This window comes from Aquimarina brevivitae (assembly GCF_004216895.1).
Classification (GTDB): Bacteria; Bacteroidota; Bacteroidia; order Flavobacteriales; family Flavobacteriaceae; genus Aquimarina; species Aquimarina brevivitae.
The window spans coordinates 1-57671 of record NZ_SGXE01000008.1 but is presented as its reverse complement, the minus strand read 5'-3'; the positions used below and the strand labels follow the sequence as shown (position 1 = coordinate 57671).

Here is a 57671-nt window from a genome sequence, read left to right as displayed (position 1 = left end):
CGATCAGGTCGGTTTGCAATCTCCCAGGCGGTATAAAATACTAATTGCGCGCGCTTCGCTAACAAATCATATGCAATCTTATCTGGTGTATCGGTAGGTTTATGATAATCCTCATGTACTCCATTAAAGTAAAATATGATAGGAATATTGTGTTTCGCAAAGTTATAGTGATCACTGCGATAATAAAACCGATTAGGATCATTTTTGTCGTTGTAGGTATAATCAAGATCCAGTTTGGTGTATTTTTTATTCACATCCTCGCTTAAATTATGCAGTTCTGTACTTAAGCGATCACTACCGATTAAATAAATATAGTTCTGCTTTTCTTTACTATTATGCGCTTCATCAATTCTACCTACCATATCAATATTTAGATTTGCTATTGTGTTTTCTAAAGGAAATATTGGGTTTTCAGTATAAAACTTTGATCCATAAAGTCCTTTTTCTTCTCCAGTAACGTGTAGAAAAAGAATAGATCTTTTAGGTCCTACCCCTTTCTCTTTAGCCAACTTAAAAGCTTCGGCTATCTCTAATAAAGACACCGTACCAGAACCGTCATCATCGGCTCCGTTATAAATATTACCCTTAGTATCTACACCCACGTGATCGTAATGTGCTGAGATGACTATGAGCTCATCAGGCTTTTCTGTTCCTTTGATATAAGCTAATACGTTCTCAGAAGCTTTTATACTCCCTCTAAAATAACTTTCTGGTATCTCCTGAAAATAATCACCTTTGGCTATTGGCGAAGGGATATTCAACTCTTGATATTGCTTTTTCAAAAACTCAGCTGCTTTTTTTTGCCCTGGTTCTCCCGTATTTCTTCCTTCAAAATCATCGCCTGCAAACACGTACAAATACTTTTTGAGTTCTTCTGCTGTTATGGTTTTAGAAAAGGCACCTGGATTATCGTAAGCTATGCTAGAAGAATTCCCTTTTACAACCTCTTTTCCTGCTTGTCCAGAAGACTTCTGCGAAGTTCCGCACGCTAGCACCAAAAAGGCACCTCCTACTATAAAAATATTTTTCATTAACACTGTATTTTTAAAAGAAAGTACAATATACATATTTCGTAATATTTCTTTAAACTTAAGAAAAGGATATTTTTAGCGAATAATTTTTAAAATAATTCTTTTGAGATTAAAAAAAGGTTTTATATTTGCACCCGCAACGGAGAAATGGCAGAGTGGTCGAATGCACCGGTCTTGAAAACCGGCGAGGGTCACACCTCCGGGGGTTCGAATCCCTCTTTCTCCGCAATCAAGCGCCAGGCTTGGAATAAGAAAAACCGCAGCATTTATGCTAGCGGTTTTTTGTTTTAAAGACTGTAGGCATTTGTAGAATGCCGTAAGAGGGAAAACCGCAGGTAATCCCTCTTTCTCCGCAAAAGAAACCCACAACGAAAGTTGTGGATTTTGTATTTTCTGAAAATAGCCAAGTTTGCTCCAGTGTAATGGAAGAACATACAAAAACTAAGAAGCTTAGCTTAGTGTGGGTTTTATAGTTGCCTAGGATTACTTATTAGCATCTAAAATCCCTCTTTCTCCGCAATCAAGCGCCAGGCTTGAAATAAGAAAAACCGCAGCAATATGCTGCGGTTTTTTGTTTTAACCATTGTAGCCATTTATAGAATGCTAGTATAGGTATACAGATCGATCAAAATCAGTTTAAACTACAGAATTGCTTTTTAGACAAGCTGTTATATAGCTTTGAAAATAGGACACTACCCGATTATTTTTCAAGTGCAAAGCCGCCTTATTTCAGAACTATTTAGTTTTTAAACGGAATTTTAATAAGCGTTTGTACACCTGTATTATCGGGTTTGTTACTGATTTCAAAAAAATAGTCCTTTCCATAAAGATTTCTTAAGCGGTCATTGATATTGGCGAGGCCCATACCCTTTTTCAACAATACCGTATGACTTTCTTGTAACAAGGCACCATTATTTTCTACTTTTATAACCAAATGTTTGCGTTCTGAAAAAATAATGATGTTAACTTCTAAATCGGTATTATTGTAGGAATACCCGTGTTTTATTGAATTCTCTAAAATCGGTTGAAGCAATAATGCAGGTACTTGGCTAGAAAGTAATCCTTCATCAATCTCTTGATTTATAACCAGGTGATCTGAAAATCTAACCTTAAGGATATTGAGATAATACTTTAGAACCCTGAGTTCTTTTTCAAGAGTAATGGTATGGTTATCATTATCATAAAGTATTTCTCTCAAAAAATCACTCAAATCAGCGATGGTATCCTTCGCCTTGCTGGCATCGATATCGGTCAGTACCGCTATAGAATTTAGCGTATTAAATAAGAAATGGGGTTGCAACTGCGATGAAAGCATTTTCATTCTAGTATCCACCAGCTGAACTTTCAATTGATTTTGCTTCTTTTCAACCTCCTTAACTACTTTAATATAGTAATAGGCATAGATCATAGAAACCATCGCAAAATAAATAAGGAAATTTAAATCGATGACCGCCATAAACCCATACAAACTTTTCTGGATATTATAGTCCTCATAGGTAATGGTACCCGTAACTAAAGTCTGTAAATCAATTACAAAACGTATGACAATACCAATCAATAATGAGAAAATGATGTGTATTGAAATAATCTTGACCCAGGAATAATTTTTATTTAGCAACCGTTTTGTACTTATCGCAATTAAGACCATAAAACTAACCACAATGATATAATCGAATAACAAATTATACAAAAGGAAATCATACCAGTCGAAGTCCATTTTTTCCTTTCCATAAGACCGCATGTATAGTATTTTGGAAACTAGAACCACATCGAATAGCGCATAGAAACCTGCCAAAACCAAAACTAGTTTTGTATCTATATAATTCCTTTTGGTTTTAAAAATGTTCATTGTATTCCAATTTTTTTCAGAAAATCCTTTTTATGTGATTTACTGACATGTAATAATTTATTATTGGTCATGCGCGCATCGATTTCAGAAAAATCAGAATGCACGATTTCCTTGACATGGTTGAGATTCACAATGGTAGATCTATGGATTCTTAAAAAGACATCCTTGTCCAAGTTTTTACAAAGATTGCTCAACGTCTCGCGCATTACGTATTTTTTATCTTCAACAAATAACTCTGCATAACAACCAGAAGCGTTGATATAGATGATCTCCAGTGGATCAAGTAAAATTGTTTTCTTACCTTGTTTAATCAATAATTTTTGGGTCAACTCCGTTTGCCCAGATTTTGATTTGTACAAATTAAACAATTCGATAATGCGTTTTTCAAAATTAGCATCTACCTCTGACTTTGATAGGCTTAAAACCTTATCTATACTGCGATAAAAGCGTTCATCCTTAAAAGGTTTTAAAAGGAAATCAAAAGCTTCAACATCAAAGGCTTTCAAGGCATAATTATCATAAGCTGTTACAAATATTACCACAGGTTTGGGAGAAATATTTACTTTTTGGAGAACCTCAAAACCTGTCATATCTTTCATATTTATATCTAAAAAAATAAGATCCGGTTGCATGTTGTTGATACTATCAATGGCAGTCTTACCATTAGAACATTCACCCGCAACCTCTATTTCGGGAATCGTTTCCAACAAATGCAGGACCCTTTTTCGGGCCAATTTTTCATCATCTATGACAAGTGCTTTCATAATTTTAAAAAAGAAAAATGAATACCGTACTTATAAAAATACGACGGTATTAATAAACTTCATCACATTGTGTTCTAATTCTTGATGTACTTAAAAAATAACTGCGACGAAAAACGGACAAAGAGGTCATCAAAGTGATTAGTTTTGATGACCTACTTACTTGCTTATAAAACTGTTCATTTTTTAATTGCTTGCTACGCTTATACCTGTTTTATTACCTTCTAATTTAACATTTTGTTTTTTGTTACCTTTTTGCAAAGTAATTCGATAGAATTCCTTATTAATAACTTCACCCTTAGTACTCGCACGATACTTGTTTTTTGTCATCGTCCAACCTTTATAGTTTTTATACACCTTCTTCATAATTTGATGTGGCAATTGTACATTTGTAAAACTTTGATGTGTGGAAATAAGATTACCAGACTCGTCAAAATTTGCAACCATTGAGCCATTACTGGACCTTAATGATACCTTATAACTATCGTAGTCTTCCTTTTTTAATGCAGCAATGTAATTTTCAATGTCAAAATTTTCATACATAAAACCAATCGGATCGCTTACAAAATGGCGAGAACTCAACTTATCGCTGTTAAATGTGAATCCATCCGGCGTTTTTATGACTTTAGCATCTATTGGTGCAAAGCCTATACTTACCTCATCCAATTGGGTTACCTCCTGTGCCTGACTTACCGCCGCAATTACTACGGCAAATAAAAAAATAATTAGATTTTTCATGATTAATGATTTTTGATTAATGAATATTTTTGTATTTATACCCACTAAGTTACAAGAAGTTGGTAGTCATTTTACATCAATGAAGTGAATGGCTAAATTTTGATAATGAAGCGCCCAATTTTTGAAATAAAGAAAACCGAGGTGAGCCGTAGATACAGAAATAAGTCATTCCAATGCTATTTAACTAGTTGACCAGAGTACAAGTGTATACTTTAACTAGGCCTAATAGATTAATTCCATCATGCCTTTTGAAATCACCTATTGACAACGTCAATCCGTTGAAGTGTTAAATCAACAATACTCTAAAATATGAAGTTATTGCTTGCAGCTGAATATTCAATTATCAACAATTCAGTATTAAAATCTATACTTTATTACAAAAAAAACCGCAACACAAGGTTGCGGTTCTTAAGTGTCTAACTCATTGACACAATTATCCAAGAATCTTGGATCTTTTAATATTTTACCGATCTTCAAACATCAACGACACAAACTCTGCCACACAAGCTGGCTTGTCAACATTGTCAATCTCTACCGTACACGCCCAGGTAATTTTTAATCCATTGTCCGTGTAGGGCTCTATCTTTTTGATGGTACTATGTAAACGCAAGCGACTATCCACCAAAACAGGGCTTGGGAAACGAACTTTATTCAACCCATAATTCACTCCCATATCCATACTTTCTATGTGTACCAAATCCATTAACATTTTGGAGAGTAAAGACACTGATAAAAAACCGTGTGCTATAGGTTTTTTAAAGGGTGATTCCTTTTCAATGCGTTCCAAATCTACATGTACCCATTGGTAATCCTGTGTAGCTTCTGCAAAGGCGTTAATCATATCCTGTGTCACCGTAAGCCAGGCACCAACTGGTAAGTCTTTACCTTCGTAGGTTTTAAATTCAGTGAAATTTTTACAAACGAGTTGCCTCATAACTATATAATTTGTGTAAACAGTATTTTCTGAGGGAATAGTACCTTACCTCAAAGCTGTTGTTATCATAATAAATGTAATAGCAGCATAATGTAACCCCTATATTATCGAGATATTCCGCCATCAATAGTTAAGCAAATACCTGAAACATAAGACGCTTCATCAGAAGCCAGGTATAAATACCCATACGCAATGTCTAAAGGTGTAGCTGCCTTTTGTAAAGGAATTTGTGATTTTATTCCGTCTAAATGTTCTTTAGGAATTTGTTCTGTCATTTCAGTTAAGGTAAAACCAGGAGCAATAGCATTTGCTGTAATACCATACTTTCCTAATTCCATTGTCCAGGTTTTTGACATGGCAATAACCCCTGCTTTGGTAGCAGCATAGTTGGTTTGCCCAAAATTACCTCGTAAGCCCACATTAGATGCCGCTGAAATAATTCGGCCATAACCTGCGTCTTTCATATATTTTGAAACCACTTGAGTACATAAGAAGACTCCTTTAAGGTTAACATCAATCACTGCGTCCCACTCTTCTTCACTCATTTTATGCAGAGTGCGATCCTTTGTGATACCAGCATTATTGATTAAAATATCAATTTTACCATAACTATTATGAATACGATCAGCTTCCTCTTCAATTGCTTTTTTGTCTGTGACAGATATATTAGTAAATGTGGCTTTTTGCCCTTTATCTACAATATCCTGGGCGACTTGCGCACCATCGGGTAAAAGATCCCAGATGATTACCGTTGCGCCTTCTTGAGCGAATAATTTTGAAATAGCTTTACCTATCCCTCGAGCACCACCGGTAACGATAGCTACTTTATTTTTTAATCTCATATGATGATTTGCTTTACTGTTTTTATTTAAAAATTAAAATCCACTTCTAGGTACATTGAATAACGACTTTGCCTTTAACTTTGCGCTCCATCATATCTTCTAGGGCTGCTGGTGCTTCTTCCAAAGCATATACTTTATGAATGTATGGCGTTAATTTTCCGGTATCCATCCATTGCATCAATTGCTGGGTGTTTTCAAGGTTTCTCTGTGGTGATTTCATAGCAAAATTTCCCCAAAACACACCTACAATAGCACAACCCTTTAATAGGGTAAGATTGAGCGGTATTTTAGGGATATCACCTGCGGCAAATCCAATGACCAAATAACGACCTTCCCAGGCAATAGCCCGTAGCGCTTGTTCGGAATACTTACCCCCTACAGGATCATAGATTACATCAGCTCCCTGACCATCTGTTAATTCTTTGATACGAGATTTAAGATCTTCTTCCGTGTAATTAATCAATGCATCAGCTCCGTACTCCTTACAAAGCTTCAGTTTTTCATCTGTAGAAGCAACAGCGATTACTTTTGCTCCCATCAGTTTTCCTAATTCTACCGCTGCTAATCCCACACCTCCTGACGCTCCTAAAACCACAAGTGTTTCTCCAGACTTTAACTGAGCCCTATCTTTAAGTGCGTGGTATGAAGTACCGTAGGCAATCATAAAGGATGCAGCAACAGGAAATTCCATCTTAGGGGGTTTCTTGAAACACATATTCGAAGGAACGGCTACTGTCTCCGCATAACCTCCCTGCATCACAAACCCAAAAACCTCATCTCCTACTTTCAAGTATTTTACTGATGACCCAACTTCTTTAACCACACCGGATACATCACTACCTGGCGTAAAAGGAAGCTCTGGTTTGACCTGATACAATCCTTGAATGATCAAAGTATCAGGAAAATTAACACCACAAGCCTTTACGGTAATCAATACTTCGTTATCTTTTATAGACGGCTCCTCCACGTTCTGTACGCTTAATTTTGAAGGAGGGCCATATTCGTTACATACAACTGCTTTCATATTAATCCTCAATCACTTTTAGCACCAATTTACCCATCTTATCTCCTGAAAATAATCGTAAAAAGGTATCGTGAAAGTTTTCAATACCTTCATAAATATCTTCTTTGCTTTTTAATTTGCCTTGAGCCAACCAACCGCCCATTTCTTTTGCTGCTTTGCCATAATCTTTAGCATAATCCATTACCACCATTCCTTGCATTGTGGCACGATTGACCAATAACGACAAATAATTGCTAGGACCTTTGACATTTTCTTTATTATTATATTGAGATATTGCACCACAAATCACCACTCTAGCGTGCATACGGAGCCTCGCCAGTGCCGCATCTAAAATATCCCCACCGACATTATCATAATACACATCAATCCCCTTAGGGCATTCGCGTTTAATAGCTGCATGGAGCTCTTCTGATTTGTAGTCAATAACGCCATCAAATCCTAGTTCTTCTTTTACATACTTACATTTCTTTTCACCCCCTGCAATTCCTATCACTTTACAACCTTTTATCTTAGCGATTTGACCTACAATACTTCCTACAGCTCCTGCAGCTCCAGACACGAGTACTACATCGCCTTCTTTAATTTTACCAACTTCAAGAATTCCAAAATACGCTGTCATACCAGGCATTCCTAATGTTCCTATATACATTGGTAAAGGTGCCAAGTTGGGATCTACTTTATGCCAATTTTCGCCATTAGTAACGGTATACTGTTGAACACCACCCCATCCTGTAATGAAATCACCTTCTTTAAATTTAGGATGATTGTTGGATTGTATCACTTTTCCAATAGAACCAGATCGCATAACATCTCCAACCGCAACAGGTTCTATATAAGATTTACCTTCATTGATCCATCCGCGCATCGCAGGATCTAACGAGATATAGTGATGCTGAACCAATACTTCACCTTCACCTGGTTCTGGGATTGGGTTAGACTGAAGCTCCCACGTATCTTTATCAGGTAATCCTTTTGGACGTTTCTTTAAAATAATTTGTTTATTCATTTGGTATAATTTTTAAATATGAGTTTTAGTTTTTACAGCGATGTACCTCCATCAAGTGTTATGGTTTGACCTGTTATAAATTTTGTATTGTCTGAAGCTAACCAAACTATTGCATCTGCCACTTCGTTAGCCTGACCGTAACGTTTCATGGGTATTACACTTTTTAGTAAATCATCCATATCCGGGCGAACGCTAAGCAGTTTGTCTAATAAAGCAGACTCGGTATAGCCCGGACAAACAGCATTAATCCTTATATTCTTAGTAGCATATTCTAAAGCAGCTGATTTTGTCATACCGACAACAGCGAACTTACTGGCACTATAGGATATGTTATTAATGGAAGCCTTTAACCCAGCTAAAGAGGCCACATTGACTATGTTTCCATGTCCTTGTTTTTTCATTTGTTGCAGTGCCAATTTCATACAGTAAAACACACCTGTTTGATTAACATCGATTACATCGTGCCAATCCTCTAAAGCATATTCACCAGTTCTGGTCATATTCCTAGGACCAATTCCTGCATTGTTAACTATTACATCTAATTGACCATAGGCGCTTACTGTTTCTTTAATAAGCGCGTCGACCTCATCAAATTTACTTACATTGGCAACAATGGCTATGGCTTCTCCCCCATCCTTGGTGATTTCCTCTACAATTTTATCTGCTTTTTCTTTTTTAATATCAGAAACTACAACCTTTGCCTTATGAGTTGCAAAATGTTTCGCGGCAGCTGCTCCGATACCCGATCCAGCTCCTGTAACTATTACTATTTTATCTTTTACTTGCATCTATTATTACTTTATTTTTGAGTATCTAAAAATTTACTATAATTTAATTTCCTTAGCACCTGAAAACTGTTTTACCAATGCTGGATAATGCGACTTCATAGTTTCGAAAATAAAATCGATGGGTACATCCTCAAAATGGCCATAATCTTCTAAATACTCCATAAACACCGCACCTGATGCATCATAGGCCTGAAACATCGAATCGTTTTTACCATCAAATGCTAATGGAGGTACGTTGCACTTTTCGCATAATGAAGCATTAAAGGCTGGAGAAGCTTTCAGCCATTTACCGCTCAGATAGATATTTACCATACCGTGCGGGGTTAGTTCATTCGTTCCAAACTTTTCGGTCAAACGCTCCACTCCTATGTGGTTTTTAACTTTGGCCAGATGAATCCTTGCAGGTATGCCCAGCCCTCGTAATCCTGCAATTAATAGTATTGATTTGTCAATACAATGACCCGAAGATTTCTTGGCGATAATACTGGCTTTATACCCTTTTTTTTCTAAACTGATATGATATGGATCATACCTCCACCCATCGCGAACCTTAAGATATAAGCCAATTGCTTTATCCTCGTTACTTAGACTATGTATATTAAATTCTGCTATGAGCTGCTGAATTTCGTCAGTTTCAAAGTCATAATATGCAGTGGATTCTGTATAATTCATATAAAATTTTACAATTAAAGTTCGAATCATCTATGATCTGATGATTTCCTTCCTATTCTATTTTTTTGGTTTGGATTGCCTTCCATGCTAAATTACAAAGTAGCGCTGCTGCTTTATCTAATTCTGCAAATCTTGGATCTGTAGTCAGTCCCTTATTGTAGCGGTAGAATATTTGTTGGGCAATCACCGCAATTTTAAACAGACCAAAAGCGTAATAAAATATTAAATGATCTACAGCCCTTCCGCTTTTTTCTGCATAACGTTGAACGATTTCATTTCGACCGGGGTTTCCAGAAAATAATGTTGGCGAAGGTATACCTTGCTGTACTGCTGGATGATCCGAACTCATGGTCCAATACCCCAAAGAGGTGCCCAAATCCATTAAAGGGTCACCTAAGGTAGTCATTTCCCAGTCTAAAACAGCATTAATCTCTTTCCAAGTAGTATCCTTAAATACCACGTTGTCATATTTAAAATCATTATGTATAAGACGATGCTCATACTGCTTTGGTTGATGCTCCTCCATCCACTCCATTACCTTAGCTGCTGCAGGAACATCGCTTGTAGCCGCATTTAGGTATTGTTTGCTCCAATTGCGCACCTGTCGGCTAACGTAACCTTCGGGTTTACCTAATTCTGCTAATCCTATGCTGTTATAATCTACTGCATGCAATTCTACAAAAGTATCCAGCCAGGAATCCGCTATAATTTTAAAATCAGCCTCAGGGATAGCTCTTTGTTTAGCTTCTTTATAGTTTAAAATAATCCCATCTACTTTTTCCATAATATAAAAAGGACACCCTATAATACTTTCATCTTCGGTATAGGCATGCATCTTCGGAACTTTAGTAAAGGCTTTGGCAATATTAGACTGCACCTTAAACTCGCGCCCCATATCATGTCCACGCTTTATCGCTCCAAACGGAGGTCGTCTGAGTACATATTCATTGGATTCAATTGTAATGAGATACGTAAGATTAGAATATCCGTGTGTATACTGGTCTACTTGCCAGTCAACATTTTCACTTTGGATCAGGTTTTCCTTATATAGAAATGCTTTCAGTGCTTTTTCTTGTAACTCTTCGCCTTTTCTTACGTTTTGCATAATTATGGTCTGCGATTTAGTGTGAATTCTTTATTCTGAAAATGATTTGATAATGCTTTTGCCTAATTGGTACATATGTACTTCATCTGGGCCATCAGCCAGGCGTAATACCCGAGCAGCAGCAAAGAAATGAGCAAGTGGAGTATCTTGACCTACTCCCATACCTCCGTGGATCTGTATAGCTCTATCAATCACATTGAGTGCCATATTGGGTGCTACAATTTTGATCATCGCTATCAAATCTTTTGAAGCTTTATTACCCAACTTATCCATTTTGTCGGCTGCAGACAGTGTAAGCAACCGTGCTTGTTCTATTTCGCATTGTGACTTTGCTATTTCTTGTCGTATACTACTATAATCCTTAAATACTTTACCGAAAGTTGATCGTTCTGAAGCGCGTTTTGCCATTAATTCTAAGGATCGCTGCGCCATACCAATTAATCGCATACAGTGGTGAATACGACCTGGGCCTAACCTACCCTGAGCGATTTCAAAACCCCTGCCTTCGCCCAGAATTAAGTTTTCCTTAGGAACTCGGACATCTTTTAAAACAATCTCCGCATGACCCTCTGGTGAATCGTAAAAACCAAATACAGATAGTGGTCTTTTTATTTCTACTCCCACAGTATCCATAGGAACTAAAATCATACTTTGTTGTTGATGCCTTGCTGCAGTGGGGTCAGTTTTACCCATAACGATGGCAATTTTGCAGGCTGGGTTCATACCGCCAGAAGACCACCATTTTGTACCATTAATCACATACTCATCTCCATCTCTGACAATAGAGGTTTCTATATTGGTAGCGTCAGATGAGGCTACCTGAGGTTCTGTCATTAAAAAAGCTGAACGAATATCACCGTTCATTAAAGGGGTTAACCATTGCTTTTGTTGCGCTGGGGTGCCATATTTAGCCAGCACTTCCATATTACCGGTATCCGGAGCATTGCAATTGAATAGTTCTGAAGACCATAAAACACGCCCCATTATTTCCGCTAATGGAGCGTATTCTAGATTTGTTAAGCCTGGACTTAAATCGCCATAACTTTTGGGCAAAAAAAGGTTCCACAACCCTGCTGCCTTAGCTTTGGATTTTAAATCTTCCATTCCTGGCCAAGGCTGCCAGAGGTGCTTTGGATCATATACATATTTATTTACCTCCTCTTCTATAGGGAGAATGTGTTCCTCAAAAAATGAGGTTACTTGTTGTTGAAGTGCTACTACTTTTTGAGTGTATTCAAAATTCATTTTGATGCTCTTTTCTTTGCTGTATGGTATAAACTACCAATATTTGGATTACGCGATGTTATACATCTAATTATGCGTTAGGGATAGCAGTGAAAATCCCGCAGTCCAAATTTTATTTGGACGAGGAATTGTAACGAATAGCCCGCTCGAACGCCCTAAGTGCAGTTAACCAGCTATCATATAACCGCCATCTGCATTATACACACCGCCGGTCATATATGCTCCAGCATCTGAGGCCAGTAAGCAAACCACACCTGCCATTTCGTTTGGCATACCCATACGGGCTGATGGCAAGGTTTTTTCAATTTTAGTTAGTAATTTTTCATTTTGCCACAGTGCTGCACTGAACTTTGTTTTGATCAAGCCGGGGCAAAGTACATTAGCACGGACTCCATATTGCCCCCATTCTTTGGCTTGATTTTTTGTCAGCATCAATAAGGCTGCTTTACTAGTACTGTATAACCCCAATCCTGCTCCTGGATGTAAGGCCTCGACTGAGGCGATGTTTATAATACTTCCGCCACCACGTTTTTTCATCTCTGGCAGTATAAGATTGGATAAAATCCAAGGCGCTTTAACGTTGACATCCATTATTTTGTCAAAAATAGCTTCATCTGCATCCTCCAAGGGTCCAAAAACCGGGTTAATAGCTGCATTATTTACCAAAATATCAATACCGCCACATTGTGCTACTGTTTTTTGCACCAATTCTTTTCGTTGCTCCCCATCTCCAATATGGCAAGCTATACCAACAGCCTTTAATCCTGCGTCTTTAAACTCTTTTACTACTTCGTCTACAGCATCTTGACTTCTACTACTGATCACTACGGTGGCACCGTGTTCTGCCAGTCCCTGCGCTATGGATTTACCTATTCCCTTACTAGAGCCTGTTATTATGGCTACTTTTCCTTCTAAATTAAATGATTCTTTAATCTTGTTCATTCGATGATATCGTGATTAATTTTTACTATTAGATTATTAATAATACTTGATTAAATAAAGACTTCTTTCTCGTCCGCTATGGTAAGCACTTCTTCGTCCTTTAAAATAGAAGCGAGACCATCTGTTTTTGGTAGTTCGTACTTAAAGAAGAATCGCATAGCGTGAATCTTACTTTCGTAGAATTCGTCGGAGTAATTTTTATCTCCGGTAAGCAAAGCATACTTGGCGTGCGCTGCCATGTCTAACCATACCCAGGCTAAGGTAACAATACTCATATATTCCATAAAAGGTGTGGCATCTGATAAGTAGCGCTCGTAATCCCCTTTCTTAGCAAAGGAAACAAGATGCTGAATAGTACCCGAAACCTCTTTTAGTTTTTCGCCTAATTTAACCGCATACTTTTGCAACTCATCATATTTTGAAGCGTTTTTGATCGTTTGGGTCATTTCTTCTGATAATAATTGCAATGCTTTACCATCCTCTAACAACAGTTTTCGACCTAACAAATCCTGAGATTGAATTCCGGTGGTTCCTTCATATATTGGAAAAATACGGATGTCTCGATAATATTGTTGCAGTATAAAATCCGAACAGAAACCATATCCGCCTAGTACTTGTAAACCATTCGAAACCGCTTGCGCTCCCATCTCTGATGGATAGGTTTTTACCATAGGAATGATCAACTCTAATAACAATTCATATTTCTTCTTTTCTTCTTTGTCTGTAAGGGTTTCTTTGAGATCATAATACTTAGAGGCTAGTAATACCAAACTCAGTGATCCCTCTGAAACTACTTTTTGCAATAATAGCATGCGTCGTACATCCGGATGATTTATGATGAACGTCTGCCCTTGCTCAGGGTCTTTTTTACCGGTACTTGCTAATTTACGTCCCTGAGGTCGTTCTTTAGCATACTCCAATGATGCGTGATATGCAGCAGTTGCAATAGCTGCAGCTCCTCTACCCACGGCAATCCTAGCGCCATTCATCATTAAGAACATATATTTTAATCCTTGATGTGGTTTACCTACCAGGAATCCTTTACAATCATCATTATCACCAAAATCAAGATGAGTAGTACAATAACCTCGTTGACCCATTTTTTGAAAATCCGCGACCGTAGTAACGTTGTTACTGATTAAATTGCCGTTTTCATCGGGTCGTTTTTTAGGCACTACAAACAATGAGATTCCTTTAGTACCGGCAGGTGCCCCTTCAATACGTGCTAGGACCAGATGAACAAAGTTTTCTGCATATTGATGGTCACCCCCAGAGATAAAAATTTTCTGTCCCTTTATTTGATAAGAACCATCGTCTTGTGGAATGGCCTTGGTAGCTACGTCGGATAAAGAACTACCTGCTTGCGGTTCTGTAAGACACATGGTTCCACCCCATTCGCCTGCAAGCATTTTAGGAACATAGGTATCATTTAGCTCTTTACTGGCGAAATTGATGATTAATTCGGCTGCTCCTAATGTCAAGCCGGCATATCCAGGCAAGTGATTATTAGCAGCGTCCTGTATAAAAGCAGATGCCGTAAGCATCATCATAGGCATTTGCAACCCACCAGCTTCATAATCAAAAGTACCAGAAATTAATCCCATTTCTCCACCTTTCTTCATCATTACTTCTACCTGTTTATGTACTTCTACACCTCCATCTTTATAATGTGCAGGTTTTTCATCCATTTCTTTAAAATACGGGAATAGTTCCCGGTCAGAAAACTCTTTTACGGAGTCCAAAAACATGTTTAAAGATGCTTCATCGTGATCAGAAAAGCGATCCTGTTTCAATACATCCTTTAATTGATGTACATCATATAATAAGTATTTTAAGGTCGCTATATCTATATATTCTTTTGCCATGGCTTGAAGATTTTAATTTCTATTATTGATTATTCAATAAATTTCGGAATTATTTATTAATTCTTTATTAAACTAGTTTAATAAATCCAATATCAGAAATAAATTAGCTATTAAATGGCTATGAACTATAGCCGTAAACAGTTGAAAATGATAGTTATCAAAACCTTAAAACGTGAGGAATGAATTATAAGATTACATATTATAACTCCTACTAATCATAATGTTTGCTTAATCTTCGCCTAATTTTAGAAAGCCCTACTGGTGTTAATCCTAAATAGGAGGCTATAAGATATTGAGGAACACGCTGAAATAAAGAAGGACGTTTTTCTTGCAATTGTATATACCGCTCTTGATTCGATAAATTTTTAATTTGATGGATGCGTTGTACATTATTAATAAACGCCTTTTGCATGGACAATCTTCCAAATCGTTCTAATTGATGCGAATGATCAAATATTTGTTCCACGTCAGTCTTTGATACTGCATAGATGACTGTATCTTCCATTGCCTCTAAGTAAGTATTAGAAGGAACCTCTTGTATATAGGCATATAAATCTGTAAAGAAATAGCCCTCGGTAAAAAATTCAATGACCTGTGGTATACCATCGTCTTCAGTGTAGTAACTCACACAACCTTCTTTTACAAAATAAAATTGATCAATATACTGGCCAGGTTGCAATAAGAAAGTACCCTTTTTAATGTCCTTGCGTTTATAAAATTGTAAAGCAAATTGCATATCAGCCTCACTTACCTTCACAAAGGACCTTATTTTATCTTGTAAATCTCTCAAATCAACAATTGTAACGATAACAGCTAAAAAACGAAATATTTTAGTACCTGGCAAGTATTACAGGGTTTATCACATAACGTAATAATTACGTCATAACAGGCTATAAGGATTCTTTTCTAAGTAAAGAATTGCATTGATAGATCTGGTTGTGACAAAAATCATCTTACCCTTAAATTAGTTAAATAGAGCTGTCGTTACTTGGTAATACCTCCTTTAAGCATTACAAATTTAGCTTGGATTTTGTAAATTGTAAGGATAATCCTGATTCTATGGCTTTTACTATCGATCAAATCAGTGTACTTACCGAACGCACGCAACTGTTTCTTGTGATCTTAAACAAAGAGGGGGAAATCGTCAATTGTAATTCGAAATGCAATATTATTTTAAAATCCTCACAAGCTATAGAAAAGTACGATAAGATTTATAAATATGTTATTGACGAAGATAAGAGCCGCTTCCAAAAAGTAATTAATACCATCAGTGAAGATAACCCAATACTATATGAAACTTTTGGTTTTCCAATAACTCCAGAAGGTATTATCACCTTAAAACTAGAGTTTATTTTGAAAAATGATTTGATCTATGCTACGGGAATCGATATCACTACAGAAAACAAAGAGCATCGAGCCTTAGAGGTGATCTCCAAACTTACCAAAACAGGTGCCTGGAATTACAATCCACTAAATGAACGGATGTATTGGTCCGAAGGATGTTATCGTATCCATGAATTGGACCCGAATACGCCTATGACCAAAAATTTAAGCTTAAGTTTTTTCCCAGAGAACTCAAGAACACGAATTGAAAATTATTTTGAGTGTATTACAAAAAATAATCAATCATACACCTTTGTGGAAAAAATAAGTACTGCCAAAGGATCAGAGAAATGGGTAAAAGTAAAAGCAAAGCCAATTATGTATCAAGATGAGGTTGTCTTTGTCAACGGTACGATGGCTGATATCACAGATCGATATAACTATATTGAAGAATTAAAATACAATGAAGAAACCAAAAACTTAGCATTAAAAGGAATCAAGTCTGGATTATTTGACCATCATTTGCCCAAAAATATTGTTTTTTATAGTGAAGATTTAAAGAAAATGATTGGTCTTCCCTTAGATAAAGATTTTATACCCGAAGAGGAATTCAGAAAACTCATCCATCCTGAAGATGTCGATGAAGCACTACAAAGACATCAAAGCAATTTGCGAAGTCAAAACCCCTATTACTTTAATCATTATAGATTAAATCATCTAGGTGAAGAAGACTATAGATACTACGAGGTATACGGCTACATCACGTATGATAAATATCAAAATCCCAAACGATTAATAGGAAACCTTATAGATGTTGATGAAAAAACAAAAAATAAAAAACTATTAAAAGAAAGCAAAAAAAATCTGCAAGCCATGATAAACAATGGCTTTGCCTACATCCTTTTATTGAATACCAAAGGCGAAATATTGATGGCAGATGATTTATCCATAAAGATCATTAAGAAAAATTATGATGTAGATCCTATTGCTAAGAAGTCTAAATTTATTGATGTCATGCCATTAAATTTCAAGGACACTTTTACTAAAGATTTTGAAACCGCTTTAGAAGGAAAAAGTGTTCGAAAAGAATTTGAACGTATCACTTTAAATGGCACAACACAATGGTTAGAAAGTAAATATACTCCAATAGAAGATGAAGAGGGTAAAGTGTCATCCGTTTTGGCTAGTTTTTTAGATGTTACCGAAACAAAAATTGCCGAATTAGCTATAAAAGAAGCTCATCTCAAAGAACAAGAATTAGGTAAATTAAAAACCAATATCTTATCTAATTTTAGTCATGAAATACGGACACCTCTGAATGGTATAATGACCATTACTAAGTTGTTACTAAAAGAAGAGGATGTTGAAGAACGCAAGAAATTATTAAACCTACTTTCTGAAAGTGAAGATCGATTATTACATACCTTGGATAATCTTTCTAATCTTAGAGACTTAGAATCAATAGAACACCATGTTGCGCTCTACACTATTGATGTTAATTATCTAGTTTCCAAATGTTTTAACAAATACAAAAAAGAAGCTTTTTCAAAAAACTTATCGTATGAATTAATGCTTGACACAAACTCACCGAGCTTAAAAACAGATCAAGAATTCCTTAAAATATCCATAAGTCATATCATACATAATGCTATAAAATATACAAATGATGGTAAAATTGAAATTAAAGTTGAATCCGATGAAAATAATGTCTATATTACAATAAGAGACACTGGTATAGGAATAAAACAAGAAAATCTTAATGCGATTTTTGAACCTTTTGTTCAGGAAAGTATTGGTCTTAGCAGAAAATATGAGGGCACGGGAATTGGTCTCAGCTTGGCTAAGCGCTATATAGAAGTTCTTGGAGGAAATATCAATGCCAAAAGCAAATCGGGTAAGGGGACTGACTTTAAAATAATAATACCCAAAAGCTTATGAATATACTCTACGTGGAAGACAATAGAATTAATGCAATCGTCATGGAAAAAATGCTAACGGGGATTGGTACTGATGTAGCTATAGCAGAAACACCTTTAAAAGCATTAAAAATTGCAAATGAAAAACCTTTAGATCTTATTTTGGTAGATATCAATCTTGGATTAAATCAAATGGATGGCTGCGAATTATTGCAACGTTTTAAGAAAATGGATTTGCTTCAAAATATTCCTATTTTTGCCGTAACTGCTTATGCTATGCCTGGCGATGAACAACGTTTTTTAAACCTAGGATTTGACGATTACTTTTCAAAACCAGTAAACTTCGATAGATTAATCCGCACTATCGAAAATATAAGGACAAAACTTGTTTAACTCCTTATCGTATTTGCGAAAATCTGATGTGCAACTCTCTTTCCAGATTTTTAAGTACAGCAACCTCTTTTCTAGTTACAAAAGCAACTGACAAACCTTTATTTCCAGCTCTTCCGGTCCTTCCACTCCTATGCGTATAATAATCGGTTTGATCCGGTAATTCATAATGCACTACAAAACCTAAGTTCGCCACATCGATACCTCTTGCCGCTACATCGGTAGATACTAATAATTGTAAGGACTTATTTTTAAAACCTCGTAGCGTTTTATCTCTATCCTTTTGCGTCATCTCTCCTTCTAGTAAACCAACCTTATAGTTCATAGACCAAAGTTGCTGATATAACTCCCTGGCAGCAGCTTTTGTTCTAGTAAAAACAATTCCTCTTTGCTGCTTTTTGGTTTTTAAAAAATAGGTTAAGGTATCTAACTTAGCTGATGAATCAAGAACCACATATTGATGCTCTATAGACTTATTTACAGCATCTTGTTGATCTACAGTAATTCGAATTGCATCTGGTTTCAGGTATTTTTTTACAATATCGTCTAATGTTGCAGGCATAGTAGCAGAAAACAACCATACGTTTTTAGACCTCCCTGTAGTTGCTAATATTTTTTCTAGATCAGCTTTGAATCCCATGCTAAGCATTTCGTCGGCTTCGTCTAAAACCACAGTTTCAACCTTAGCCAAATCAATTACTTTTTTAGCCATAAGGTCTACTAATCTTCCTGGAGTGGCTACAATGATATGTGTAGGTCGTTGTAATCGCTTAATCTGTATATCAATTTTTTCGCCTCCATAAACGGCCTCGGTAAAAATTTTATCAGTGTATTTTGTAAATTTAAAAAGTTGCTTAGCAATTTGTTGTCCTAGTTCTCTTGTTGGAGCCAAGACCAAAGCCTGGACTTTAGTATTTTTAGGATCAACTTTAGATAGTAATGGAACACCAAAGGCAGCAGTTTTACCTGTACCTGTCTGTGCTTGACCAATAAAATCTAAATCATTGTTTAACAGTACCGGAATAGCTTGTTCTTGAATCTTTGTAGGCGAAACTATTCCTAATTCCTTTAACCCCTTAACTACATCCGTAGAAACACCTAAATCTAGAAAACTCATAAATATTATCGAATTTAGGCACAAAAGTACATTATTTACCTAAGGCGTTAAAACAATAACCCATGAGTTTAGCAAGCAATCTTAAGAAAGTAGAAGAAGTACTGTCTCTTTGCGGTAAGTCCTTTTTTATGGTAATGATTTTCGTTCATACAGAAACCACCCGAACAATTAAAATCAGCACCTTCATCCGAAGATAAGAAGTCCTTAATAGCTGATGCTATGATAGTATTAGTATCTGCTCCTGCAACCATATTAGCGTGGTTATGGTCATCACAGTGATGATGTTCACTAACTTCAGTAACTAGGGCATCTTGTGTATGATGTTCACTAACTTCAGTAACTAGGGCATCTTGTGTATGATGTTCAGGATGAATAGCTTCAAAATTCGACAAAATAACACTTTTAACTTCGATTTCACCTTTACTTTGTTGGCTAAAAACTTTTGTTGTAAAACATAAAGATAACATTATCAATGAAATAGATGCTAATTTTGTCATATTCTGCAAAGTGTTATTTAGTTAGCTATATTTTAAAATTTAAAAACAAAACCTATAATTCTTACAATTAAACCCTTTAGTTATTTAAATTCATCGCTAAAATACACAAAAATTAGATCAACTACCAAATAAGATCGAAATTTTAACACACTACGTTGACTCCAAAACAGTAAATTATTATTTTAACCACCTACAACCTTTTAAAAATCAGCCACCATGAACAACTAAAACCAAATCCTTACTATTATAAATAGCATTCAACGCTCTCAAAATCGACAGTAGTACTTGTTATTCCTCAAAAGCGGAATACTCTATTTGTAGAAAAATAAATTTTACTCAATCTGTAACAAAATTTGCATTCCAATGACTAACTTTATAGAAACATCAAATTAACTTAATAATGAATACTCTAAAAACACTGATCGTAGCTTTAGTATTAGCTATTATTGCTCCTGCCAATGCGCAAGATGTAGATGAAATCCTAACCAATTATTTTGAAAATACTGGCGGTATTGAAAAATGGAAAAACCTGGAAGGTGTAAAAATGGTTGGCGTCATGAAAATGCAAGGAATGGAAATTCCTTTTGAACAAGTAATGCTAAAAGACGGTAAACAAGCTACAAAAATTGATTTGCAAGGTCAAAAAATGACGTGGTCAGCATACGATGGTGAAACCTCGTGGACTAGAAATCAAATGACCATGGAGCCTGAAAAAAATGATAGCGAAGCGAATCAGAATATGAAAAACTTGGCTAAAGAATGGCCGTCACCTTTTCTTAACTATAAAGACAAAGGATTTACGGTAGAACTAGTCGGTAAAGAAACCGTTGATGGAACAGAAGCTTTTAAAATAAAAGTAGTAAAAGACCCTGTTGTCAAAGATGGGCAAGAAATCCCTAATATTTCTCATTATTATTTTGACACTGAAAACTTTGTTCCGATTGTTATTGAAGAAGAGGTACAAGACGGACCAATGAAAGGTCAAACGGTTAAAATGATCGTTAGTGATTATCAAGAGGTAGATGGTCTTTACTTTCCGTTTTCACAAAGCAATCAATTTCAAAGTATGGAATTTAAAGAGTTTGTTTTAAACCCTGAGATTGAAGAATCACTTTTCGTATTTCCAGAAGGAAAATAATTTAATAATACTTCAAATCCCCAAACACTCGTCTTGGGGATTTTTTTTACTCAAATTCAGTAATTATGATACAAAAATATATAATTGCCGGAGCATTGTTATGCGCCACAGTTAGCATTAAAGCGCAAGAAGTTGTTCTTAAAGGCAAAGAGCTTTTTGGCAACCTAGAAGCCCGTCATATTGGGCCTGCGCTGATGAGTGGAAGGATCATTGACTTAGCAAATCACCCTACCAACAGTCGAATTTTATATGCTGGAGCTGCAGGTGGTGGTGTCTGGAAATCTACCGATGGAGGAGCCACTTTTGCACCGATATTTGATGAACACGCCCAATCCATTGGTGCGATTACTGTTGATCCTAATGATCCTGATAACACCATATGGGTTGGAACTGGTGAAATCTGGACTCGCAATAGCGTTTCCGTTGGAGATGGCCTTTACGTCACTAAAGATGGCGGAGCCAATTGGAAGAAAGTTGGCTTTGACAAATCAGAGCGTATCAGTAGTATTACAATCAATCCCTCTAACTCTAATGAAATTTATGTTGGCGTATTAGGTGCTTTATGGGGTGATAGTGAAGAACGCGGTATTTACAAAACCACTGATGGAGGTAAGAATTGGGAAAAAATATTATATATCGATCAAACTACCGGTGCTGGTGATTTGGTAATGGATCCTCAAAATCCAGATGTACTTTATGCTTCTATGTGGGAATTTAGAAGAACCGCTTGGGGTTTCAATTCAGGAGGACCTAACAGTGCACTATATAAAACTACGGATGGAGGGAAAACCTGGAATAAAATACACAACGGATTTCCAGAAGGGAATCTAGGAAGAATTGCAGTTGCTGTCGCCCCTTCGGACCCAAAAATTGTTTACGCCGTTGTCGAAAGCAAAAAAGATAAAGGATTATACAAATCTGAAGATTACGGTAAAAGCTGGAAGTTACTTAATGGAGATTTTGGACTGGTAGTAAGACCATTTTATTTCTCAAGAATTGTAGTAGATCCTAAGAATCCAGATATTTTAGTCAAAGGAGGCTTAAATGGTTCAATTTCTAGAGATGGAGGTAAAACCTTCAAGAATCTTGGAGCTATGCACTCCGATATTCACGACATTATTTTTGATATCAACAATTCAGATCGCATGTATGTCGGCACTGATGGAGGCGTGTATCGAAGTTGGGATGGTGGTGCTACCTTAGATATGGTAGACAATTTACCATTATCTCAATTTTACCATATTAGCGTAGATAATGAAGAACCATACAATGTATATGGAGGTTTACAAGATAATGGATCCTGGTATGGCCCCTCCTCTTCTCCGGGTGGTATAGAAGCGCGTGATTGGACCAGAGTTGGAGTCGGTGATGGTTTTAGAGTGTTGAGGCACCCTACTAAGCAGATTATTTATTCTGAAATGCAAGGAGCGCAAAACCTATGGCGCTATGATATCGCAAAGAACCAAACCAAGAATGTGAAACCACTTAAGGTCAAAGGAAAGGCAGATTTAAGATTTAACTGGAACGCCCCTATTGCTATAAGTGAGCATCAACCTGACAGATTATATATAGGTAGTCAATTTCTGCACGTCAGTGAAGACCAAGGTGATAACTGGAAAATTATTTCTCCTGATTTAACTACCAATGATCCTGCAAAGCAGGATAAAGAGTCTGGTGGTATTTCTAAGGATAAATCCGGGGCTGAAACGCATACAACCATCTTTACCATTGCAGAATCACCACTAGATGAAAAAACAATATGGGTAGGTACTGATGACGGTAATGTACAAATAACTACCGATGGTGGTAAGAACTGGACGAATGTTGTAGAAAACGTTCCGAACCTACCAAAAAACACCTGGGTTTATCACATAGAAGCTAGTGTGCATAATGAAGGAACCGCATATGCGGTTTTTGATGGTCATAATAATAATGACATGAATCCCTATGTTTATAAAACAACCGATTATGGTCAAAGCTGGAAATCATTAGTTACTGATGATATTATCGGTTTTGCCAGAAATATTCAAGAGGATTATGAAAATGAAGATATCCTATATCTAGGTACTGAGTTTGGACTATTTATTACTATTGATGGTGGTAAAAATTGGTCTAGATTTACCAACAACATGCCAGCAACAGCAGTACATTTTATCGATTTGCAGAAGAAAACCAATGATCTTGTACTAGGTACCCACGGTAGAGGCGTCATTATTATTGATGATATCTCTCCTTTGAGGCAAATAAATCAGGCCACGTTAAATAAGGATGTGCATTTTTTTGACACTAAACCTTATGTAGTAACCGAGGAAGGTGGTTTTGGCGGAGGAAGCACTGAACTTCAATTTGTGGGAGCTAATCCTAGTTCATCTGCTCAAATTATTTACTACCTTAAAAAGAGACACACCTTCGGTAAAATGACCTTATCCATAGAAGATATGGCAGGTAATGAAATTGTATCCTTAACACCCGGTAAATCTAAAGGTATTAATATTGTAGACTGGAATTTTAGAACTAAAGGACCGAAGGTAGCAGCAGGTAAAACACTGACTTTTGGAGGGTTTACAGCTCCAAGAGCTCCTGCAGGCAGCTATAAAGCTGTACTTTCCAAAGGAAAAAACAGGTATGAAACTACAATTGAAATCAAAAACGATCCTAATTCCATCGTTACTGAATCCGAGCGAGCTCAGCAACAGAAAATTGCTAAAGCACTTTTTGATGACATGGAAGAGTTAGCATATTTAGTGTATCGTATAGATGAAATCATCAAAACTGCTGAAGAGCTTAAAAAAAATGATCCTAAAGCTGAAAAAATTACCAGTGCTGTAGTTTCAAAACTCAATGACCTTAAAAAGACATTAGTTGTCACTACTGGAGACAACTATGTAAATGAAGCTGAGCCTGAATTAAGAGAAAAGTTATCTGAACTGTATGCGGAGGTTGCTAATCAATTTGAAACCCCATCTGCCGGACAATTAGAGAACAAAGCTATATTAGAAGCGCAGCTTGATAAGGCTTTAGTCACGTTCAAAACTATACAAGAAAAAGAAGTGGACAAACTAGAGAAGTATTTAGCAAAAAATGAGAAGCCTGCAGTTACTTACAAGGATAAGGCAGCCTTTTTAAAATAAAGTTTATCAATTACTTAATACTTGTGAAGCCTCCTGATTTAGGAGGCTTTTGTATTTTTAGACATAACGAAGATGATCGTACTTGTTCATAACTAGTTGACAAGAAAGTGATCAATAACAAAACATACGTTCATCTATTACGTATTTTTAGTAAACGTTCTTTTATTATGGAAAACAGGGAAACAAACTTACTGGCCTTACGACCAGAAATCTTAAGTGCTAAAGTACACGATAACATGACTGCCGACGAAAAGTTTCAGAACGAAACCATTCGACCTATAGTGAAACTTCAAAACGACTTACTTATCGAAGTATTTAGAAATTATATAGCGAAAAGAAAAAACACATTTTATGATCTCACTGTAGAAAAAAAATTATCCTATATTGAAAATGCCATTCAAAAGGATATGAAGTTTAGAAACAGTTTAAAAGGTATGATCATAGGTCAATTTACCGTAGAGGAGTATTTAATCTATATTCAAAATTCATCTGCGCTCAATAAGCGAATGATGAATATTGTAAAGGAAAGATTACAAAGCAATATCCAACTGTTGGAAAGAAAGATATCCGTATAGGGATTTACCTATTATTCCTTATAGAAAAAGCCCTGCTAAATTCATTTAGCAGGGCTTTTATTAAATCATATTTAATAGTCAGAAAAAAGTCGGAAAAACATTTTTTCCGCCATAAAACCTAGTTTTTGTCTATTAGTTTCCCCCTTCTAAGGATTTAAGCTTATTCTTCATTGCTTCAGCTCTAGGGTCATCTAACTGATAAAAAATATTCATCAGTGTACGAACTACTTCAACATTATCAGGTTTATTATTAAGCGCACCTTCTAGATAAGGAATTGCTCTCTTATAAATCCCTTGTCTTTTTTCATTAAGCTCATCATATCTCTTATAGTCTGCACTTGATGTACCTAAGCTATTCATTTCTTCTACAAGTGCTGCTTCTTCACTAAGAATTAATGAGGCTATATTCACTTGAGCCGATGTATAATCAGGTCTGATCTCTAATGCTTTTTCATAATATGCAATAGCCTGCTCATTATCACCTAACTTGGAAGAACTAACACCTAAATTATATAATAAATCAGCATTTTCAGGATCATTGGCAACAATTTGCTCCATAATCTCCTTGTACTTAGCTATATTACCAAGCTTATAATACATATCCGCTTCTGCTTGCATCAAAGAAGAATCCTCAGGGTTCTCTTCTTTAGCTTTCTCCATAGCTTTCATGGCTAACTCATCTTTTCCTTGATTGATGTAAATTAGCGCTACATTCTTAGCTATCTCTCCTGTTTTAGAAGCAGTAACTCTCATTTCAGGTTTAATGTGTGTACCAGCTTTTACTGTTAAATCTCTAGCTTGTTTGCTATCAAACACATCAACTTCTCCTGTTTCTTTGTTAGTTGCAACATATTGCTCTGTAGATCCATTATAACCTAAATCTAACAGCGTATTATAATAATCTAACGCAGTGTCATATTCTCTGCCATTAACTGCATTACCTGCTGCGTAGTATAGATAAACCGTATCTTTTTTGTTGGTTTTGTAACCCAGATACAATTTGTCAGAAGCTGCTTTGTAATTAGAAGCATTTTGATCAGCAATTGCCTGTTCTATCAAGGACTGACGAAGCTTAAGCAACTGTGCTTGCGCATCTTTGCTATTTTTAGAAATATCAAATTTCTCCTCTACCTCAGCAACTTTTAAAAATGCTTCAGCAGCTTTTTCTAACTTCTCCACAGAAGTACCTGCAGAAGCAGCATATGCCTGACCTTTCAAAAAATAATATTCTGATTTTTCTTTTTCATCTGCTTGTGCTAGCTGAGCTTCAGCAGCATTAAGCGCTTCAATAGCTGTATCAAGCTCCCCCGATCTTAGCGCTTTAGAGGCAGATCTAAGTGCCCTTTTTTGAGAAAATCCTGTAGCACCGATTGCAAGAAAAAGTACTACGATAAATTTAGTCTTCATTATTTGAATGTTTATAGAATTTAGTTTAATCTTCGCTTTCATTATCAATTATTGTGCCAGCCTCCCCTTCACCTGAAGAATTGGCCTCATTTGTTAATTCATCTTCATCGCTTATTTCGTCCTCGTCCTGCATCACCTTAGCGACCGCCGCAATAGCATCTTTACCTTTTAGATTAATAAGCCTTACTCCTTGTGTGGCACGACCCATTACTCTTAAATCTTCCACTGCCATACGAATTGCAATTCCAGATTTATTAATAATCATGAGATCATCTGCATCAGTAACATTTTTAATAGCTACCAAACCACCTGTTTTATTGGTAACGGAAATAGTTTTAACTCCCTTTCCTCCACGATTAGTGATTCTATAATCCTCTAGGCTAGAGCGCTTTCCATATCCGTTTTCAGAGACCACTAAGATATTACTTTCAAAATCATTTACTGAAACCATACCAATTACCTCATCATTATCATCAGCTAATCGAATACCTCTAACACCCGATGCATTTCTACCCATAGGCCTTGTTTTCTCTTCCTCAAATCGTATAGCTTTACCTGATTTCACAGCTAACATCACCTGACTTTTTCCATCAGTTAACTTAGCTTCAAGCAGTTCATCACCATCCTTAATAGTAATAGCATTAATACCATTAGTTCTTGGCCTTGAATACTGTTCTAAAGAAGTCTTTTTAACCTGACCCTTTTTAGTTGCCATAATGACATAGTGAGAATTGATATACTCCTCATCTTTTAGATCCTGAGTACAAATAAATGCCTTTACCTTATCGTCATTTTCAATATTGATCAGGTTTTGAATAGCACGTCCTTTAGAAGCTTTACTTCCCTCAGGTATTTCATAAACGCGCATCCAGAAACATCTTCCCTTTTGGGTAAAGAAAATCATATATTGGTGATTAGTACCAACAAACAAGTGCTCTAAGAAATCTTCATTCCTTGTGGTACTTGCCTTTTGACCTACCCCACCCCTATTTTGCTTTTTATATTCATTAAGTGGTGTTCTTTTGACATAACCTGCATGAGAAATAGTAATCACTACCTTTTCATCTGGGATCATATCCTCAATACTTAAGTCACCTCCTGCATATTCAATAGTTGAGCGACGTTCATCACCATACTTATCTTTGATCTCAAGCAACTCTTCTTTTATAATTTCCATTCGGCGCTCTTTCTTAGCCAAAATATCCTTAAGATCTTCAATGGTCTTCATCAAATCCTCATACTCTGCTCTTAGCTTATCCTGCTCCAGACCGGTTAGCTGTCGTAGACGCATTTCTACAATAGCCTTAGCTTGAATTTCGGTAAGCTTAAAACGCTCCATTAACTTTTCGCGAGCCTCTTCTGCATTTGCAGAAGCACGGATCAGCGCAATAACCTCGTCTATATTGTCAGAGGCAATAATCAATCCTTCTAAAATATGAGCTCTTTCTTCTGCCTTTTTTAACTCATACTTAGTTCTTCGCACAACTACCTCATGTCTATGCTCCACAAAATGGTGGATCATTTCTTTTAGATTAAGTAATTGTGGTCTTCCTTTAACCAGTGCTATATTATTGACACTAAAAGAAGATTGTAAGGCGGTATATTTATACAATAAATTAAGAACAATATTAGGAATTGCATCTTTTTTAAGTACGTATACTACACGCATACCGTTTCTATCCGATTCATCTCTGATGGTAGAAATTCCTTCAATTTTTTTATCATTTACCAGGTCAGCAGTTTTCTTAATCATTTCTGCTTTATTTACCTGATAAGGAATTTCAGTAACAATAATACATTCGCGACCATTCACTTCTTCAAAAGTGGCTTTTGCACGCATTACTATTCTACCTCTTCCTGTTTTGAATGCCTCTCGAACTCCATCGTAGCCATAAATGATTCCACCAGTAGGAAAATCAGGAGCTTTGATATGTTCTATCAACTCATCAATTTCAATATCGTGATTATCAATATAGGCAACCGTTCCATCAATAACTTCTGACAAGTTATGAGGCGGCATATTGGTCGCCATACCTACAGCAATACCCGAAGCTCCATTAACTAATAGTCCTGGAACCCTAGTTGGCAATACAGTAGGTTCTTGAAGTGTATCATCAAAATTAAGCGTATGATCAACGGTATCTTTATCAATATCCGCCATCATATCCTCAGAGATCTTACGCATACGTGCTTCCGTATAACGCATCGCTGCAGGACTATCACCATCAATAGAGCCAAAGTTTCCTTGACCATCTACTAACATATAGCGTAGACTCCATTCTTGAGCCATCCTAACCATTGTATCATAAACAGAGGTATCTCCGTGAGGGTGATACTTACCTAGGACTTCTCCTACTATTCTAGCAGACTTTTTATGAGCACTATTCGCTCTAACACCAAGTTCATGCATTCCGAATAAAACTCTTCTATGCACGGGTTTAAGACCGTCCCTAACATCAGGAAGCGCACGAGATACAATCACCGACATCGAATAATCGATGTAGGCAGATTTCATTTCATCTTCTATGTTTATTGGTATTAGCTTCTCTCCTTCAGCCATAAACAATTTAATTTTTTAAAAAACCGATTTATTGAACGCGCTAAAATAAGCATTTTAGGAGGTCCTTAACAATTTTTTTAATCTGTAATATACGGAATTTATTAACAAAATCTCGTTTTAGCACCGTTAATAAGTCATTTTTACAGAATTTTGATTATTAATCTTTTTTTTGTCTATTTACTACAAATTCACAATCTATACTTTTTAAAAGCTTACTGCCAGGGGAAAGGATAAAGTAAACTGCCAATACAGCAGAATATGCTATACATATGTTTAAAGATGGTTAAAAGGTACGGTTTTTGCCTTACTACTCTTAAAAATTTAGTATTTTAGATAGAAAGAAAAAGAAAAAGAATATATATGGATGATAATTTTTCGCCAAGAGTAAAAGATGTAATCGCCTACAGTAAAGAGGAAGCCCTTCGATTGGGCCACGACTTTATTGGGACTGAGCATCTGATGCTTGGATTATTGAGAGACGGAAGCGGTAAGGCCATTAACATCCTTGACGCATTAGATATTGATTTAAATAATTTAAGGAGAAAAGTAGAAATATTAAGTCCCGCAAATTCGAACTTAACTACTTCTCCAAATGAAAAAAAGAATCTGCATCTTACCAGACAAGCAGAGCGAGCACTGAAGACCACTTTTTTAGAAGCAAAGCTTTTTCAAAGTTCTTCTATTAATACAGCACATTTATTGTTGTGCATATTAAGAAATGAGAATGACCCCACCACGAAACTTTTAAATCGTTTAAAAGTGGATTATGATAACGTAAAAGACCAGTTTAAATATATGATAGCCAACGAAGAAGAATATCTAGACACCCCAAAAGCTGAATCTTTTTCTGATGATGATGATATGAGTTCTGATTCGTCTAAAGAGAATCCTTTCAGCTCCTCAGGAGGTGCTGCAAAATCTAACAAAAAATCTAAAACACCAGTATTAGATAATTTTGGTAGAGATTTAACTGCTATGGCAGAAGAAGGTAAATTAGATCCCGTAGTAGGAAGAGCCAAAGAAATTGAACGAGTATCTCAAATACTAAGTCGAAGAAAGAAGAACAACCCATTACTTATCGGTGAGCCAGGAGTAGGTAAATCCGCTATTGCAGAAGGGTTAGCCCTGAGAATCGTTAAACGGAAAGTGTCTCGAATACTTTTTGATAAAAGAGTTGTTACTTTAGATTTAGCAAGCTTAGTGGCTGGTACTAAATACAGAGGACAGTTTGAAGAGCGAATGAAGGCAGTAATGAACGAATTAGAAAAGAATGAAGATATTATTCTTTTTATCGATGAGATTCATACCATTGTCGGAGCCGGTGGAGCAACCGGAAGTCTTGATGCTTCCAATATGTTTAAACCAGCTTTAGCCAGAGGGGAAATTCAATGTATCGGTGCAACAACACTTGATGAATACCGACAGTATATAGAAAAAGATGGTGCTTTAGAACGACGTTTTCAAAAAGTGATGGTAGAACCTACTAACATTGAAGAAACTATTGAAATTCTTAACAACATCAAAGAAAAGTATGAAGATCATCACAACGTATCTTATACCGATGAAGCAATAAAAGCCTGTGTAAAGCTGACGAACCGCTATATGACGGATCGTTTCTTACCAGACAAAGCTATAGACGCTTTAGATGAAGCTGGATCGAGAGTACATATCACTAATATTGATGTTCCTAAAAAAATTCTTGATCTCGAAAAGAAACTGGAAGAAGTAAGAGAACTCAAAAATAGTGTTGTTAAAAAACAGAAATACGAAGAAGCAGCAAAACTTAGAGATGACGAAAAGAATCTCGAAAAAGAACTCAATGTAGCTCAGGAGCAATGGGAAAAAGAATCGAAGTTACATAAAGAAACCGTTGATGAAGAAAATGTAGCTGATGTAGTATCCATGATGACTGGTATCCCCGTTAATAGAATTGCACAAACTGAGAGCAATAAACTTGCGGAATTACCTAGCCTTATTAAAGGTAAAGTGATTGGTCAAGATGAAGCGGTAGCTAAAGTTGTTAAAGCGATTCAACGTAATAGAGCTGGTCTCAAAGATCCAAATAAACCTATTGGTTCGTTTATATTCTTGGGTCAAACAGGGGTTGGTAAAACACAACTAGCTAAAGTTTTAGCCAAGGAATTATTTGATAGTGAAGATACATTGATAAGAATTGACATGAGTGAATATATGGAAAAATTCGCCGTGTCACGCTTAATAGGTGCACCCCCAGGTTATGTGGGTTACGAAGAAGGCGGTCAATTAACCGAAAAAGTTCGACGTAAGCCGTACTCTGTAGTACTTTTAGATGAAATCGAAAAAGCACATCCAGATGTATTCAATATGATGCTTCAAGTGTTAGATGATGGGTACATCACCGACAGTTTGGGAAGAAAAATAGATTTCCGAAATACGGTGATTATCATGACTTCAAATATTGGAGCCCGTAAATTAAAAGACTTTGGACAAGGTGTTGGTTTCGGTACCTCTTCTAAAAAAGCTCAGGCTGAAGATTATGCAAAAGGGGTTATTGAAAACGCATTGAAGAAAGCATTCGCCCCTGAATTCTTAAATCGCGTCGATGATGTAATCGTATTCAATCCGTTGGATAGAGAGCATATGCACCAAATCATTGATATCGAACTGGATAAATTATATGATAGAATCAAAGACCTTGGATATGAACTTAAGCTAAGTAAAGAAGCTAAAGATTATATCACTGATAAAGGATTTGATGCGCAGTACGGAGCAAGACCTTTAAAAAGAGCGATTCAGAAATATATAGAGGATGCTTTGGCTGAGGAAATTATTAATACTAAGCTTAATGAGGGAGACAGTATTTTTATGGATCTAAACAAAGAGGATAACGAATTAACCATTGAGATTAAGAAAGCTGAAAAATCCGCTGAATCTTAACATTTATAAATTAAATAACTTAGCCCCGAATTGGTTTTCGGGGCTTTTTTTATTCCTTTTTTGTGAATAATGTCGTATATTAGAAAGTCTTCAATAAACCTATAAATTGGTATTAGTGTTTACATTGTTTTAAAATAATTGCGCTAAGAAATATTGCTGTGCATTTGTTGCACGATCAATTAGTAAGTAAGATGTAATATGGCTGAATTTTTTGATCTAGGTTTTACCCAAGTTGAAGTACATGAGGATTATATTTTAAACACCATAGAGGAAGGGTATCATATTACTTTAGAGGATAATACCATTTTATTTGAATTTGCAAAAGAATTTTTTAACAACAAACCCTTTGTTTATATTGCAAATAGAGTGAATTCGTACTCTGTAGACCCTACAGTGTATATGGAAACTGCTAGAATAGAAAGTTTATTAGGTGTAGCGGTAGTTTCTCAGCAAAGCACTCAAAAACGGCAAGTGAAATTAGAACAGACTTTTTATAAAGGAAAGCTAGCTTATTTCGATACATTAGATAAAGCAATTGCTTGGAAAAACAAACTTGTCGCAAAGAAAAAAAACAACACCTAATTATTTTTGAACATAATTAACCCCTTTTGATTACATCAAAAATGAGCTTAAAACCTATAAAAAAATACAATTTACCTTTTTGTACAACTGAAATCTATAAAGATTGTATGATTACTGTTATGAACGAAGGAGTTACGGTGTCGCCAGAACATAATGCTATCCTAACAGAAATTGCAGAATTTCACTTTAGAAACAACACTCCTTTTGTATATATCACTCACAGAATAAATTCTTACGCTGTAAACCCCTCTGTTTATCGGGAAACATCAAAAATACCTAACCTAGCTGGATTTGCGGTGGTTTCTAAAAATCCAATACAAAAGCAACAAACTAAAGTCGAAAAAGTATTCTTTGATAAGGATTTTCAAGATTTTGAAGAACTCGAAGAGGCTCTTTCTTGGAAGGATGAGATTATCAAAAGTTTTAGCAAAAAAATAAGCCAGAAATAAGGATATCTCTGACTTAGACTTTCCATACACAAAGTATGCAAACACTCGCTTAAACGGTTTTTTCCCGCTTTAACTCTACTTTGCGATATTCACTGCTCTTGTTTCTCGAATTACCGTTATTTTTACCTGTCCTGGATATGTCATATCCGTTTGAATCTTTTGTGATATCTCAAACGAAAGTCCAGCTGCGCGCTCATCATTAACTTTTTCACTTTCTACAATCACACGCAATTCTCTACCAGCCTGTATCGCATAAGCCTTTTTAACTCCCGGAAATCCGAATGCAATTTCTTCTAAATCCTTTAATCGTTGTATATAGGAATCCAATACCTGACGTCTTGCCCCTGGTCTAGCTCCACTAATCGCATCACAAACCTGAATAATAGGTGAAATTAAAGACGTCATCTCTACCTCATCGTGGTGTGCTCCAATCGCATTACAAACCTCAGGTTTTTCACCATATTTTTCTGCCCATTGCATTCCCAGTATAGCGTGTGGCACTTCTGTTTCGGTATCTGGTACTTTACCAATATCATGCAATAAACCTGCTCGCTTAGCTAGCTTAGCATTTAACCCTAATTCAGCTGCCATAACTCCGCAAAGTTTAGCAACCTCTCTGGAGTGCTGTAATAAATTCTGACCGTAAGAGGAACGATATTTCATCCTTCCAATAGTCTTTATAAGTTCAGGGTGTAATCCGTGGATACCAAGATCAATTACTGTACGCTTACCTACTTCAATAATTTCCTCATCAATCTGCTTACGTGTCTTTTTAACTACCTCTTCAATTCGTGCTGGGTGAATTCTTCCATCCGTCACTAATTTATGTAATGAAAGTCTGGCAACCTCTCGGCGCACAGAGTCAAAACACGATAAAATAATAGCCTCTGGGGTATCATCAACAATAATTTCTACACCAGTTGCCGATTCAATAGCTCTAATGTTCCTGCCTTCTCTACCAATGATTCTACCTTTAACATCATCACTTTCAATATTAAAAACAGAGACACAGTTTTCTATGGCTTCTTCGGTTCCAATACGCTGAATAGTATTAATCAAGACCTTTTTTGCTTCTTGCTTAGCCGTAAGTTTAGCTTCTTCTATTGTTTCTTGTATTAAACTCATAGAATCTGACTTGGCTTGTTCTTTAAGCGACTCCATCAATTGCTCTTTAGCCTCATCCGCGGACAATCCAGAAATTACTTCTAGTTGTTGTACTTGTCTTTTGTGTAGTTTTTTAAGCTCAGTCTGTTTCTTTTCTAAAAACTCCTGCTTATGGTCTACTTCTTTAAGCTTATTTTCTAACTCAACGTTTAATTTTTTAGACTTTGCTAATTCATTAGAAACCTGAGATTCTTTATCACGTGTTCTTTTTTCTGCCTCTGCAATTTTTTTATCTCTGGAGAGTATTACCTTTTCGTGTTCTGATTTTAATTCTATAAACTTCTCTTTGGCTTGTAGAATTTTGTCCTTTTTAATTGACTCTCCTTCGCTTTTGGCTTCTTTAATAATGCCTTCTACTTCTTTTTTAGCATTTTTAATTAACTCCGAGGCTTTATTCTTTTCTATTACTTTTGCAATAATAAAACCTAAGATGATCCCTCCTACCAGGGCAATTACTAGAAACAATATATCATTCATAATTTTTGTTTATATATAAAAAAAGCCTGCACTAGTATTGGGTTTTGTATAAACTCTGTATAAACAGGTTTAGGGCTAACAAGCTGGTCAAGAATCCGTTCTAAGACGGCGCGCTTTTACAACTTAAACTCACCCTTTTTAAAGTAATTCTTGTTGAGTTTATCAAAAAATAACAACTAGTGCAGGCAGTAACCTTACGTATTTTAATGAACTTTATGACATATGATCTTTTAATAACGCTTCTAATGCTTGTAAACGTGTTGAAGCATTAATCATATCATCATTTTTATCTATAGTTTTTTGTTCGACTTGTGCGGCAAACTGTAATGCGCACATAGCCAATACATCTTGCTTATCTCTCACTGCATAACTCTGCTCAAACTGCTTAATCATTGCCTCTATTTTTTTGGCGGCTTTTCTTAATCCTTCTTCTTGATTTGGATGTATCGTTAAGGGATACACTCTATCCGCAATAGACAATTTAATCTTAAGCTTATCTGCCATAAAAATATATTACTCTGACAACTGTGTGATACACGTATCAATCTCTCTTATTAAAGCGTTTATTTTGAGCTTTGTTTCTCTCTTATATTCGTCACTGCCTAACATTGCATTAGCATTTTTGAGTGCGCTAAATTTCTCTTCCCACTGTCTTATTTGATCTATCTGTAATTTAGAGGTATCCTCTAATTCCTTGATCTTTTCTTCTAAAACAGTATTTTGTTGTTTCAATTTATTAAACTGATGAAGCAACTTACTAATTCTATTTTCTAGAGAATCAACGATTTCAATTAAGTCACTCATTATAATCTATAGCAATGCTTAGTTACACAAAGTTAATATACCATATCAAAAAACCCAATAGTTTTTAAACTAATTTTAAGAAACCTTTATATTAGCAAATAAATTACTTCAAAAGAGAAGATTAGTTTTATACTTTACTAAGCTTTTCATATCATTGAAGCTCATTAAATTCATCACTACTCCATGCAAAAGGTTTATTGCATACTATTTTTATGCTGTTCGCTATTGACTAATGGTCAAGAGTTACAAGGGAATACACCAATTTTACCACCTATTGATATACCTCTTGCTATTTCAGGCACTTTCGGTGAATTGCGCTCCAATCATTTTCACTCTGGATTAGATATCAAAACTAATGGTGAAGAAGGGTTACCCGTATACGCCGCTTCTCAAGGAACCGTGGTAAGAATAAAAGTTTCTCACTTTGGCTATGGAAAAGCCCTCTATATCGCGCATCCTAATGGCTACACTACAGTGTATGCACACCTTAAAAAATTCGCTCCAAAAATAGAAGCCTATGTTAAAAAGCGACAATACGCCAAAGAATCTTATGAAATACAACTTTATCCTAGAAGCGGTGAATTAACAGTGGATCAAAAAGAGTTAATAGCGTATAGTGGTAACACAGGCGGAAGCGGAGGCCCGCATCTCCATTTTGAGGTAAGGGACAGTAATTCACGGCCTTTAAACCCACTAAACCACGGTATTACTATAAAAGACACCAAAAAACCAATCTTAAATGATATTTGGGTATATAGTTTTGGAAAAGAAAGTCACGTTAATGGATCGCAAAACCCTGCGCAATTAAGGATTATTACACAAAACGATGGAAGTCTTAAAGCAGAGAAGATTAATGCCTTTGGAACCATAGGTATAGGAGTCTCGGCAATTGATAAACAAAACCTGGCGAATAACAAAAATGGAGTTTACTCCTTTACTACTAAAGTGAATGGCAGTCCTATATCGGTAATTGAAATGGATAGATTTTCTTTTTCGGAAACGCGTTATTTAAACAGGCTTATCGATTACGGGTATTACAAAAAAAATAGAAATAGGATTGAAAAGTTATTCCGAGAGGAAAACAATCCCTTATCCGTATTTAAAAATACTGTTAACAATGGTTTTATAACAATTAATGACAGTTTGTCATACAGTATTACGGTTTCTCTTAAAGATGCTAATGGTAATAATACCACTTTAGAGATTCCTGTAGCAGGAAAACGTATGGAAAGCATAGAGAAAAGTGAAGTTAAGAAAACTCCTTATTTAGCAAAACACGACGATAGTTTTGTGTATAGCTCTGGTAATTTTAATTTATATATTCCAAAGGGCGCATTATATGAAGACGAGTATCTATCTATAGAAACAAACGGGGATACAATTAAAGTACACGAAGAAACTACCCCACTTCATAAAAATATGACGTTAGTAGCGGATATCAGTAGTTACAAACCTGAAGACCAACAACAACTCTATCTTGGTCGGTTAAACTACAATAATGAACCCTATTTTTCCTCAGCTGAAAAGAAAGGAAATAAGTTATCTACAAGAACACGTAATTTTGGTTCTTATGCTATCTTTAGCGATAAAAACAAGCCTACCATTGTTCCTATAAATGTTGCTGAAGGCAGATGGATATCCAATGAAGCTTTTTTAAAAATCAAAATAAATGATGAAGAAACAGGTGTTGACAATTATAGAGCCACGATCAATGGGAAATTTATACTGATGGAATATGATTATAAAACCGGTATGTTGATTTATGATTTTAGCGATGCCATTATCGCAGAATCCGAACACAACTTAAAACTAAAAGTAATGGACAAGGTTGGCAACAGCACTGAATTAAACCTAACCTTTTATAGAAAACCTTAAAATCCATCGTATTGAAAACTCAGGCTTACCTCCTTTACCTTTTACTCTTCATCAATTTTGGCTTGTGTGCGCAACAGGCAACCCTAAACGGGGTGATTTTGGACGAAAACAAGATTCCGCTCCCTGGCGCTTCAATAACCTATGCAGGAGGAGGAACTCAATCCAATAAAAATGGCGTATATGAACTACGTATACCCGCTAATCAAACCGTTAAAGTCAATATTTCATACGTTGGCTTTAAAAATATTACAGTAACCTTAAATCTAAAAGTTAATCAGGTCTACGAACTCAACCCCGTCTTAAAGACTGACGTAGAACAAATAGCTGAAGTTGTTATCAGTGGACGTGAGCAAAAAGTTGTGGAAGGAATAACCACTCTAGACCCAGAAACCATACGCAATACCCCCTCTGCCAATCCTGGTGTAGAAGGACTACTAAAAAGCTTACCAGGTGTAAGTTCTAATAACGAATTAAGTACACAATACGCTGTTCGCGGCGGAAATTATGACGAAAACTTAGTCTATGTCAATGAAATTGAAGTATACCGTCCATTTCTAATTCGTAGCGGACAACAAGAAGGATTAAGTTTTGTAAACACAGATCTGGTTTCGAATGTAGATTTCTCTGCAGGCGGGTTTCAAGCGAAATACGGGGATAAACTTTCTTCTGTTTTGGATATTACCTACAGAAGACCCACACGGATTGGTGCATCCGCAGACCTTAGTTTATTAGGAGCAAGAGTTTCAGCTGAAGGTATTACGAAAGACAAAAAACTCGCTGCAATCCTCGGTGCGCGTTATAGAGACAATAGCTTATTGGTTAATGCCAAGGATACTGAAACGAACTTCAGGCCTCGGTTTGCTGATATTCAAACCTATATTTCCTACAACCTTAGCAATACTTTTGAATTAGGGTTTTTGGGAAATATTTCGATAAACAAGTATGACTATCAACCGCTTACACAACAAACCAACTTTGGAACCTTGCAAAACCCACTGGCACTTGTAGTGTTTTATGAAGGACAAGAAAAGGATAAATATGAAACCTATTTTGGCGCTTTTAAAGGAACGTATAAACCCAATGAAAATCTATTGCTAAAATTCATAGCTAGCGGATATCATACCCAAGAGCAAGAATATTATGATATTTTCGCACTCTATCGATTAGGTGTTGTCAATACTGATATTGGAAGTGATGAAGTCGGCGATGTAGTGCTTACAGGAACCGCAGGATCTCAATTAACACATGCCCGTAACGATCTGGATGCATTAATTTTTAACCTACAACACCGAGGATCTTTTAGTAGAGACGAACATCAAATAGAATGGGGAATCAAATATACTTCAGAAGATATAAGAGATCGTGTGCAAGAGTATGAAATTATAGATTCCGCAGGGTTCTCTATTCGACCACCTATTGAAGATTTTGTAAACGACCAACCATACAATCCCTATACCAGTCCCATTGTTCCTTTTGCGAATGTTAGAGCTACCAATGATGTTCAAATAGACAGAATATCAACTTTTGGTCAATATAGTCTGCGTACAGCCATCAATAATACCGATGTATGGATCAATGCCGGAGTACGCAGTCAAACCTGGACGGTCAGTGGAGCGGGATTACAATCCACGACACAAACAGTAGTCAGTCCACGAGCTCAACTAGCTATTAAACCCGACTGGAAACGAGATATGATTTTTAGGGTATCTGGTGGATATTATCATCAGCCGCCATTTTATCGGGAACTCAGGGATTCTCTAGGAGTCGTCAGACCCGAAGTAAAAGCCCAAGAATCTATTCATCTCGTATTAGGTCACGACTATAGTTTTAAGTTATGGGATCGACCTTTCACCCTTACTTCAGAATTTTATTACAAAACACTTAATGATGTCAATCCTTACACCATAGAAAATGTACGCATACGCTATAGAGCTCGCAACAATGCAGAAGCCTATGCTACAGGGTTGGATCTAAGACTTAATGGAGAGTTTATACCTGGCACAGAGAGTTGGGTCAGTCTAGGCGTACTTAAAACTGAAGAAAACATTGATAATAGGGGCTATATCTCGAGACCCACGGATCAACGCCTTAAAATCGGTGCCTTGTTTCAGGATTATGTACCAACGATACCAAATCTTAAGATGTACCTAAATTTGGTATATCAAACCGGTGTACCTGGGGGATCGCCTAGCTATGCAGACCCTTATAATTTTCAAACCCGTTTACGGGATTATCGCCGAGCTGATTTAGGCATTTCCTATATTTTAGTAGGTCCAGAAAAACAACCTAAAGCGGATAGCTTTTTACGTCATTTCAGATCGTTAAACCTTGGCTTTGAAATCTTCAATATATTTGACAATCGCAACTCGATTACCAACACTTTCGTTAGAGATGCCTCAAGCAAGCAGCAGTTTGCCATACCCAATATACTAACTCCTAGAGTGTTTAATATACGATTGGGAATGCGATTTTAATACTTGAGGGAAGATTTCCGTATAGGTACGTAAATAATTTAAGAATTCATAAACTTTTGCAATACACTAATCGTATAATCCACATCATCCTTGGTATTATACTTTGAAAAGGAAAAACGAATAGAAGGCTTACCTAAGTCCTCTTCATCTAAGATTTCATTTAGCACATGAGATCCTTTAGTGCTACCACTCTGACAGGCACTCCCCTTAGAACAGGCAATTCCATTGATATCTAGTTGAAAAAGTAAAATCTGCGCCTTTTCTGGTGGTATGGGTAAACAAACGTTTATTAAGGTATAGGTACAATGATTAACATCGTTACATTCGGCATTAAACTTTACACCCGGTATGGCTTCCAATAACTTGTCTATAAAATACGCTTTGATTTCGGCAACATAACTACTTTCTTCCGGTAGGTTTTCCAAAGCTAAACGCAGGGCTTCATCCATCCCTACAATGTTATGCACTCCTTCGGTACCTCCGCGATAACCACGCTCCTGCTCTCCCCCAAAAATCAACGGACGTAATCCTGAGTTTTTCCGTATATAAGCAAAACCAACACCTTTGGGTCCATGAAACTTATGTGCACTGCTCGCAGTGAAATCTACGTTTAATTCTCCTAAATTGACATCAAGATGACCTATGGATTGCACCATATCACTATGAAACAAGGCGTTATACTCCTTGCATAGGTTTCCGACTCTTTCGATATCGAGTATAGTTCCCACCTCATTATTAACGTGCATTAGGCTGACTAAAACCTTTTCTTCAGCATCACTTAACAAGTTTTTTAAATGATCGTAGTCAACAGAACCACAAGGTTTAATAGTCACATAACTAACCTTAATATCATGATATTTTTCAATCTCTTGTACTGTGTGCAATACAGCATGATGTTCTATTTTGGAAGTAATGATATGTGTAACACCTAAATCCCGTACAGCACTGTTTATGGCTAGATTATCAGCCTCCGTACCCCCTGAAGTAAAGATAATCTCTGATGCTTTAACACCGAGATACCCTGCTATGTTTTTGCGGGCTTGTTCTAAATGGTTTTTTGCAGAACGTCCAAAACCGTGAGTGGATGATGGATTTCCATAATCATTAAGCACTGCGACCATTTTCTCTACTACTTCGGGCCGAATTTTTGTTGTTGCGGCACTATCAAAATACACCTTTTGCATACTATTGAACTTAAAAGAGATACTATTGACAAATCATTAATAAGATATACGTATGAAGCTGATTTTTTATCAAATCTTCAAGTTTTATAAGCACAAAACTACTTTAAATAAAATTATTTTCCTCGTTATGTACTATAATCTTTCAATTCACTTACTTTTGCCTATGTTTAAACTCAAAAAAAGTAAACATTACCTTAAATTTGTCGTCTTTATGATAAATTGATCTTGGTAATATCTTTTTATATGAAAAACTTATTCCGTTTATTAAAAATTACTGTGGTAACATTCATTGGTGGCTTTATAGTATCTTCCTGTGATGATGGAGATATTATCATCACCAATTTTGAATTTGATGATGCCACACTCCAGTTATGTACGGGTGCCAATCCAAATGAGTATGTATTTTTCAAAATCAATAGTGATATAAACGAGAGTATCTCCTTTAATTTTACCAGCACAGATTATGAAGCAAATGTTACAACTAGCTCAGGTCCTATAGAAATACAGCTCAGCCCAGAAAACCCATTGATTTATCGCCAATATAGTGCTGCCATCACCGCAGATTATTTTTGCAGTACAATTCCACCTGCAGAAATTGAAGTAGTCAATGAACTAGTCATTACAGAAGGTAAAGCGATATTGGAGGTTATCATTTCAAATGAAGATGATAATGATGGGGTACCTGCAGAGGAAGAAGATCTCAATAATGATAATAATTTAGAGAACGATGATACCGATGGGGACACGATTCCTAATTATAAAGATCAGGATGATGATAATGATAATGTGCTAACCAGTGCTGAATTACCCAATAGTATACCCGGGGACGATTCCTATAGAGACACGGACGAAGATGGTATTCCTGACTATTTAGATGATGATGATGACATGGATGGAATACCTTCTATCGAGGAGGATGTTGATGGTAATGGAACCCCAAGGAATGACGATCGACCTGATATTGGACAACAAGGCATTATAGATTACTTGGACGATGAAGCTGATATATCCTACTTTCCAGATCCGCATCCTGAAATAACCCTTATTCCGAACACTGTTATCACCACCTTTAGAACTTCAGTACGATTTGTAGAGCTGGTGGCTCCTAGAAATGCGGAGCTATTTACTGAAACTACATTTACCATGGGTAGCCGAGAAGTTACTGAATCTATAACCAATTAAGACATGAAATTAGTATATCTGATTATTTGTTTATTCACCTTAAACGCATGTAGCGAAGGCGATATTTTTGAAGAAGATATCAACTTTGATGCTCCATTGGAGCGTTGCAATAATGATAATGAATTTGTTTTTTATAAAATTGACACCTCTACCAATACTTCTTTGTCAGTAAATTTTACCAGCTCAACGTTTGAGTTTACTACCTTTAATTTAGACTCGCCGATAACCATTGCTTTAAACGGAACAAGTAATATTGTTACCTATCGCGTTTTTGAAGAACCTGTGGTTGGCGAAGATTATTTCTGTGCTAATATTCCACCGAGTGAAGTAACTCTTGTAGATGAGCTCACAGGTTCCAACGGTTCTGTAATTATTACCTATGAAATCGCTGAGACCACTGCCACAAGTACCACTTACAATCGAACAATTACGCTAAATAACATAACCCTGATTGGCCCAGGAAGAGCCATTAGAAAAGAGTTTTTAGTACTGGGTACAGATCAATTTACGATTAATAATTGATCATTTAGGGTTTTGGATGATATATACTTCCATAGCTCCTAGTCCATATTTTTTATAGTCTGCGTCAGTAACACTGACATTATCGTATCGGCTAAAGAGATATCGTAACTCTTCTTTAAGTACACCCTGTCCTACCCCGTGGATAAAAACCACGCTGGGGATTCGTTTATGAATCGCAAAATCTAATTGTCGTGTAGCAGTATCTACCTGCAATGTCAACATATCATAGTTGGTCATACCCTTTGTTGATTTTACCAATTTATGTATGTGCAAATCAACCTCCATTGCAGGTATTTCCTTTTTCTTGGGTGTGACTACAGCTTTCTTAGGTTTCTTCTTAAAAACTTCTTTTTGCTGCAGCATCTCGTGTACTTCGTCGTATGTAGGTAAATCAATGTTTTGATCGACTTTAACCAATTCTTGCGGCATAAATTTCAACGCAAAACCATCTTCAGATTCAATGGTAATAGTATCCTTATCGATAGCAAGTATCTTACCCGCTATCGGTTCATCAAGTACAGCTACATTATCGCCTATCTTCCACTCCATTACTCTTCACTATTTGATTGGTTATCATCTTGATTTTTATGAGGTATTGAAATATTTACCAAAAACAACCCTATCATTAATAAACTAAGTCCTATAGCCTGAAAATAGTAATTTTTAGAAGGTTTCGCTAATTCATAAACTAACAAACCCGCACCTGTTACAATAAATAGTATCCGAAGTATTTTAACCAACTGATTTCTGTTCATGACGCAAAAATATCAATTTAATTTTCAAAATTTATTTTAAGTCCATAGAAAAGAAATGTATATTGCAAGGTATCAATTAAAAAAATGCCTTTTGGAACAGTACAAGTTACCGTGCTTAAACAAAAAATTATTTGGAATCGATTGCCCGGGTTGTGGTATGCAGCGATCCATAGCCTTGCCAATTAAAAGTGTATTCTCCGAAGCATTTTTTATGTATCCCGCGATATATCGTCTATTATTTTTAGCATTCAATTTATTTGTTAAATATCAGTATAGTAATAAATGGACAATTAATCAAATTGGCATAACTATACTAACCACTATGGTACTTTGCTATACTACTAAATCGAATTATTTTTAACTTAATCTTTATATTATGGAAAACAATCAACCACCAAGACCGAACAACTATTTAGCATTATCAATAATTTCAACAATCTTATGTTGTTTAGTCACTGGTATAGTAAGCATTATCTATTCTACACAAGTTAATACCAAATATGACGCAGGGGATTATGCAGGAGCCGAGCAGGCGTCAAAAAACGCTAAAACTTGGGCTTTAGTAGGGATCATCGCTGGTGCAGTAATTATTTTGGGTTACTTCTTAATTTTTGGCGCTGCATTTTTTAGTGAAATGAGTCGTGGATATTAAAACCTCAAATAAGCTACTAAAATACGGGTATTTTCTATTGATCATACCCGTGTTTTTTGTTTCTAGGTATTATTATAGTTTTGATCCTGAACAATCAAGCTCAGGTTTTTTCCCATCCTGCCCTTTTCATTATCTCACAGGTTTACATTGTCCAGGTTGTGGAAGTCAACGGGCCATACATGATTTATTACATGGCAGATTTGGAGAAGCCTTTTCGCACAATGCTTTACTTCTTGTACTAATAATTTATATACTGGCACTATCATATTACTATTTAAATTACTGGTTTTTCAATAAGAAAGTATTTCATTTAGGACATCACAAATATTTTCCTAAGACCGTACTATGCATTACGGTTACTTATTGGATTTGCAGAAATCTTCCCTTTTCACCTTTTCTTAATTTAGCCCCATAAAAAAAGACCTTTACAATGAAAGGCCTTTTCTGTTAATTCTCTTTAATAAAAATTATCTCTAGAATTTAAAAGTTAATCTACGCTTCATTAGGAATTGGCAGAAGATTTAACAGCTAAGTTATATACCACTAAACCAAATCCTATTTTATTGATCGCATCACCGATGTTATACACAACATCCATGGCTAATCCACCAAATATACCTTCATACCAACCCGGTGTACCTGCCATATATCCTATTGGATAAATTGCCCATCCTACAAGAACGAACCAACATAGTGTTTTGTGCGCTGACAATACCGCTCCACCAGCTTCTTCTGCAATTTTTTTAGCTTTACCAAACCAAATGTCATATACAATGATAAAGTAAGCGATTCCGGAAATTAGACCCCATAACCAAGCTTGGTCTCTGTACACAGCTTCCCCTAGATATCCAGTAACTAGCATCACCACTGATAACACTATTAAGCGCCACATCAAAGATTTTTTAGCGCCGGCGACTTTAAGAATTAAATAAAACTCAACACACATAAGCGGTACAGTCAACAACCAGTCTACATATCTAAAAAAAGTAGGTGATTGTTCATGAGCATACCAATAATCTCTCATATACCAATAATGCACTGCTGCAATAAAGGTGATCAATCCAGAAACTAAAATGGAAGTACGCCATTTTTTATCAAAACTATTCATTGATAAAAAGAAGAAAGCTGCTGCTGCCATCATGGCCATACAACCCAAGAAAAAAGTGAAACCCACATAGTCATCAGTAGCTATCTTAGGCACGGACGAAAATATTAAAAATAGATTTTTCATAGTTATTATTAATTTGTTTAGCTAAATTTACTAAAGTTTAAACAGAATATGTTTAATTTTAAGATAACTTTATTGAACAAAATGAAAAAAAAAGCGATTATATTGTCAAAACTTAAAAGTATCTTAATTGTTTGTACGTTTTTCTGCTTATGGCTATCCGTTTTTTTTGCAGATACTATTGAAGACAGCTTGGCTTTCATACTCATTCTAACTATCGGAATATTTCACGGTACCAGTGATATAGGGATTATCCAAAACCTAAGCCATACCAAAAAGAACATCATTCATTTGCAGGTTGCTTTATCTTATCTTTTTATAATAATCCTGGCAACTGTTTTGTTCACCTACCTTCCAGCATTTGCGCTAGGCTTATTTATTATCGTTAGTGCATATCACTTTGGAGAACAGCATTGGTCTTCTTATTTTACAAACATCACAATTTGGTCCGCTCTTCATTTTACATTGTACGGAATGGTGATTCTATTCTCGTTGTTTTTTCTAAATTACAAAGAGGTTTTTATAATAATCAAAGACATTACTTCGTATGGTTTATCAAGCGATTTTTTTGGCTATATATGGGTTATTAGTAGCGGCCTATTAGTTGTACTTACGCTCTTTCTCTTAAAGACCAAGAAGCTAAGAATGTTCAATATCATATTAGAGCTTTTCTATCTACTCATATTTTTGATAGTCTTTAAAACCGCTTCTTTGTTATGGGCTTTTGCTATTTATTTTATTTTTTGGCATAGCATTCCATCTATAGTAGATCAAGTCCAATTTTTATATGGGGGTACAAAAAAAGAGGATTTCGTCAAATATGCAAAATCCTCTCTTCTCTATTGGGTAATATCAATTTTTGGCCTGGGTATACTTTATTTTATTTTTAAAGATCAAAAAGAAATATTCTTATCCATCTTTTTTATAAGTATAGCAGCCATTACTTTTCCACATGTATGGGTAATGTCTAGACTTAATAAATAGCATACTACTTTTCAAAAGCTTTTAGGGTGGTAGTAATAATCTCTACGCACTCCATCAATTGTTCCTTATTCATAACTAAAGGTGGTGCAAATCGGATAATATTTCCGTGAGTGGGTTTAGCCAATAATCCATTTTCTTTTAATGCCACACAAATATTCCAAGCAGTTTCACTTTCTTTATCATCATTAATAACAATCGCGTTCAATAAACCTTTCCCTCTTACTAATTTAACAATATTGGAGGTTTTGATATATGTATTGAGCTCCTCGCGAAAGATTACACCTAGCTCATACGCATTGATCGCTAGTTTTTCATCCCTTATGACTTCTAAAGCCGCAATAGCTACCGCAGCTGCTACTGGATTTCCGCCAAATGTACTACCGTGACTACCCGGAGTAATCACATCCATAATATCATCATTAGCCAAAACAGCAGAAACTGGATAAGCTCCTCCACTTAGTGCTTTTCCTAAAATTAGGATATCAGGCTTCACCTCTGGAGTACCGGAGCAATTTTTATCTGCACAAGAGCAATTACCACAAGTTGCTAATAGTCGTCCAGTTCTAGCGATACCGGTTTGTACTTCATCTGCCAGAAAAAGTACATTATACTTTTCACAAAGTGCTTTGGCTTTTACCAAATAATCTTCTGACGGTACATAAACGCCAGCTTCACCTTGAATAGGTTCCACTAAAAAACCAGCTATATTGTCATGGTTTTTTAACGTATCTTCTAAAGCTACGAGATTATCGTATTCTATTTTAATAAAACCTTGAGTGTACGGTCCAAAATTAGCCCTAGCTACAGGATCATTAGAAAAAGAAATAATTGTAGTAGTTCTACCGTGAAAATTATTTTCGCAAACTATAATTTGAGCATCATTCTCGGCAATACCCTTTTTTGCATAAGCCCATCTTCTACAAATTTTTATTGCAGTTTCCACCGCTTCTGCCCCTGTATTCATAGGCAGTAATTTATCAAAACTAAAATACTCTGTTGCAAACTTCTCTAATCGACCTAGCATATCATTATAGAATGCACGCGAAGTCAAAGTTAAGGTCTGAGCTTGCTTTACCATTGCATCCACAATTTTAGGATGACAATGTCCTTGGTTAACCGCAGAGTATGCACTTAAAAAGTCATAATACTTTTCTCCTTCAGCATCCCATACATACACTCCTTCTCCTCTACTAAGCACCACAGGCAAAGGGTGATAATTATGCGCTCCGTACTTGTTTTCTAAATCGATTGCTTGTTGTGAAGTTAATTTTTCCAAAACAGCCATTTTTTAAATAATTTAAAGTGATAAAATAACTATTCCTTCTGTACCTTTATTCTTTCGCTAATTCCGATAGGTATCGGAACGAAAATTCAGCGTGGGAGAGAAATCATCCCTGAGAAAGTCGCAAATTACTAAATCTTTTACGTATATGCTAACTAACTACTAGCGTCCTTGGAACATTATTATAAAATAACCTATTACAACTATTACTAATAGTCTTTGACTCCAATAAGTACAATTTACAAGACTATTTTTCATCAATTTTAGTTACCAAAGAAGAAATTTGAAGTTCTAATCTTTTCATCTCTCTTAGTAATGCATTTTTATCCATTTGCATCCAAGAATACAACTTGAGCATGATGATAAAGCTCATTGCAATAAAACCAGCCACAGCCCATGTAATAAGTTCATTAGTAGTACTGGCGCTTACAAAATTAACAATACAGACAGTTAAAATTGCTAATGCCATAAAACTCACTATATTCATTATGATAATAAACCACCTATTCTTTGTTTTATAGAGTCCTTCAACCATTTCTAAAAGATTCTGTTCTCCTAATTCATCGTAGAATTTTGCTTCCTCTGTAGATAATGTTTCTTTGATTAATCTATCGATGTCTTTACTTTCATCTTTCATAATTTCTGATTTTTAACTATTAATTTCAATTTTTCTCTAGCCGTAAACAATCGAGACTTCACGGTGCCTTGTGTGATTTGCAATATTTGAGCAATTTGTTTGATACTATACTCTTCTATATAAAATAAGTGCATTACTATTTGGTGTTTTTTACCCAGGGCCTTAACTGCCTTGTTAAGCGCAGCTATAATTGGTGTTGTATCAGCATTCTCGTTTTGTTCCGGTTCATTAATTCCTTCATATTGATTAGAATACAATTTTCGATTACGGAGTTCCTTTTTTTGATTATTTAACCAATCTAAAGCAGTTCGCGTAACGATCGTTAACGCCCAACTACCAAAACTATTAGTTTCCTTAAGTTGATAAATATTGTTACATATTTTACCCCAACTATCTTGCGCTATATCCTTTGAAGTATCAATATCATTAGTATACCAAAAGGCATGTTTACAAAAGCGTGCATGCCATCGTTTTACAAGAAGTACCAAAGCCTTTTTGTTTCCGGATTGATACTGGAGTACCAACAACGAATCAAATGTCTTATTAGGTGATTCCATAAATTGCTTTATTACTAAGACACCGAAATATCAATTAGGTTCATTTTTTTGTTTCTTTTTTCAAGATATGTTGAATAATTGATTAGTATATCTATTCTATTCTTATTTTTGCGCTATGGGAAGAAAAAACCGTAGACTAAAATTCGAACATATTGAGGTTCTTGATGCTGGAGCCAAAGGGAAAAGTATTGCTAAAGCTCCTGATGGTAAAGTAATTTTTATTAGCAATGCTGTTCCTGGTGATGTGATAGATGTGCAAACCACCAAAAAAAGAAAAGCATTTTATGAAGGAGAAGCCATTGCCTTTCATCAACTTTCTGATAAAAGAGTAACTCCTAAATGTGAGCATTTTGGGACTTGTGGGGGCTGCAAATGGCAGTTTATGGATTACAAGTACCAATTAGCTTATAAAGAAGCTGAAGTGATCAATAACTTGAAGCGTTTAGGTAAAATAGAACTCCCGAAAACGAGCCCTATTTTAGGCTCAGAAGAACAGTATTTTTATCGCAATAAAATGGAGTTTACCTTTAGTGATAGCCGGTGGTTAACACTTGACGAAATAAAAAGTGCTGAAGAATTTGATAATAGAAACGCTTTGGGCTTTCATATGCCCGGCATGTGGGATAAAATATTGGACATTGATACTTGCTACCTTCAGGAAGATCCAAGTAACAGCATAAGAAATAAAGTAAAAGAATTCGCTACAGCACATCATCTTTCTTTTTTTAATCAAAGAAAACAAGAAGGTCTACTGCGAACTTTAATGATTCGTATTGCTTCTACAGGAGAACTTATGGTTTTACTTCAGTTTTTTTATGATGACCAAGAAAAAAGAGAACTGCTTTTGGATTTTATTGCCAACGAATTTCCTGAAATCACTTCATTGCAATACGTAATCAACCAGAAAGGTAATGATACCATATATGACCAAGAGGTAATTTGTTATCGAGGAAGAGATTATATTGAAGAAGAGATGGAAGGGTTACGTTTTAAGATCAATGCCAAGTCTTTTTACCAAACCAATTCTGCGCAAGCATACGAATTGTATAAGGTTGCCAGAGACTTTGCAGGATTAACGGGTAATGAATTGGTTTACGACCTATATACAGGTACTGGAACCATAGCCCAATTTGTTGCCAAAGATGCCGCTAAAGTAATTGGGGTTGAAGCAGTGCCTGAAGCCATAGCAGATGCTAAAGTAAATGCTGAAAACAATAAAATTACAAATACCGAATTTTATGTCGGAGACATGAAAAAAGTATTTACAGATGGATTTGTCGCAGAACATGGGGTGCCGGATGTGGTCATTACCGATCCACCAAGAGATGGGATGCACAAAGATGTAGTAGCTCAACTTTTGCAAATTGCTCCACAAAAAATTGTTTATGTTAGCTGTAATAGTGCAACACAAGCACGAGACTTAGCGTTATTAGATCATAGTTATAAAGTTACCAAAGTACAGCCTGTAGATATGTTTCCACAGACCTACCATGTGGAAAATGTTGTACTTTTAGAAAAGAAAGCTTAATATGAAAAAACATAAAATTCTGTTTTCCTTCTTAGCCTTATTAACCCTTTTGGTTGTTATAGTAGGAAACTACTCTTGTGAAAGAGATGATATTTGTCCTCCTGGTACACCAACAACCCCGCTTTTAATAATAAAATTCTTTGACAATATAACACGGATAGACCCCAAAGCTCCTGAAAATTTATCTATAAAAGCTGTGGATGTCGAAGAACTCTTTGTTTCAGAATTTAATCAAGACTCTATCGGCATACCACTTAAAACAAATGTTTTAATCACGGAATTTGAATTTACAATAGAACAAGAGGAAACTACTAATACGGATACGCTTTCTTTTGAATACACCCCTGTGGAGGAATATGTCAATAGCGCTTGTGGATTTAGGGTAACTTTTGAGGGGTTGACCAACTCACTTGTTGCAGAAGATGGAGGTACCAATTGGATTAAAGAAATCGTCATACAAGAACCAAACGTAACTGATGAAACTATTACACACATCTATATTTATCACTAACTTTTTGTTCTGTCTAGTTTGCTTTGGACAGAATGAAGAGCCTAAAAAATTAACCGCAAGAGATACCCTGCCTCCAGCTGAAAAGTACGGATTACGGGTAGGTGTTGATCTGGCCAAGGTCATTAGAACTATTGACGATGACGACTATGAAGGGTTTGAGATTGTTGGGGATTATCGAATATACAAGGATTACTATATAACGTTAGAATTAGGTACTGAATCCTTATTAAGAGATGAAGAAAATGTGAGTGTCAAAGGATCTGGCTCATATGCCCGTATTGGTGTGGATTGGAATACCTATGACAATTGGTATGGAATGCAGAATAGTATCTATGTTGGATTGCGATATGGGTTCTCCACCTTTAACCAAGAATTAGAAAATTACCGCATTTTTTCAAACACTAGCTATTACGAACCTGATGTAAGATTTAGCAGACAAGAAGAAAGCGGATTAACTGCAGGATGGGTAGAGTTAGTACTCGGACTCGAAGTAGAGTTATTTCATAACATATATCTAGGTGCAAACGTTTCTATTAGAAATTTAATCAGTGAGCAAAACCCAGAAAGGTTTGATAACCTTTTTATTCCTGGATATGGAAGAACCAATGATTACAGTACTTTTGGTGTAGGATATGCTTACACCATAAGCTATTTGATCCCTTTTTACAAAAAGAAAAGGTGATCTCACTAGATCACCTATATCCTTTATATATTAAGCCTATTTTTACGCTATTACTCTTCGGATTTAAAAACATCCTCTAGTAATCTTTTTAGCTCTTCCCAAGATTTTTGATCTGCTTCTTTATTATAGGCTAAGGGAAGATCAAATTTCTTACCTAGCGAATCAGCATCTTTACTGGTAAATGCATGTACTGCTTCTTCATAGGCCACATACTTATAATCGGCTTGTATGCTATCCATAGCTTTGGTATAGGCTGCTACAGACTCCGGTGAAACAAATGGATCTTCAGCCCCATTGCAAACCAATACTTTTGCAGTTAATTCTTCATTAGGCATTACGGGTAATTCAACTCCACTATGAAAAGCAGCGACCGCATCTAACTCTGCTCCTGTATTAGCCATAGTTAGCGCTACACTTCCGCCAAAACAATATCCTATTGCTGCAATTTTCGTAGTATCAACTTGATCTTTTGATTTTAGCATTTCGAGTGCTGCGTTAAAACGGGCTTTAGCCACATCAATATTACCCATTACACTCATTGCAAATTTACCTGCGTCATCAGGATGGCTCGCTTGCTTACCCTCTCCATACATATCCACAGCTAATGCTACATAACCTAACTCCGCTAGCATATCAGCTCTTTTGCGAGTATAGTCATTATGACCCCACCATTCGTGGATTACCAAGACACCAGGACTCTTGTCTGTGGCATTTTCATTAAAAGCGATATATCCTTTCATTTGCAAAGAATCTGTGCTATAGGAAACTTCTTCTCCTTTTAGCTTCATTTCTTTTTCTTCCACAATCTCAACCTTTTCTTCCTCTTCTTTCTCTGTTTCCGTAGATTTTGTGTCTTTACAACTAATACATACAGCTAATATTAGTGCTCCTAAAAAATAACCCATTCTATTTTTCATAAAAAATGCTTTAGATAGTTAGTAATTTGTATATTTAAAAATACACATTTCTAACTCATTTTGAAACTTTAATAAATGTTCTTGAAAAATAGAAAATGACGAGAGAGGGTCATAAAAAATTAGACGTCCTTATTGTATTTTGCTTTTCGGCTTCCTTCATACATTTCATATCGGACTAACCTAGATTCTAACTTACCATTAAACACTTTGATCTTTCTCGATGGTCGAAGTCCAACATTCTTTAACCCTTCCATATTTGATGTTATAAACCAGGCGATAGTACCCGGGTAATTTTGCTTTAAAGTATCTCCTATTTGTTTATAAAACTCAGGAATATCAACTTCTAAACGTTCACCGTAGGGCGGGTTAAACAACATCTGTAATGGACCTTCTACGGATTTTTTACTTTCAAAAAAATTTCCTTCCTTGATGGTAATGAATTCACTTAAATTTGCACTTTCTACATTCAGCATTGCTTTTTTCACCGTAGCATTAGTAAGATCCATTCCCGTAATGGTGTAATCAAACTTTCTAATTTTATTTAAACAAGCTTCTTCAATGGTCTCAAAAAGATCCATATCCCAGTCTAACCATTTTTCAAATGCAAACTCTTTTCTATTTAAGTTAGGAGGAATATTACACGCTATCATGGCAGCTTCTATAGCAATGGTACCACTTCCGCACATCGGATCCAAAAAATGAGTGTTACCTTTCCAACCCGATCGCATTAGTAGACCTGCAGCTAGTACTTCGTTTATCGGTGCAATGTTGGTTTTGTTACGGTATCCTCGTTGATGTAAAGATTTTCCAGAACTATCTAAGGATACGGTACAACTATTATGCTGAATATGAATATCAATGGTTAAATCCGGATAATCGGTATCTACGTCGGGTCTGCGGCCTTCTTCTTTTCTAAATTTATCAACAATAGCATCCTTTACTTTTAAGGAAACATAATGGGAATGTGTAAATGCCTCAGAAAAAACAGTAGCATAGATAGCAAAGGTATCATCGACATCCAGATATTCATCCCAGGCGATACTTTGTATAAAATCGTACAGGTCTTTTTCATTACCTACATTACCTTGATGTATCGGTTTTAATATTTTAATTGCTGTTCTACAACAAAGATTAGCCTTATACATAAAACCCTTATCTCCATAAAAACTAACCATTCTGTTTCCAACGGACACCTTACCCGCGCCTAAACTTTTCAGTTCATCTGCTAATAAATCTTCAAAACCAAATAAGGTTTTGGCTACCATCTTAAAAGGCTTACTCACAATATTAAATTTGAATAACGTTAAACCGCAAAAATACATTAATTTTGCGCCCTATGCTAAAAGATTTATCAATGTGGTATACCTCATGGTTTGATACCCCTTATTATCACACGCTATACAAGGACAGAAATCACGTGGAGGCTAAGTTGTTTATGGACAATCTGACGCAGTACCTTAACCTTTCACCAGGAGAAAAGATTCTGGATTTAGCTTGTGGCAAAGGAAGACACAGTATTTACCTCAATAGTTTAGGTTTTAATGTTACCGGAGTAGATTTATCCGAAAATAGTATTGCCTATGCTTCACAGTTTGAAAATGATAGCTTGCAGTTTAAAGTGCACGACATGTGCAAACCCTTTAATGATAGTTTTACAGCTGTTTTTAACCTATTTACAAGTTTCGGCTACTTCGACAAGGATGACGATAATTTAAAAACGATTAAAGCCATAAAAACCGATCTGTCTGAATATGGAGTCGGGGTAATCGATTTTATGAATGTTAATTATGTAATTGACAATTTAGTAGCTGAAGAAACGAAAACAGTAGATGGAATCACCTTCGACATTAAGAGGTATACCAAAGACAATTATATTTATAAGAACATCAGTTTTGAAGCCGATGGAGAGCAGTTTAATTTCACTGAGAGAGTAAGAGCTTTTAGTTTGGCTGATTTTATGGATTTATTTGAAAAAGCTGGGGTTTATTTATTTGATACCTTTGGAAATTACAGTTTAGGGAAATTTGACATCACTACTTCTCCAAGATTAATACTTCTTTTTAAATAATGTTGGATTATATTCTTACCATATTAGCCGTTGTTTTTGGCGCCGCCATCGTTCTATTGATTAAACCAGAAAGCCCAAAGAAACTGAAGCTTCTCTTGGCCTTTAGTGGTGCATTTTTATTGGCAATAACAATTTTTGATTTATTACCCGAAGTATTTGAGGATAATATAAAACCTAAAGCAACAGGGGTCTGGATCATGATTGGAATACTTTTGCAAAAGGTGTTGGAATATTTTTCAAAAGGTGCAGAACATGGTCACATCCATTTAGACAAACAAACTTCGCAAATCCCGGTATTATTATTTTGCAGCTTGGGTATACACGCTTTATTAGAAGGTTTTCCTATCCATCACACCGACGGTATTTTAATAGGAATTATCATCCATAAAATTCCTATTGCTATGATTTTAACCACCTTTTTAATAAACACCAAATTAAATGCAAGTACTATCGCTATCTTATTAGGAACTTTTGCTTTAATGACACCTGCAGGTACCTTCTTATCTGAAAATTTTGATTTCATAAAAGGGTATTATAAAGAAGTAGCTGCCTTAGTAATAGGTATATTTCTTCACGTATCTACCACGATACTTTTTGAGAGTAATGAAGGGCATAAATTCAACATTACTAAATTAATTGTCATTCTGTTGGCAACGGGAATTGCATATCTTTTATAACCATGTATAGTAGAGACGAGGCTAAAAAAATACGTCAGAAATTTTGGACCACTTTTGGAAAAAAATATCCTCAAAAATGGCTTCTTTACAATACTAAAATCAAAGATGTTTCTTTAAAATTTTCTTTTGATACTAAGAAGGCCCAAGTATCTTTTGATATTGAGCCACAAGATGAGTTTATGCGTTCTTATTACTATGATAAAATCCTCAGTTTACAAAATATAATTGTCTCCAGTTACTTCGAGCACGCAATTTTTAATGAACATTATGAATTACCTAATGGTAAAATCATATCAAGATTTTATGTAGAACTCAATCAAGTTAGCATTCACAATCAAAATTCCTGGGAGTTAGCGATGTCTTTTTTAGCTAAAGAAATGACCGTAATGGAAGAATTCTTTTTTGAGTTTAAAGATTTTATCAAAAATTAAGGCAAAACAAAGTTATAGATAAAAATAAAATGAAAAAGACTACCTGCCATTACAAACACGTGCCAAATCACGTGATTGAAATATAGTTTTTTCCATACATAAAAAACAATTCCACTCGTATAGGCAATTCCTCCCAAAGCTAAATACCATAACCCTGTATCGGCAATCAAGTGGTTTAATTGTTCCATATCAATAACAATTAACCAACCCATCACGACATAAAGCAATAAAGAAATTGCCTCGAATTTTCCGGTAAAGAATAATTTTAATATGGTTCCCACCAACGCAATACTCCACACGGTAATAAAAAGTATCCACCCTTTGCTGTCGATTAAGGTAATAAGCGTTACCGGTGTATATGTACCTGCTATCAGTACATAAATACCAATATGATCTAAAACACGTAACCTATTTTTTAAATCAATTCGTTCTACATAATGGTAAACTGTTGAAGCTGTATATAGGAACAATAATGCAAGTGCATATATTATAACTGATACATAACCATTTGCTAAGGAATCTGGTGTTTTTACAAGCAACAATGCCAAACCAAAAACCGAAGCCAATGCAGCTACTCCATGCGTTATCCAGTTCCAACGTTCTTCTAATGGTGTTTGATCATTCATTATTCAAATGTAATTAATATATAGTATATCATTTGACAAATTTCGAGATTTACCAGCTGATAAAAAATTTTAGCCTTTAAAAGTTAGTTTATTATAATTTTTATAGCTTTAGCTGTTAACTCACCTCACAACTTATTTTATAATCATGCACAATCAATCACTGCTTTTCATCTTTACCTTAATAATTACAATTGTAAATACTGAAATTAAGGCACAAGGCTACTTAGATTTTGAAGAATCAGATCCTGTAAAAATGGGCTGGATGCAAGAATTCCCCCCGCCAGAAGATAAAATCATATCAGCCATAGACGGTAGCTTTTTTAAATTTCCTGCCCTTCGCTATAGTGTTTGTCATATGCGACAATTTATGCCAACAACTATTGTTAAAGCAGCGCAAAAAGATCGATATCATTTCAAATACAAGATTGATAACGCTATCGATGATATCACCTTCAAACCTACGAATAAAGATGAGCTGATGACTTGGAAGTCATCCCTTGCAAAAAACTATACCGACGGAATTTTAATCTTACATAAGGGCAAAATTGTATATGAAAAGTATTTTGGTGAATTGAAACCCGATGGTGTGCACGCCGCAATGTCAGTCAGCAAGACATTTACGGGAACATTAGGAGGGTTATTGGTTGCAGAAGGAGTGCTTGATGAAAATAAAGTTGCAGCTTATTACGTACCAGAGTTAAAAAACACTGCTTTTGGGGACGCTACAATCCGTCAAATTTTAGATATGACGACTGGCTTAGAATACAGTGAAGATTACTCTAACCCTAAAGCCGAAATATGGGCGTTTTCTGCCGCTGGAAATCCATTTTCTAAATCCGCACAAGGTCCTTCTAATTACTATGACTATTTGAAAACTGTTAAAAAAAATGGTAAACATGGAGAAGTATTTGCCTATAAAACCATTAATACAGATGCCATGGGATGGATTATATCTAAAGTCACCGGAAAAAGCATTCCTCAACTACTATCAGAACGCATTTGGAAACCCTTAGGAACCCATATAGACGGATATTATCAGATCGATAAAGCTGGAATCGCTTTTGCCGGAGGTGGATTTAGTGCTAATATGCGAGATATGGCAATGTTTGGAGAAATGGTCCGAAAAAATGGGAAGTTCAATGGTCAACAAATCCTACCTGTTGCCCTTATTGATGACCTTATAAAAGGTGGCGACAAGAAAGCATTCCGTAAATCTGTATATACCGCATTGAACGGTTGGAGTTACAGCAATATGTGGTGGATGACTCATAATGAACACGGCGCTTTTGCAGCAAGATGAGTCCATGGACAAACTATTTACATCGACCCAAAAGCAGAGATGGTACTGGTACGATTTGCTTCGCATCCCGAGGCTAAAAATGCTTATATTGATCCTACTTCCTTACCAGCATACCACGCTGTCGCGAAATATTTGTTTACTAAATGAAAAAATTACCCAATTGCCTTTACAGCTGCTATTTCCACATCAAGCACCGCATCATTATTTCAATCTTAGCCTTATATTTATTTCCTAAAAACAAAAAACCCTTCACTGTTTAGTGAAGGGTTTTCAAAGGAAGGCGGCGACCTACTCTCCCACGATTGTAGTACCATTGGCGCTAACGGGCTTAACTACTCTGTTCGGAATGGT

The 57671-nt window shown here is 35.9% G+C and carries 55 protein-coding genes, 1 tRNA gene, 1 rRNA gene and 1 other RNA gene (1 of these 58 running past the window's edge); 24 read left to right on the top strand and 34 right to left on the bottom strand.

Annotation, left to right across the window (positions count from 1 at the left end):
* Positions 1-1031, bottom strand: the 5' portion of a protein-coding gene (locus tag EV197_RS16750) for a M28 family metallopeptidase (RefSeq protein WP_130287959.1). Its footprint begins 25 nt before the window's first position; only the first 1031 of its 1056 coding nucleotides appear in the window; its start codon is at positions 1029-1031; its stop codon lies off the left edge, out of view.
* 141 nt (positions 1032-1172) lie between these two features.
* On the opposite strand from EV197_RS16750, the gene EV197_RS16745 reads away from it, so the two are divergent.
* A tRNA-Ser gene (locus EV197_RS16745) sits at positions 1173-1257 on the top strand.
* A 513-nt stretch (positions 1258-1770) separates the two neighbouring features.
* Here the strand turns inward: EV197_RS16745 and EV197_RS16740 are convergent.
* From EV197_RS16740 to EV197_RS16675, 14 genes are all read right to left on the bottom strand, one after another.
* Positions 1771-2880 (bottom strand): sensor histidine kinase, encoded by a 1110-nt coding sequence (locus EV197_RS16740; RefSeq protein ID WP_130287958.1) that lies wholly within the window; start codon positions 2878-2880, stop codon positions 1771-1773.
* The gene (locus tag EV197_RS16735; protein WP_130287957.1) at positions 2877-3644 is read right to left on the bottom strand and encodes a LytR/AlgR family response regulator transcription factor; all 768 of its coding nucleotides are present in this window, start codon (positions 3642-3644) and stop codon (positions 2877-2879) included. The genes EV197_RS16740 and EV197_RS16735 overlap by 4 nt, the downstream gene beginning before the upstream one ends.
* A 183-nt stretch (positions 3645-3827) precedes the next feature.
* Complete coding sequence (locus EV197_RS16730; RefSeq protein WP_130287956.1) at positions 3828-4379, bottom strand: hypothetical protein; 552 nt, start codon at positions 4377-4379, stop codon at positions 3828-3830.
* Positions 4380-4842: 463 nt separating this feature from the next.
* Positions 4843-5313 carry a MaoC family dehydratase gene (locus EV197_RS16725; RefSeq protein ID WP_130287955.1) on the bottom strand — a complete coding sequence of 157 codons (471 nt, stop codon included), beginning with the start codon at positions 5311-5313 and terminating at the stop codon, positions 4843-4845.
* 104 nt (positions 5314-5417) lie between these two features.
* Positions 5418-6155, bottom strand: coding sequence for a 3-oxoacyl-ACP reductase FabG (gene fabG, locus EV197_RS16720; protein ID WP_130287954.1), 738 nt, complete (start codon positions 6153-6155; stop codon positions 5418-5420).
* Between the two features lie 46 nt (positions 6156-6201).
* Positions 6202-7179, bottom strand: a complete 978-nt coding sequence (locus EV197_RS16715; RefSeq protein ID WP_130287953.1) for an NADPH:quinone oxidoreductase family protein — start codon at positions 7177-7179, stop codon at positions 6202-6204.
* Position 7180: 1 nt separating this feature from the next.
* Positions 7181-8185: an NADP-dependent oxidoreductase gene (locus EV197_RS16710; RefSeq protein ID WP_130287952.1), complete on the bottom strand. Its 1005-nt coding sequence runs from the start codon at positions 8183-8185 to the stop codon at positions 7181-7183.
* Between the two features lie 32 nt (positions 8186-8217).
* Complete coding sequence (locus EV197_RS16705) at positions 8218-8973, bottom strand: SDR family NAD(P)-dependent oxidoreductase (RefSeq protein ID WP_130287951.1); 756 nt, start codon at positions 8971-8973, stop codon at positions 8218-8220.
* Between the two features lie 36 nt (positions 8974-9009).
* Positions 9010-9645 carry a transglutaminase-like domain-containing protein gene (locus EV197_RS16700; protein ID WP_130287950.1) on the bottom strand — a complete coding sequence of 212 codons (636 nt, stop codon included), beginning with the start codon at positions 9643-9645 and terminating at the stop codon, positions 9010-9012.
* A 52-nt stretch (positions 9646-9697) separates the two neighbouring features.
* The gene (locus tag EV197_RS16695; RefSeq protein WP_242610762.1) at positions 9698-10750 is read right to left on the bottom strand and encodes a phosphotransferase family protein; all 1053 of its coding nucleotides are present in this window, start codon (positions 10748-10750) and stop codon (positions 9698-9700) included.
* Positions 10751-10780: 30 nt separating this feature from the next.
* Positions 10781-11995 carry an acyl-CoA dehydrogenase family protein gene (locus tag EV197_RS16690; RefSeq protein WP_130287948.1) on the bottom strand — a complete coding sequence of 405 codons (1215 nt, stop codon included), beginning with the start codon at positions 11993-11995 and terminating at the stop codon, positions 10781-10783.
* Positions 11996-12160: 165 nt separating this feature from the next.
* On the bottom strand, positions 12161-12937 hold the full coding sequence (locus EV197_RS16685) for an SDR family NAD(P)-dependent oxidoreductase (protein WP_130287947.1): 777 nt from the start codon (positions 12935-12937) through the stop codon (positions 12161-12163).
* A 50-nt stretch (positions 12938-12987) separates the two neighbouring features.
* Positions 12988-14802 (bottom strand): acyl-CoA dehydrogenase family protein, encoded by a 1815-nt coding sequence (locus EV197_RS16680; protein WP_130287946.1) that lies wholly within the window; start codon positions 14800-14802, stop codon positions 12988-12990.
* Positions 14803-15013: 211 nt separating this feature from the next.
* Entirely contained in the window at positions 15014-15538 is a 525-nt protein-coding gene (locus tag EV197_RS16675) for a Crp/Fnr family transcriptional regulator (protein WP_207224228.1), read from the bottom strand.
* 323 nt (positions 15539-15861) lie between these two features.
* On the opposite strand from EV197_RS16675, the gene EV197_RS16670 reads away from it, so the two are divergent.
* Both EV197_RS16670 and EV197_RS16665 read left to right on the top strand, forming a co-directional pair.
* Positions 15862-18063: an ATP-binding protein gene (locus EV197_RS16670; RefSeq protein ID WP_130287944.1), complete on the top strand. Its 2202-nt coding sequence runs from the start codon at positions 15862-15864 to the stop codon at positions 18061-18063.
* Entirely contained in the window at positions 18060-18434 is a 375-nt protein-coding gene (locus tag EV197_RS16665) for a response regulator (RefSeq protein ID WP_130287943.1), read from the top strand. The genes EV197_RS16670 and EV197_RS16665 overlap by 4 nt, the downstream gene beginning before the upstream one ends.
* Positions 18435-18438: 4 nt before the next feature.
* Here EV197_RS16665 and EV197_RS16660 read toward each other — a convergent pair whose 3' ends face one another.
* Together EV197_RS16660 and EV197_RS16655 are read right to left on the bottom strand one after the other, a co-directional pair.
* Entirely contained in the window at positions 18439-19548 is a 1110-nt protein-coding gene (locus tag EV197_RS16660) for a DEAD/DEAH box helicase (protein ID WP_130287942.1), read from the bottom strand.
* A gap of 68 nt (positions 19549-19616) precedes the next feature.
* Positions 19617-19940, bottom strand: a complete 324-nt coding sequence (locus EV197_RS16655; protein WP_130287941.1) for a hypothetical protein — start codon at positions 19938-19940, stop codon at positions 19617-19619.
* A 505-nt stretch (positions 19941-20445) separates the two neighbouring features.
* Here EV197_RS16655 and EV197_RS16650 point away from each other — a divergent pair.
* The 3 genes from EV197_RS16650 (at position 20446) to EV197_RS16640 (ending at position 24889) form a co-directional block, all read left to right on the top strand.
* Positions 20446-21183 (top strand): outer membrane lipoprotein-sorting protein, encoded by a 738-nt coding sequence (locus tag EV197_RS16650; RefSeq protein WP_130287940.1) that lies wholly within the window; start codon positions 20446-20448, stop codon positions 21181-21183.
* Positions 21184-21248: 65 nt separating this feature from the next.
* Positions 21249-24314, top strand: a complete 3066-nt coding sequence (locus EV197_RS16645) for a WD40/YVTN/BNR-like repeat-containing protein (protein WP_130287939.1) — start codon at positions 21249-21251, stop codon at positions 24312-24314.
* A 167-nt stretch (positions 24315-24481) separates the two neighbouring features.
* Positions 24482-24889: a glyoxalase gene (locus EV197_RS16640; RefSeq protein ID WP_130287938.1), complete on the top strand. Its 408-nt coding sequence runs from the start codon at positions 24482-24484 to the stop codon at positions 24887-24889.
* A 132-nt stretch (positions 24890-25021) separates the two neighbouring features.
* On the opposite strand, the gene EV197_RS16635 is transcribed toward EV197_RS16640, so the two are convergent.
* Together EV197_RS16635 and gyrA are read right to left on the bottom strand one after the other, a co-directional pair.
* Positions 25022-26296 (bottom strand): tetratricopeptide repeat protein, encoded by a 1275-nt coding sequence (locus EV197_RS16635; RefSeq protein WP_130287937.1) that lies wholly within the window; start codon positions 26294-26296, stop codon positions 25022-25024.
* A 25-nt stretch (positions 26297-26321) separates the two neighbouring features.
* Positions 26322-28856, bottom strand: coding sequence for a DNA gyrase subunit A (gyrA, locus tag EV197_RS16630; RefSeq protein WP_130287936.1), 2535 nt, complete (start codon positions 28854-28856; stop codon positions 26322-26324).
* A gap of 360 nt (positions 28857-29216) precedes the next feature.
* On the opposite strand from gyrA, the gene EV197_RS16625 reads away from it, so the two are divergent.
* The 3 genes from EV197_RS16625 to EV197_RS16615 all read left to right on the top strand — a co-directional run bounded on the left by EV197_RS16625 (position 29217) and on the right by EV197_RS16615 (position 32803).
* Positions 29217-31772 carry an ATP-dependent Clp protease ATP-binding subunit gene (locus EV197_RS16625; RefSeq protein ID WP_130287935.1) on the top strand — a complete coding sequence of 852 codons (2556 nt, stop codon included), beginning with the start codon at positions 29217-29219 and terminating at the stop codon, positions 31770-31772.
* Positions 31773-31970: 198 nt separating this feature from the next.
* On the top strand, positions 31971-32354 hold the full coding sequence (locus tag EV197_RS16620; RefSeq protein ID WP_130287934.1) for a hypothetical protein: 384 nt from the start codon (positions 31971-31973) through the stop codon (positions 32352-32354).
* 107 nt (positions 32355-32461) lie between these two features.
* Entirely contained in the window at positions 32462-32803 is a 342-nt protein-coding gene (locus EV197_RS16615; RefSeq protein WP_130287933.1) for a hypothetical protein, read from the top strand.
* 75 nt (positions 32804-32878) lie between these two features.
* Here the strand turns inward: EV197_RS16615 and rny are convergent, their stop codons facing one another.
* From rny to EV197_RS16595, 4 genes are all read right to left on the bottom strand, one after another.
* Positions 32879-34444 carry a ribonuclease Y gene (gene rny / locus EV197_RS16610; RefSeq protein ID WP_130287932.1) on the bottom strand — a complete coding sequence of 522 codons (1566 nt, stop codon included), beginning with the start codon at positions 34442-34444 and terminating at the stop codon, positions 32879-32881.
* Between the two features lie 50 nt (positions 34445-34494).
* A non-coding RNA gene (ssrS, locus tag EV197_RS16605) (6S RNA) lies at positions 34495-34603 on the bottom strand.
* 54 nt (positions 34604-34657) lie between these two features.
* On the bottom strand, positions 34658-34948 hold the full coding sequence (locus EV197_RS16600; RefSeq protein ID WP_130287931.1) for a cell division protein ZapA: 291 nt from the start codon (positions 34946-34948) through the stop codon (positions 34658-34660).
* A 9-nt stretch (positions 34949-34957) separates the two neighbouring features.
* A complete protein-coding gene (locus EV197_RS16595) occupies positions 34958-35248 on the bottom strand; it encodes a hypothetical protein (protein WP_130287930.1) in 291 nt (96 codons plus the stop codon).
* Positions 35249-35431: 183 nt separating this feature from the next.
* Here EV197_RS16595 and EV197_RS16590 point away from each other — a divergent pair, with 183 nt between their 5' ends.
* Together EV197_RS16590 and EV197_RS16585 are read left to right on the top strand one after the other, a co-directional pair.
* Complete coding sequence (locus EV197_RS16590) at positions 35432-37123, top strand: M23 family metallopeptidase (RefSeq protein ID WP_130287929.1); 1692 nt, start codon at positions 35432-35434, stop codon at positions 37121-37123.
* Positions 37124-37134: 11 nt separating this feature from the next.
* Positions 37135-39597 (top strand): TonB-dependent receptor, encoded by a 2463-nt coding sequence (locus EV197_RS16585; RefSeq protein ID WP_207224227.1) that lies wholly within the window; start codon positions 37135-37137, stop codon positions 39595-39597.
* A gap of 38 nt (positions 39598-39635) precedes the next feature.
* On the opposite strand, the gene EV197_RS16580 is transcribed toward EV197_RS16585, so the two are convergent.
* Entirely contained in the window at positions 39636-40781 is a 1146-nt protein-coding gene (locus EV197_RS16580; protein ID WP_130287928.1) for a cysteine desulfurase family protein, read from the bottom strand.
* A gap of 243 nt (positions 40782-41024) precedes the next feature.
* Here EV197_RS16580 and EV197_RS16575 point away from each other — a divergent pair, with 243 nt between their 5' ends.
* Both EV197_RS16575 and EV197_RS16570 read left to right on the top strand, forming a co-directional pair.
* Entirely contained in the window at positions 41025-41963 is a 939-nt protein-coding gene (locus tag EV197_RS16575; RefSeq protein WP_130287927.1) for a hypothetical protein, read from the top strand.
* Between the two features lie 3 nt (positions 41964-41966).
* Positions 41967-42485 carry a hypothetical protein gene (locus EV197_RS16570; RefSeq protein ID WP_130287926.1) on the top strand — a complete coding sequence of 173 codons (519 nt, stop codon included), beginning with the start codon at positions 41967-41969 and terminating at the stop codon, positions 42483-42485.
* Here the strand turns inward: EV197_RS16570 and EV197_RS16565 are convergent, their stop codons facing one another.
* Both EV197_RS16565 and EV197_RS16560 read right to left on the bottom strand, forming a co-directional pair.
* Positions 42486-43034 carry a Smr/MutS family protein gene (locus tag EV197_RS16565; RefSeq protein WP_130287925.1) on the bottom strand — a complete coding sequence of 183 codons (549 nt, stop codon included), beginning with the start codon at positions 43032-43034 and terminating at the stop codon, positions 42486-42488.
* Positions 43034-43240: a hypothetical protein gene (locus EV197_RS16560; protein WP_130287924.1), complete on the bottom strand. Its 207-nt coding sequence runs from the start codon at positions 43238-43240 to the stop codon at positions 43034-43036. The genes EV197_RS16565 and EV197_RS16560 overlap by 1 nt, the downstream gene beginning before the upstream one ends.
* A gap of 55 nt (positions 43241-43295) precedes the next feature.
* Here EV197_RS16560 and EV197_RS16555 point away from each other — a divergent pair, with 55 nt between their 5' ends.
* From EV197_RS16555 to EV197_RS16545, 3 genes are read left to right on the top strand one after another with little or no spacing between them, the layout of a single operon-like run.
* Positions 43296-43601 carry a DUF2752 domain-containing protein gene (locus EV197_RS16555; RefSeq protein ID WP_165389077.1) on the top strand — a complete coding sequence of 102 codons (306 nt, stop codon included), beginning with the start codon at positions 43296-43298 and terminating at the stop codon, positions 43599-43601.
* Positions 43602-43616: 15 nt separating this feature from the next.
* The gene (locus EV197_RS16550; RefSeq protein ID WP_130287922.1) at positions 43617-43892 is read left to right on the top strand and encodes a CD225/dispanin family protein; all 276 of its coding nucleotides are present in this window, start codon (positions 43617-43619) and stop codon (positions 43890-43892) included.
* Positions 43882-44307, top strand: coding sequence for a DUF2752 domain-containing protein (locus EV197_RS16545; protein ID WP_341273034.1), 426 nt, complete (start codon positions 43882-43884; stop codon positions 44305-44307). Before EV197_RS16550 ends, EV197_RS16545 begins: the two co-directional genes overlap by 11 nt.
* An 87-nt stretch (positions 44308-44394) precedes the next feature.
* Here EV197_RS16545 and EV197_RS16540 read toward each other — a convergent pair whose 3' ends face one another.
* Positions 44395-45123 (bottom strand): bacteriorhodopsin-like, encoded by a 729-nt coding sequence (locus EV197_RS16540; RefSeq protein ID WP_130287921.1) that lies wholly within the window; start codon positions 45121-45123, stop codon positions 44395-44397.
* A 102-nt stretch (positions 45124-45225) separates the two neighbouring features.
* Between EV197_RS16540 and EV197_RS16535 the strand changes: the two genes are divergently transcribed.
* Positions 45226-46104 carry a Brp/Blh family beta-carotene 15,15'-dioxygenase gene (locus EV197_RS16535; protein ID WP_165389076.1) on the top strand — a complete coding sequence of 293 codons (879 nt, stop codon included), beginning with the start codon at positions 45226-45228 and terminating at the stop codon, positions 46102-46104.
* A 4-nt stretch (positions 46105-46108) separates the two neighbouring features.
* Here the strand turns inward: EV197_RS16535 and rocD are convergent, their stop codons facing one another.
* The 3 genes from rocD to EV197_RS16520 all read right to left on the bottom strand — a co-directional run bounded on the left by rocD (position 46109) and on the right by EV197_RS16520 (position 48580).
* Entirely contained in the window at positions 46109-47389 is a 1281-nt protein-coding gene (gene rocD, locus EV197_RS16530; RefSeq protein WP_130287919.1) for an ornithine--oxo-acid transaminase, read from the bottom strand.
* Between the two features lie 244 nt (positions 47390-47633).
* Positions 47634-48023, bottom strand: a complete 390-nt coding sequence (locus tag EV197_RS16525) for a DUF6768 family protein (protein ID WP_130287918.1) — start codon at positions 48021-48023, stop codon at positions 47634-47636.
* Positions 48020-48580, bottom strand: coding sequence for an RNA polymerase sigma factor (locus EV197_RS16520; RefSeq protein ID WP_130287917.1), 561 nt, complete (start codon positions 48578-48580; stop codon positions 48020-48022). The genes EV197_RS16525 and EV197_RS16520 overlap by 4 nt, the downstream gene beginning before the upstream one ends.
* A 115-nt stretch (positions 48581-48695) precedes the next feature.
* Between EV197_RS16520 and rlmD the strand changes: the two genes are divergently transcribed.
* The 3 genes from rlmD to EV197_RS16505 are packed head-to-tail and all read left to right on the top strand — an operon-like array spanning position 48696 to position 51301.
* On the top strand, positions 48696-50108 hold the full coding sequence (rlmD, locus tag EV197_RS16515; protein ID WP_130287916.1) for a 23S rRNA (uracil(1939)-C(5))-methyltransferase RlmD: 1413 nt from the start codon (positions 48696-48698) through the stop codon (positions 50106-50108).
* Position 50109: 1 nt separating this feature from the next.
* Positions 50110-50619: a DUF6452 family protein gene (locus EV197_RS16510; protein WP_130287915.1), complete on the top strand. Its 510-nt coding sequence runs from the start codon at positions 50110-50112 to the stop codon at positions 50617-50619.
* The gene (locus EV197_RS16505; RefSeq protein ID WP_242610761.1) at positions 50585-51301 is read left to right on the top strand and encodes a DUF6048 family protein; all 717 of its coding nucleotides are present in this window, start codon (positions 50585-50587) and stop codon (positions 51299-51301) included. The genes EV197_RS16510 and EV197_RS16505 overlap by 35 nt, the downstream gene beginning before the upstream one ends.
* A 50-nt stretch (positions 51302-51351) precedes the next feature.
* On the opposite strand, the gene EV197_RS16500 is transcribed toward EV197_RS16505, so the two are convergent.
* Together EV197_RS16500 and EV197_RS16495 are read right to left on the bottom strand one after the other, a co-directional pair.
* Positions 51352-52218: a dienelactone hydrolase family protein gene (locus EV197_RS16500; protein WP_130287913.1), complete on the bottom strand. Its 867-nt coding sequence runs from the start codon at positions 52216-52218 to the stop codon at positions 51352-51354.
* 119 nt (positions 52219-52337) lie between these two features.
* Entirely contained in the window at positions 52338-53483 is a 1146-nt protein-coding gene (locus EV197_RS16495) for a THUMP domain-containing class I SAM-dependent RNA methyltransferase (protein WP_130287990.1), read from the bottom strand.
* Between the two features lie 71 nt (positions 53484-53554).
* Between EV197_RS16495 and EV197_RS16490 the strand changes: the two genes are divergently transcribed.
* The 3 genes from EV197_RS16490 to EV197_RS16480 are packed head-to-tail and all read left to right on the top strand — an operon-like array spanning position 53555 to position 55394.
* A complete protein-coding gene (locus tag EV197_RS16490; protein ID WP_130287912.1) occupies positions 53555-54286 on the top strand; it encodes an SAM-dependent methyltransferase in 732 nt (243 codons plus the stop codon).
* On the top strand, positions 54286-54963 hold the full coding sequence (locus tag EV197_RS16485) for a ZIP family metal transporter (protein WP_130287911.1): 678 nt from the start codon (positions 54286-54288) through the stop codon (positions 54961-54963). Before EV197_RS16490 ends, EV197_RS16485 begins: the two co-directional genes overlap by 1 nt.
* A 2-nt stretch (positions 54964-54965) precedes the next feature.
* Entirely contained in the window at positions 54966-55394 is a 429-nt protein-coding gene (locus EV197_RS16480; RefSeq protein WP_130287910.1) for a DUF4268 domain-containing protein, read from the top strand.
* Here the strand turns inward: EV197_RS16480 and trhA are convergent.
* A complete protein-coding gene (gene trhA, locus EV197_RS16475; RefSeq protein ID WP_130287909.1) occupies positions 55391-56020 on the bottom strand; it encodes a PAQR family membrane homeostasis protein TrhA in 630 nt (209 codons plus the stop codon). The two genes, EV197_RS16480 and trhA, sit on opposite strands and share 4 nt — an antisense overlap.
* A 145-nt stretch (positions 56021-56165) precedes the next feature.
* On the opposite strand from trhA, the gene EV197_RS16470 reads away from it, so the two are divergent.
* On the top strand, positions 56166-57320 hold the full coding sequence (locus EV197_RS16470) for a serine hydrolase domain-containing protein (RefSeq protein WP_207224226.1): 1155 nt from the start codon (positions 56166-56168) through the stop codon (positions 57318-57320).
* A gap of 275 nt (positions 57321-57595) precedes the next feature.
* Here the strand turns inward: EV197_RS16470 and rrf are convergent.
* A 5S ribosomal RNA gene (gene rrf / locus EV197_RS17310) occupies positions 57596-57671 on the bottom strand; the annotation flags it as partial.

Coding starts and splice junctions, on each gene's coding strand:
- EV197_RS16740 (WP_130287958.1), bottom strand. CDS start 2,880: ATGAACATTTTTAAAACCAAAAGGAATTATATAGATACAAAACTAGTT.
- EV197_RS16735 (WP_130287957.1), bottom strand. CDS start 3,644: ATGAAAGCACTTGTCATAGATGATGAAAAATTGGCCCGAAAAAGGGTC.
- EV197_RS16730 (WP_130287956.1), bottom strand. CDS start 4,379: ATGAAAAATCTAATTATTTTTTTATTTGCCGTAGTAATTGCGGCGGTA.
- EV197_RS16725 (WP_130287955.1), bottom strand. CDS start 5,313: ATGAGGCAACTCGTTTGTAAAAATTTCACTGAATTTAAAACCTACGAA.
- fabG (WP_130287954.1), bottom strand. CDS start 6,155: ATGAGATTAAAAAATAAAGTAGCTATCGTTACCGGTGGTGCTCGAGGG.
- EV197_RS16715 (WP_130287953.1), bottom strand. CDS start 7,179: ATGAAAGCAGTTGTATGTAACGAATATGGCCCTCCTTCAAAATTAAGC.
- EV197_RS16710 (WP_130287952.1), bottom strand. CDS start 8,185: ATGAATAAACAAATTATTTTAAAGAAACGTCCAAAAGGATTACCTGAT.
- EV197_RS16705 (WP_130287951.1), bottom strand. CDS start 8,973: ATGCAAGTAAAAGATAAAATAGTAATAGTTACAGGAGCTGGATCGGGT.
- EV197_RS16700 (WP_130287950.1), bottom strand. CDS start 9,645: ATGAATTATACAGAATCCACTGCATATTATGACTTTGAAACTGACGAA.
- EV197_RS16695 (WP_242610762.1), bottom strand. CDS start 10,750: ATGCAAAACGTAAGAAAAGGCGAAGAGTTACAAGAAAAAGCACTGAAA.
- EV197_RS16690 (WP_130287948.1), bottom strand. CDS start 11,995: ATGAATTTTGAATACACTCAAAAAGTAGTAGCACTTCAACAACAAGTA.
- EV197_RS16685 (WP_130287947.1), bottom strand. CDS start 12,937: ATGAACAAGATTAAAGAATCATTTAATTTAGAAGGAAAAGTAGCCATA.
- EV197_RS16680 (WP_130287946.1), bottom strand. CDS start 14,802: ATGGCAAAAGAATATATAGATATAGCGACCTTAAAATACTTATTATAT.
- EV197_RS16675 (WP_207224228.1), bottom strand. CDS start 15,538: ATGCAATTTGCTTTACAATTTTATAAACGCAAGGACATTAAAAAGGGT.
- EV197_RS16670 (WP_130287944.1), top strand. CDS start 15,862: ATGGCTTTTACTATCGATCAAATCAGTGTACTTACCGAACGCACGCAA.
- EV197_RS16665 (WP_130287943.1), top strand. CDS start 18,060: ATGAATATACTCTACGTGGAAGACAATAGAATTAATGCAATCGTCATG.
- EV197_RS16660 (WP_130287942.1), bottom strand. CDS start 19,548: ATGAGTTTTCTAGATTTAGGTGTTTCTACGGATGTAGTTAAGGGGTTA.
- EV197_RS16650 (WP_130287940.1), top strand. CDS start 20,446: ATGAATACTCTAAAAACACTGATCGTAGCTTTAGTATTAGCTATTATT.
- EV197_RS16645 (WP_130287939.1), top strand. CDS start 21,249: ATGATACAAAAATATATAATTGCCGGAGCATTGTTATGCGCCACAGTT.
- EV197_RS16640 (WP_130287938.1), top strand. CDS start 24,482: ATGGAAAACAGGGAAACAAACTTACTGGCCTTACGACCAGAAATCTTA.
- EV197_RS16635 (WP_130287937.1), bottom strand. CDS start 26,296: ATGAAGACTAAATTTATCGTAGTACTTTTTCTTGCAATCGGTGCTACA.
- gyrA (WP_130287936.1), bottom strand. CDS start 28,856: ATGGCTGAAGGAGAGAAGCTAATACCAATAAACATAGAAGATGAAATG.
- EV197_RS16625 (WP_130287935.1), top strand. CDS start 29,217: ATGGATGATAATTTTTCGCCAAGAGTAAAAGATGTAATCGCCTACAGT.
- EV197_RS16620 (WP_130287934.1), top strand. CDS start 31,971: ATGGCTGAATTTTTTGATCTAGGTTTTACCCAAGTTGAAGTACATGAG.
- EV197_RS16615 (WP_130287933.1), top strand. CDS start 32,462: ATGATTACTGTTATGAACGAAGGAGTTACGGTGTCGCCAGAACATAAT.
- rny (WP_130287932.1), bottom strand. CDS start 34,444: ATGAATGATATATTGTTTCTAGTAATTGCCCTGGTAGGAGGGATCATC.
- EV197_RS16600 (WP_130287931.1), bottom strand. CDS start 34,948: ATGGCAGATAAGCTTAAGATTAAATTGTCTATTGCGGATAGAGTGTAT.
- EV197_RS16595 (WP_130287930.1), bottom strand. CDS start 35,248: ATGAGTGACTTAATTGAAATCGTTGATTCTCTAGAAAATAGAATTAGT.
- EV197_RS16590 (WP_130287929.1), top strand. CDS start 35,432: ATGCAAAAGGTTTATTGCATACTATTTTTATGCTGTTCGCTATTGACT.
- EV197_RS16580 (WP_130287928.1), bottom strand. CDS start 40,781: ATGCAAAAGGTGTATTTTGATAGTGCCGCAACAACAAAAATTCGGCCC.
- EV197_RS16575 (WP_130287927.1), top strand. CDS start 41,025: ATGAAAAACTTATTCCGTTTATTAAAAATTACTGTGGTAACATTCATT.
- EV197_RS16570 (WP_130287926.1), top strand. CDS start 41,967: ATGAAATTAGTATATCTGATTATTTGTTTATTCACCTTAAACGCATGT.
- EV197_RS16565 (WP_130287925.1), bottom strand. CDS start 43,034: ATGGAGTGGAAGATAGGCGATAATGTAGCTGTACTTGATGAACCGATA.
- EV197_RS16560 (WP_130287924.1), bottom strand. CDS start 43,240: ATGAACAGAAATCAGTTGGTTAAAATACTTCGGATACTATTTATTGTA.
- EV197_RS16555 (WP_165389077.1), top strand. CDS start 43,296: ATGTATATTGCAAGGTATCAATTAAAAAAATGCCTTTTGGAACAGTAC.
- EV197_RS16550 (WP_130287922.1), top strand. CDS start 43,617: ATGGAAAACAATCAACCACCAAGACCGAACAACTATTTAGCATTATCA.
- EV197_RS16540 (WP_130287921.1), bottom strand. CDS start 45,123: ATGAAAAATCTATTTTTAATATTTTCGTCCGTGCCTAAGATAGCTACT.
- rocD (WP_130287919.1), bottom strand. CDS start 47,389: ATGGCTGTTTTGGAAAAATTAACTTCACAACAAGCAATCGATTTAGAA.
- EV197_RS16525 (WP_130287918.1), bottom strand. CDS start 48,023: ATGAAAGATGAAAGTAAAGACATCGATAGATTAATCAAAGAAACATTA.
- EV197_RS16520 (WP_130287917.1), bottom strand. CDS start 48,580: ATGGAATCACCTAATAAGACATTTGATTCGTTGTTGGTACTCCAGTAT.
- rlmD (WP_130287916.1), top strand. CDS start 48,696: ATGGGAAGAAAAAACCGTAGACTAAAATTCGAACATATTGAGGTTCTT.
- EV197_RS16510 (WP_130287915.1), top strand. CDS start 50,110: ATGAAAAAACATAAAATTCTGTTTTCCTTCTTAGCCTTATTAACCCTT.
- EV197_RS16505 (WP_242610761.1), top strand. CDS start 50,585: ATGAAACTATTACACACATCTATATTTATCACTAACTTTTTGTTCTGT.
- EV197_RS16500 (WP_130287913.1), bottom strand. CDS start 52,218: ATGAAAAATAGAATGGGTTATTTTTTAGGAGCACTAATATTAGCTGTA.
- EV197_RS16495 (WP_130287990.1), bottom strand. CDS start 53,483: ATGGTAGCCAAAACCTTATTTGGTTTTGAAGATTTATTAGCAGATGAA.
- EV197_RS16490 (WP_130287912.1), top strand. CDS start 53,555: ATGCTAAAAGATTTATCAATGTGGTATACCTCATGGTTTGATACCCCT.
- EV197_RS16485 (WP_130287911.1), top strand. CDS start 54,286: ATGTTGGATTATATTCTTACCATATTAGCCGTTGTTTTTGGCGCCGCC.
- EV197_RS16480 (WP_130287910.1), top strand. CDS start 54,966: ATGTATAGTAGAGACGAGGCTAAAAAAATACGTCAGAAATTTTGGACC.
- trhA (WP_130287909.1), bottom strand. CDS start 56,020: ATGAATGATCAAACACCATTAGAAGAACGTTGGAACTGGATAACGCAT.
- EV197_RS16470 (WP_207224226.1), top strand. CDS start 56,166: ATGCACAATCAATCACTGCTTTTCATCTTTACCTTAATAATTACAATT.